Genomic DNA, 57,671 nt, shown 5'->3' on the forward strand with positions numbered 1-57,671 from the left:
TCTTGCAGCAGAACTATTAAAAGATGATGATCGAATTCAAACAGACGCTGTCTTCGTCATAGGTCATAGTCTTGGAGGGATGCTTGCTCCAAGAATCGATCAACAAGCTGATACAGATGGTATGGTTATATTAGCTGGATCACCAAGACCGTTATGGGAAATTATATATGATCAGAATATGTATTTCCTTGATAAGCTAGTGAATGAAGAAGAGGAAAAAAATAAATCGATTCAAATGTTGGAAGAAGAAAAACGGGTTGGCGGAGCTTTAATCGATATGACGGATGAAAAAGCGAAAGAAACTGAGGTCTTTACAATCAACGGTTATTACTTAAAAGAAATGGATGAACATAGTGTTGGTGAGATCGCGCTTCACTCCAATAAACCAATGTTACTTTTACAAGGAGAAGCAGACTTTCAAGTAACGATGGAACAAGATTTTACTATGTGGCAACAATTATTAGAGGAAAAAATCGATGTGACATTTAAAAGCTATCCAGAGTTAAATCATTTCTTTATCACTTCTGAAGGCACAAATAAAGGAACTGTAGAAGAGTATTCGATTCCTGGTCATGTAGATGAACAAGTGATTGAAGATATTGGAAAATGGATTCATGAACAAACCAATTAGAAAGGAGCAATTATATGAAGAAACTACTATTTATACTTATTGCAATGTTATCAATACTGCTAGTCGCTTGTGGAGTGAATGATGATACGTCAGCTAATAATGAACAAGAGGAAAATGATACCGAACAAGAAGAAACTTCTAAAGAAGAAGAGACCAATCAAGAATCTGATGATAATCAAAGCGAATCACCTGAGGTTGATGAAGAGAAGACAGCAACTGCAGAAGCATTTCTAGACAAGATTGTAAATGAACAAATAACAGAAGCTTATAATGATTTGAGTGAACAAATGAAGGAAGAAATTACAGAAGAACAATTAGAAGAAGTATGGAATACCGTGACAAGTGATATCGGTTCTTTTGTTAGTTTTGAACTAGTGAGTTCGACAGAGGAGCAAGGAATTAACATCTTTATTTACGATGGATTATTTGCTGGCGGGAATGCACAGTTCAATGTTGCTTTGGATAATGCAAATGAGATTGTTGGTTTTTATATTTATCCAAAGTAACCTCGCCCCTTGAGATTAACAAGGTGGCAAATCTCTCGTTGATAGTGAGGTTGGGACACAACAAAAAGTTTTAGTCAAAAGACGAATGATAGCTGGAATAAGCGTAAGAAATATAAGGAGACTCTTTGAAAATCAAAATTCGATTTTCTATGTGCGATGCAATGCTGTCGAGGTTTTCCTTGTCTTGTGGAATTGAGGTATAGGTGAGGACCCGAAATCCGGAGAAACCGGAGACTCACCTAAACGAAGTATATTTCTAAAGCTGATTTTCAAAGGGCATTCATTCGGATTTATCTTTTGCTTAAATACTTTTGTTCCAACCTCTCTTTCAATCTTTTTCTGATTCAATTATATTATCGTTTTGAATGGAATTATTTTTCCTAAGCAAGTCCATGTCATCTTTAGCTTGGATAATAATAGCATCCATCTCGATTTGTAATTCTTGATTTATGTTGTTTGGCGAAATTTCGATATCTTGAATAATTTCATCAGCATATTGTTCTAACTCTGAGGATCGTTCCATAATTTGTTGGTCAAGCAATATTTGTAGCTCTTGATCAACGGTATCCATCTGCGAACGAATTTCCATTTGAAGTCGCTCTAGCTGTTGTTGTTTTACTCGATTTAATTCTTCTTCCATCGTTTTTACCGATTCATCCGTATTGGTGTCAAACCAACTACTGATCAAAGATTGCATATCAGTATTCGCAAAAGTTACATGAATAGTACAGCCAATCAATAGAAAGAAAATAACCAATGTTTTTCTGGCTACCGACTTCCATTTTAAATCTGAATTATGTCTCTTTCGGTTCATAGTATTGGCCTCCTATCACTTTTAAAAATTTGCTTATTGATTAATTCCTTCAACAACAGCATCTAAAGCAGCTTTAGCATCATCTTCAAGTTCTTGTGCTTTTGCTACAATAATTGCTTCTTGTTCAGTTACCAGCTCATCAAGCAAAGTGGTTACAGATGCTCGTAAATCATCGATTGTCCACCCTAACCAATTAGATAAATTTTCAGTTGTTGCTGTTTCATGACTACTCACTTCAGCTGCAAGTTCTTCCTGTGCAGCTCGAATTGCTTCTTCTAGCTCCTGCACCGCATTCTCTTTAGCAGTCGTCAAGTCTGTAGTTAATTGTGTTACTGCTTCATCACCAAGGTCAGATGTATAATTGGTTAAATCATTTGTAGCAAATGCCTCGCCTTCACTAGCCAATCGATCAATTTCTAGATAAGCATCTAAAAACACATTATAATATTCATAACCAATACTTTCTAAAATTGCCGCTTTCTCTGCATCTATTCCTTCAATATGATCTAATTTTGCAGAAATGATTTCTTCAAGAGACTGGCCAGTAGATAATTCTCGTGATAAATCAATATCTATCGCTGCATCTGATTTTACTTGAGCATATTCCGATTCCAATTCACTAAAACGTTCAGTTGTCATACTTTCCACTTCAGATTCGATAGAAGCTACACTTTCATTAAATAGTCCGTTGTACCAATCACGTAATCCTTCACCAGCTGGTGTACTCGCAAACACAACACCTGAACTAATCACAACACTTGTTGCGAACACTCCTGCAATGATCTTTTTCTTTAAACCTTTTACTTTCATTTGTTTGACCCCTCTCTACTTTCAATAATATAAATAGGATAACGAATAAAACCTAATATTCAGATAAAATACTTTGCAAAAATTCATTCCAGTCAGCATCTATTTCTACTTTTAAATCACGCTTTACTTGATTCTCTATTTCTTTCCAATCTTTCTGTAGTAACACTCGTTTTTCTTGTCCCAACTGTTTTAAATAAAATTGTTGATAGTCATCTATTTGTTGCAAAGATTGCTGTTTTGTTTCTGTTAGATACTTAGTTAAATATTCCTGATGTTCAGCTTTGTTTACTGTATTCACATCAAGAAATAAGTCCTGAAACATGGTGCTATGGTAGTCCCAAACTGCTAATCGAACATCTCCCTTCTCAGCAAATGTAGTAGAATAGGATAAGCCGATGAAGAGCACAAACAAGATGATTAACCGTTTTTTCACCAACACATCCCCTTTCTTCATAAGATAATTGTGTATTTCCTTGTTGTCTATCTAACCTATTACCTATACTAGCAAATTACTGCCTAACATAAATCCTAGAATGCTCCCATTTTTATAATAGTTAAATAGTTTTGAATTATTTAAAATTAACCTTTGGTTGCAATGCTTTATACCTATTAACTAGTAACTTCATCAATCATAAAAGGAATATCCTACCATCAATCAGGACTATCGATGCTATTGTAAATTACTGGGATTTATAAAATAAACCTAGGAACTTTGTTGGGTAGAATTGATAGAGGTTAATATAACTTAGGGGATTTTGTCGAAATGAAAATAGTATTTCTTAATTTTCTTTGTTTATTACTCTTACATTGTCGAAATCGAACTTTCAAAAGGAATAAAGCCCTAATCATATTAGGCAAAAAGATTGGTTAAATATTAAAGTATTTATCGTTTTATAGCTTTTGGATGATATATTATACTACCTATCAAATAGTATAATCAGAAGAAAATAGACGACTTCTAAGGGAATAATAGTAATCAAGGATTTGTATGGTAAAGTACTGCTTATCGATGATAACTTTGTTGCAACACCCTCAAAAACCGCCTATTTATAACCAATAATTACTTCTGAAATTCTGTGTTAAACCACTTTATTTTATTAAATGGTTAAGCGCGTATGCTACACCATCTTCTTTATAATTTTTAGTAGTTATATCGGATTTTTCTTTTACTTCTGGCTCTGCATTTCCCATTGCGATACTCTTACCGGCTACTTCAAACATTGGGATATCATTAAAATTGTCACCGATAGCAACAGTATTCTCCATCGGAACTTGAAAGTATTCCGCTAGACTGAGTAATGCATTCCCTTTACTGGCATCTTGGTTAGAAATTTCTAGTTTTTGGCGACCTGCTCCAGTGATGGAAATGTCTTCTCTATTTTGTAGTTCTTTATTTAAATTAGCTAATAAATCAAGTTGGAACGACAATATAAACACTTTATATACACCCAATGATTCATAATTAATGGAATGGTAATCTTCTACAGTTTGTAAACCAAATTGATCTTTCTGTGTTGCAATCATCGCTCTCATTTTATTTCGTTCTTCTTCACTAATATTCGGGTAATCATCGACTTCTTTTTCTAATATAGCAGTAATATCTCTTTCTAAATAAATTCCTTCATTCGTATAGATCTCATAATACAGTCCTTCTTTATCTGCTTTTTCCATTAGTTCATGCACAAGACTTGGCCGCATCGATAAATGCTCAATTACCTTATGATCCGCATAAGTAACTGCTCCATTACCCGTGATGAGTGGTAAATCTAATCCTGCTTGCTTGGTTAATTCTTTCGTATCATGTAGCGATCTACCAGAACAAATGGCGACGATATCACCTGCTTCTAACCTGTTCCGAATTGCTTCACTACTTACTTGATTTATGTTTCCTTCGTCTGATAATAATGTTCCATCTAGATCGATTGCAATTAACTTCATACTTTATCATCCTTTAATTTTCATTTATCCTATTAGTATTTCCAAAAAGAAAGGAGTCTACTTCAGTAGTTGAAGAGGAGACTCCTTTTCCAATCTATTTACATTCCTAATAATGTTCCTACAATCCAACTCGATCCATAGAATACCATAAACTGTACACCAACACCTACTCCTAGGAATCGATTCAGTATACCACCAACCATTGCCATCGCAAATGTCACTGTAATTCCGACAATGCCTCCTTCATAAAAGGCTAGTAGTGTAACTATTCCAATGAACATACCGATAATTGCTTCTTGGTTAATATGTTTTAATACGAGAACAGTTGCTTTCCTCGCAAAATTCATAGAAAAAGGATAAGCAATAACAGCTGCAATAACGATTCCAATCAAACCAAATATTAAAAACTCAAATGGCTCCATCATCGTATGTAGGTTATTAACTGGTTCTGTAGTGAAAACTGGTGGCGCATTGAATAATGCCTGTGCAGGACCAATTGCCACTGGACTTAATGGAATTCCAAACGCCACGAGTGGAATGATGGTCTCAGCAATATATGTGGATTCGGTTACCCCGTTCATCGTGGAAAGACTTGTTGTCGACTTCTTGTATTGACCTTTCACTCGTGATCCGACTAGTTCGCCCATTAATGCAGTCATTCCTACTGGACTTAAAGCAAAGGTTAACGATGATAGAAAAGAAGTACCCGCCACAGCAGATGTTTGTTTTTTTGTTAATACTTTAAATGGATTTGGAAAATAACCACTCCATGATTTTTTCTCAGGAGCAAGTTTATATTCATTTTTTTCATGCCTAGTAATCATTGGACGAGCACTGCGAGACAATGCTAATAGTATATCCGTCAACATGGGCCCGATCGCAATACCAAGGAAGAAACTTATGGATAGGCTGGCTTCTAAAATCGTTGTACTTACAAGGTTCAGCCCTTGAATAACAAGGGCAAGTGGTACGATTAAAATAATACTGGCCCATCTTCCTTTAGAAAAATATCCTATCAATACAGCTGCTAATGTAAAAATAATCCCAGCATTTTCTTGGAAAAACTCGCCGAATTGACTTAAAAATACTGCAAATAAAAGCGCAACTGGCAAGGCGATAAATGCACCGATGATACCTCCTGAAATCATTTTGCGTAACGCTATATGCGGTAAGCCAATGCGTCGCATAAAGTCAGCATGCTCAAGCATTGGTGTAGCAGTTGTATCACCAGGGACTCCCATTAAAGCCGTTGGGATTGCATGGGTTAAATGCTTAGACAACACCGCAGCCATAAAGAATGCAAACACACCTTCAGGTGGAGCACCCAATAACACGACAATTAATGTCGCTGGGACAAGTACCGCTGTCTCATCTGATCCTGATATCAATCCAATTAAAGTGAAGATAATACTTCCTAAGAGCGCAAGCAGTATTGCTATCATTAATGTTTCCATTATTAATCATCCTCCTTTTTTCGTGAGGATGTCATATCTTGAGAAACTTCCTTTTCTTCTTCCATGAACATATCGTAAAATCCTTGTTCTTTCATTTCTTGTATAATAACAGGGTCATTCTTGATAGCTTCCCGTTCTTCATGTATATCAAATTGCAATTTTTCATAAACCGAAGATAACTCATCACTTGTACTAGCAGTTTCATTCAACTTCCTCTTTGGTTTAAATAAAAACGTATTGAAAATTAAACCTGCTACACTTCCAACAATTCCTAATAATAAGGAATAAGACTCTATCATTTCTTCCGCAGCAATATTCGGGAAGATAACTTCCCTACCTAGAAAAAAACCTGCTAAGCTCAGACAAACACTTATGATAATTGTCATCATCAAATGTTTTCCGTACACAGTATCTCCTATGACTTCTACATAGGATTCATCATGATTCGATGGTGATTGATCCACTTTTTATACCTTCTTTCTATCTAACACTATGAAAAGTTAGAATGTAATTCGTAAATAAATAGATTATACTATACTGGGTGAAATTATTCTAGATACTAGTACCAGATGCTAATCTATAGGTTTTGGATGCTGCTACGTACGAGATATATTTGTGTTACATGTTTCTAGCTTTCATGATGTTTCTCCGCACATATATCTCTTATGTTACCCTTATTCAAGCACTCGCACTAATTCTCGCCAAATAAACTTCGCCAATCCAATATCTTTAATTTCCATCACAAACAAAAAGCCGAAGCTACTACACTTCGACTTGATTTTTACTATTCTCCTATCTTCAGTTCCTATTTACCAGGATGAAAGATTACTTTTACAGCATCGGAAAGTCTATTGGTTATTTGATGAAAGATCTCTGGCCCAGCTTCGAGTCCAAGTCGGTGAGAAATCATCGGTTTTACATTTAGTTGGCCGGTGCCCATGTAATGTAAAGTTGCATCCCATTCTTTTCCTGGAAAAGGTGCCGATAGTGCATTCCATGAGCCAAGAATTCTTAGCTCGTTTCGAACAATCATCTCGAAATAATATCGTTTTAGTGTAATATCGCCGTAAGGAATTCCTAAAAAGACTACTTCTCCACCTTTTTTTGGTAAAGCAAGTACTTGTTCACTTGTGATCGGCGAACCAGCTGATTCCACTGCAAGGTCAACACCAAGATCACCGGTATAATGTTTTACGATTTCCTCAGCATTTTCTTCCATCGGGTTTACTACAATGTCCGCACCAAGTTCTTGAGCAATTTTTAATTTGTGGTCATCAATATCGATTGCAATTACTTTACTGGCACCGAAAATTTTAGCCCATTGTACTGCTAATAATCCAATGCTCCCGACACCCATAATAGCTACAGAACTACCTGGTGTAATTGATGTTCGGTAAAATCCATGTGCAACTACAGCGGATGGCTCAACAAGTGCTGCAGTATCATCATCAATCGAATCTGGCAATATCTTGACGTGCCTTTCTGGTAGTTTCGTATATTCTGCATATGCACCTGGATCTCTTGCTCCAATTACGGTCAGGTCCACACATCTAGTTGGACTTCCTTCCTTACAGTAGTGGCAATTTCCACATGAAAAAGTAGGGCAAGCCACAACACGATCCCCTGATTTAAAATTCGTGACACTTTTTCCTACTTCCACTACTTGACCTGCAAACTCGTGTCCGAAAGTCATTCCTTCCACGTAGGGACCTAGCTTTTTATATCGAGAGGTATCTGAACCGCATATGCCTACAGCTTTTACTCGAATAATGACCTCATCATCTTTTTCAATGATCGGCTTTGGTGTATCTTCGTAGCGCAGATCCTTTACACCATACAAATTCAAAGCTTCCAAGATAAAGCTCCTTTCTATATCTAATTATTCGATTCTTTGGTAGATTTCTTTTTATTTTTAATTAGAAAGTATGCCGCTATCCCAACAACAATTGAGTTGAAAAGCAGTTGATATTCAAAATAAAATTGACTGATACCTCGCATTGGTCCAAGCATAAAGTCTAGTAATGCATCAACCATGTAAATCCCTCATTTCAATAGTTTTGTTCAAGCAAGCTTCCTTTTCTAATCTTGTTAATAAGAGCTTGTTGATGTTTCTCCACGGATTATTTGTACGGCACCACTAGAACCAATTCGTGTGGCACCTGCATCAATAATTGCTAGAGCATCTTCGTACGTTTTTATGCCTCCGGCCGCCTTAACTTGAATTTTCCCTTTACCGAGTTCATTTAATAATCGAACATCTTCTACCGTTGCTCCGCCACCATTAAATCCAGTAGCTGTTTTCACAAAATCCGCTCCTGCACGGATAATACATTCCGTAACGTTAACTTTCTCTTCTTGGTTCAATAAAGCTGTTTCAATTATTACTTTCGTATTTAAACCGTTAGCTGCTTCTACTACACTTGCAATATCAGCCTCTACTGTTTGATAATCTCCAGATTTTAAAGCTCCTAAGTTAACAAGCATATCGATTTCTTCTGCACCGTTACGGATAGCTTCTTTTGTTTCTTCCACTTTCACATGTGTAGTTGCTCCTCCTAAAGAAAATCCAACCGGCACACCAACCTTTACATCATGCTCAGCTAACCAGTTAACTGCAAATGGTACATAATATAGTTGAACAAAAATTGTTTTAAATCCATAATCGACTACTTCCTGTACGAAACTCTCTATCTCAGACTTACTTGAAGTTGGATGTAATAATGTATAATCAATGATTTTAATTAGATCGCTCTTTTCCATAATGAATCAAGCCTCCTCATGAAGTTAATCTTGTAATGGTTTTAATAGTACTTTTATTGCTTCTCCGCCTTTTATCGCTTGGTATGCTTCATCCCATTGATCAATCGTGAATTCATGCGTCACTAATGCTTTTGCATCGACTTTCTTTTCTTTCATTAACTGAATCGATGGTTCCCAATCTGCTGATTTTTGACTTCTACTGCCCACTACTTGAATTTCTTTTTGAATGACTTTCCCCATATCAAAATTCACATGTGACTCTGGGAAAATTCCTACTTGTGCATAGCTTCCCTTTTTCCGTAGTAAGTCGAGGCCTTGATTAGCTGCGTGAATCGAACCAGAACATTCCAATACAACATCCGCTCCATAACCATCCGTTAATGTTGTAATTTTTTCCTTAATATCTTCCTCTTGAATATTGATAACATGGTCAACGCCAACTTCTTTCGCTTTATCTAGACGGATTTTGTCATTGTTAAGTCCAGACATCATAACAGTTGCTCCATAGCTTTTAGCAACCTGGGCAGCTAATAACCCAATCGGTCCCGGTCCAAGCACAACAACTAAATCACCCTCTTTAATATTTGTTTTTTGAATGGCATGGTACGTGCATGCTAATGGTTCTGTCATCGATGCAGAACGATCATCCACTTCCTCCGGTATATGGTGAAGACTTTCTTCTCTAGCAATCAAGTAATTCGTAAATCCACCATTTTGCTGCGTGCCTAATCCTTTACGATGATTACATAAATTATAATCACCTGTTTGACAATAGCGACACTTTCCACAAATATAAAAAGTTGTTTCTGAAGTAACACGATCACCGACTTTAAAACCAGTAACCCCTGATCCAACTTCCACAATTTCACCGGAAAACTCATGCCCTAAGGTTACTGGAGCAGCTACTTTATAATGGCCTTCATACGTATGAATATCCGAACCACAAATTCCTGCGTAGGCTACTTTTATTTTCACTTGATAATTGGATACGTCTGGTTCTTCAACATTTTGAATGTGTAAATTACCTTGTCCTAACTCTGTTTTCACTAATGCCTTCATGTTGATGTACCTCCTATAAAGATGTATACTTTTTGCCTTTACTCCCCACAAAGTTATAAGGTTAAAAAGATCGATAAGCTACTGTAGCGTCGATCCTTTTTCAATCTGAGATAAGTCATTAATTGAATAAATCAAAGAATCTCCAGATGACCCAGTTTACGATATTTCCACCTTGGTCAATACTTGATACCATCGCAGAACCTTCTGGTAAATTGATTTCTGCACTTGTTGCCATATCAGTAAATAATGGAGCAATATCCGTCGCTACGTATAAGGAAACTGCAATCATAATCGTACCTACGATGACAGAGTGAATAATATTTCCTCGTGCTGCACCGACCACAAAAGCGATAACAAATGGTATTGTTGCTAAGTCACCAAATGGTAAAACTGCATTTCCTGGTAAAATAACTGCTAGTAACACAGTCACTGGCGTTAAAATTAAAGCTGTCGCAATTACAGATGGATGTCCTAACAGAACAGCAGCATCCAAACCAATATTGATTTCACGATCACCAAAGTGTTTATTTAACCATTCACGTGCAGACTCGGATACCGGCATAAGACCTTCCATTAAGATTTTTACCATACGTGGCATTAATACCATTACGGCTGCCATGGAAATACCGATATTGATAATCTCTCCAACACCATAACCAGCTAATGCCCCAATAGCTGCACCTAGTAGAAGTCCGATAACCATAGAATCTCCAAATACACCAAAGCGCTTTTGAATAGAATCCGGATCTGCATTTAATTTGTTTAATCCAGGAATTTTTTGAAGCCCTTTTACAACAAAGATAAATGGCGCATAAGAAATAGTGCTCCCTGTTGCTACGGATACACCTGGCATGTCATAAAATTCTTCAACCATTGGTTGTGTCCAATCCGCAATTTTCAAACATACGATTTGGAAAATAGTCGCTGCAATCAACCCTTGGATAATACTATCTGACACAGCGTATACAACTGCACCCATAAATGTATAATGCCAGAAGTTCCAAATATCAACGTTCATTGTTTTCGTTGTTTTAGTAACAAGCATGATAACGTTTACAGCTAAACCCAAAGGAATAATAAATGCAGCAATCGCTGATGCCCATGCAATAGATGAAGTTGCTGGCCATCCTATATCAATTACATTTAAGCTCACCCCTAACCGATCGACCATTCCTTGAGCGGCAGGGCCTAAGTTTAACGTCAATAAGTCTATTACTAGAAAAATACCTACAAATGCCACACCAATCGTCAAACCAGACCGAAATGCTTTCCCTGGTTTTTGACCGAATAATATCCCTATTAAGAAAATTGCAACTGGCAAAATTACGGTTGCACCTAATCCTAAAAACGCTTGAATAAAATCAACAAAGCCTTGCATGATAACTCCCCCTCCACGTTTAAGATGAAGCTCGACTCTGGTAGTTTAGAATCGAGCGATTTCACCTTATTTTTTAAGTTCTTCTAAAATTTGTTTCTTTGTATCTTCCACACCAATTCCTGTTAAGAAATTACGAGCATTAATAACCGGGAATGAATACTCTTTCTTCGTCATTGCAGTTGTTACTAATAAATCCGCTGTTGATTCATATGTGCTTACTTCAGCGATTTTAATTTGTTTTATATCAATTTTGATATTGTTTTCTTTGGCTAATTCTTCGATTGCATTGTTTACTACGGTAGAAGTTGCAATACCTGCGCCGCATGCTACTAGTACTTGCTTCATTACGATTCACCTCCTTTAAAGGAATATAAATTTAACTTATTTGCTATTAATTGTTTTGCATTGCGTTTATCTTTTTCCACAATTAACTGTTGCAAGAATGATTCGTCTTGAAATAGCTTCATTAAATCTTGTAGAAGTGTTAATTGAGAGTGTGGTTCATCCATTGCGAGCATAAAGACAACTTGTACTGGTGTCGTTTCACTATCGTCTCCCATAATGACAAAGTCAACCGGTGATTTTAGAACACCAACACTAATCGTTTTTCTGTTCACGTGTTTTGCATCGGTATGCGGAATAGCAACCGAAACACTTGTTGTTGGCAATCCTGTAGCAAACTCTTTTTCACGTTCTACGATTGCAGGTATAAAGCTTTCCTTTACGTATCCCAGATCTACAAGATTTCGTCCCATTTTTTCTAATACTTGCTCATTTTTTTCTACATCTAAATCTAGTAAAATAACATCTTCCTCAAAATGTAATTCACTCATTTATGTCACACCCCTACCTTCACTTTCTTTTGCTGTAATTAACTTCCCGTAACATAAGCTTCAATTAATTGGTGAATATATTGCTTTGAATTAGCCTGAACAAGTTTAGGTAATATCGTCTCAGATGAAGCAACCTTCATTAATTGCATTAAAGCATGTATATGTTGTTGTTTATCCACAGCCGCAATCATAACCATAAGTTTAATTTGATGTCCTTCTTCTCCATATTTCACACCATTTTTTATCCGAAGTAAGCTCATTCCTACTTGTCTTACCCCATCCTCTGGAGCAGCATGAGGAATCGCTACATGCGGTCCGATGGCAATATAGGAATCTTCTTGAGAATGTTGAATCGCAGCTTCTACGTAATATTGCTCAATATGCCCTGATTTCAGTAGTGGTTCAGCACAAAGACGAATTGCATCTTCAAAAGATGGAACTGCCTCCCTGAGCGTAATATATTCCGGGATGAGAAATTCATGTAAATCCAACTCTATGGAAGTGCTCAATTGCCTTGTTATTGCCGCATTTTCATCTCGATGAATATATGCATATAGTTCTTTTCTTAATTGCTTTTCATCATTTACATCCGCATACTGCCCAATTGTTTTTAAGATGTCATCCACATTAATTTCGTTTGGAATATAGTCATACACTTCTAACATTACTTGCTTGCGTAATCGTTGTTTATCTTCTGGACGTAGCATTGTTTTTGATATAAACAGATTCTTCTCCGTCTCTAAAGCGATTGGTGAAAAAACAACATCATACTCTAGCCCGTAGGTTAAAAATTCTCGGACTGATAATGAATCTAAGAATACGAACTCCGGGAAAAGTTCTTTTAATTGATGGAACATTAACCTTGATACAGAAACCCCCTGCGGACATACAACAATTGCCTTTACTTTCTCCGTCATACTTTCTCCTTGCATATGCATCCAACCACTGACAAGCATAACAATGTAAGTAATTTCATTTTCAGGAATCTTACTTCCCATTACTTCACTAATTGGATCTAATGCCCGTTTAATCAAATGTCGAATTTGTTCAAATTCTTCATTGTACGTGCTCTCAAATACGATTGCATCGGTTAATTTGTACTTAATCCGATAATAAGCAGGAGTGAGATGCTGCAATAATTTATCTATTAGCTGCTCACGATCCTGAAAGATAATGCAGGCATTTTTTTCAAATAGTCGAACCATTTTATCAATCGCTGGTACTAAATCTGGGATAGAATCTTCTATTAAAAGTTCATTACGATGCACACTGCCAGTTAATAAATTTAATGTAATAAATAACTTCTCTGGAACTGGAAGACTCTTATCATATAAAATTTCTTCTGTTGCTTGGTATTCCTTTGTATTGGATAATTCATCATAGCGAATGGATAATGGCTGAATCTGGAACCCTTGTCGAATCCGTCGTAATATTAAAGAAAAAATAGTTGGCATCGTCATTAATTTTTCATCTGTAAATTCGATATTGAGCTTATTTTCCACTCTTTCTAAACGGCGGTGGAATTGTTCAAGTAAACTACCTTCGAGTTGCAGTACCTCATGTAACTTTTCCTTTTCATCGGAATGAAGAATAATGTCATTCGCTAACCAAATCATTACTTTTCTAGCTTGAAATTCATCTCCTTCAATTTGGTATCCATCTTTACGTGAATACTGAATAGCTAATTGATAGGAATCTAATTGCTTCTGGGCTTGTTTCATATCATTTAAAATCGTATTTTTACTAACGAATAACTTCGATGTAAAATGTGCTAAGGATAACGGTTCTTTACCACCAAGGATCATAATTAATAGAAACTTCACTCGATCCACTTCCGACAAAATCACTTCATTGTTTGATATTGGTGAGACTCTTGATGTTACCGTGGCAGTAAGTATGGACTGATCAATAATAAATTGACCTTTGCGTGTGCGCTCAATCTCTGGTAATTGACTCTGCGTTAACCAATGATTTATTTTTTGAAAGGTGTAGCCTAACTGCCGACGAGAAAGATTGTACTTTTCTGCTAATTTCGAGCTTGTGACACTTGTATCTTTAATTAATTCATTAAAAATTTGCTCTTCTCTTTCTCCCAACACGGTTGCTGACCTCCTTTGATATTTATCATAACAGTTGATTTTTCAGCAATGTATACGTTTTCATCACAAATATTAGAATCATCATTGTACAATATTGTGATGATTAGAAATAGATTACAACATTATTGTTTTGAAGAATACTAATAATGTCGTATTTCATCGAATTTTCTTTGTTAATATATGTATCGGTCATGGATAGTGATTTAGCTTTAAAACTCTCTTGAGAAATATACTGCGCTTATCCTAATGGCGACTGCAGAGCCTCCGGATACTCCGTATTCCGGGGTCTCATCTAGGCTAGGCCAGCTTCTCATAGGACAAAGAAGAGCTCTACAGCATTACATCGCACGCAGAAAATCGATTTTTGATTTTCAAGGAGTCTCCGTATATTTCTTACGCTTATTCTAGCTTTTATCCGTTTTTATTGAACAAAAACTTTTAGTTATCTTCTATCTTTAGACAAAGAGCTACGAACCTATTTTTACTCTCATTTAAGGGGCATAGCGACAATGCCTTTACAATTTCCGTTGCATAAAAAAAGAACTGTTGTTATGACAGCTCTTTCTGATTTTTATTTATTCAATATTATTCTTGCATTGCTAGAGCGATGGCACCTTTTACTCCTTGATTATCATTAAGTCCTGGTGCAACGATCAGCTGATTAACATCTTTTACTTCTATATAATCATTTAATAGATTGATAAATTGCTTACGTATCATCGGATATAATTTTTCTTGTTTCATTACTCCCCCGCCAATAATAATTTTTTCCGGCGATAGAATTACAAAATAATTCATGATTGCTTGTGCGAGGTAACATGCTTCTAATTTCCAAACGTCATCTTGATCAGCTAAATTCGTACTTTTTTTCCCGTAACGCGTTTCAATAGCCGGACCTGCGGCAAGTCCTTCTAAACAGGTATTATGACTAGGACAAGCACCTTCAAAAGAGTCTTCAGGGTGTTTTTGAATCAGAATATGGCCCATTTCTGAATGATCGTACCCTTGAAAAATGATTCCATTTTGTACGAAACCTGCTCCAATTCCTGTCCCAACAGTAATATAAAGACAACTTCCAGCATCTTTGGCAACTCCATAATTATATTCACCTAGCGAAGCAACATTCACATCCGTATCGATAAAAACAGGTATTTTTAGACGACTTTTTAAATCTTGCAATAATGGGAAATCCCGCCACGCCAATTTAGGAGTCTTCCCGATTGTGCCATAATGTTCACTTACTGCCCGCAAATTAATAGGACCAAACGCTCCAACACCGAGACGTTCTACTTTATGTTCTCGAAAAAACACATCTACTTGATTTAGTGTCTCATCTGGAGTAGTGGTAGGAAAAGTTATACGTTCTAAAATTTCACCATCTTGACTGCCTATAGCACAAACAAATTTTGTACCACCTGCTTCAATAGCTCCAATTCGCATGGATTTTTTTCCTCCTCAACTAGTTAACTACTTGTAAAATCTGATTCTCGCCAGCTATTACTTTCGTTGCTTTAAGAGTTTTAACTTCTCGTACATCAGCAGTATTGGAAATGATGATAGGTGTAATACTACTGGAAGCATTTTCTTCAATGAGTGCTATATCAAAGCTCATTAATGTATCGCCGACTTTTACTCTATCTCCATCATTAACATGGGCAGTAAAACCTTTTCCATCTAAGTTAACAGTATCTAATCCAATATGTATTAGAATCTCTGCATCATTTTCTGTTTGAATACCAATTGCATGTTTAGTTGGAAATACTTGTATAATCTCACCATCAACAGGGGAAACTACTTCCCCTTCAGAAGGCTTCACTGCAACACCATCACCCATCATCTTTTGTGAAAAGACTGGGTCAGGAACATCTTCTAATGGTATGATTTCACCCGTGATCGGTGCAACTATCGTAATTTCTTTTGGTTCTTTCTCTTTCTTTTTAAATAATTTCTTAAACATCTTTCATTTCCCCTTCTGCTTGTATAATATCGTAGATGAACGTTTACATTTGCTATTCTATCTAATTCTCAAAATAATAACTATATTATACTAGCTTTATCATTTTCCCAACAACTTTAACTATCTTTCTATGCTGTTTCAAAGTGTATTTTTTAACAATATACTATTAAATATCCTCTATTCTTATTGGCTCTGGTTTTCGCTTGTCAAATGTATAAATATAGGAAAACCCAGCTTCTTTTGCCATTTTCACTGCTTCATTAAAATAATTCCCTACCGTTTCTACTCGATGTGAATCCGAGCCGATCGTTAATATTTCCCCACCGATTTGTTTGTATAGCTTCAACAACTCAATCCGCGGAAAAGTTTCTCCGACCGTCTGACTTGCTAATCCAGATGTATTTATCTCCAGTCCAATACCTCGCTCCACTGCTCGATGAAGTACATGACGAATAATCTCTTCCATATCTTTTAGTTTATAATTTCCGATTTTAGCTATCGCGTAACGTTTCAATAAATCAAAATGCGCTAAAACATCTATATCTGCTTATGTTATTAGTTTTAATACTTCTTCAAAATAACCTAAATAAGCTGTGTGATTTTCTTTATCAAATAAATAATGTCTCAATTTTTCTTCTTTGATATTATGTATAGATCCTAATATAAAATCAAATTCAACCACATTTAATGCTTCCTTATATTCATCCTTCATCAAGTGCGGTTCACATAGTTCTATCCCCATCTTAATATTGAGCTTATCTTGCCATTTCGATTTTGCATGTTGAATATCTGAAATATATTTTTTGAAATCCATATGTCCATATGTTGGTGCTTTCGGATTCACTGAAAAATGCTCTGTAAAACAAATTTCATCGATACCTTTCTCGACTGCCTTCGCACATACTTCATCCATAACTGCTTTAGAATCAAAAGAATTATTTGTGTGATGATGATAATCAATCCAGTACATCCAATACCTCCTTTATTCTTCTTCTTTATAGACTACCTTATTTTTTATAAAAGTTATATAAATCAGTTTTTCTATGAACTGTTACGTTGATGATTATAGAGAAAACCTGGCTTCTTGATAGTAATGGAAGATGGCGACTCCTGCAGGAATTGTACGAGCTAAATATCCATTTGAAAAGTGTTCTTCTTTAAGTAAAACAATATAAGCTCTGTATTAATTTTCATTTACTCATTATTTCTTCAAAGTGTAGTAAAAATGAAGGTTACAATCTTTTCCGTTACACAACGGAAAAAGAATCGATATATTTGTAACCGTTTTCTTATTACAATAGAACTATAGATAGACAAACACAAGGAGGAAATCAACGATGAAACATATTCTATTAGCTTGCTCATCAGGCATGTCGACGAGTTTACTTGTATCAAAAATGGAAGAAGCAGCTGCCAAACAAGGAGTGGAAGTAAAAATTTGGGCCGTTGCTCAAGATAAAGCTTTTTCCGAATTAGAAAATGCAGACGTTCTTTTAATTGGTCCACAGATGCGATTTCTTAAAAAGAAGTTCGAAAAAGCTGGTGCAGAAGCTCAAGTACCAATCGATGTTATAGATCCAGTAGCTTATGGACGAGTTGATGGAGAAGCTGTGTTAAACAAAGCAATATCATTAATGTCATAACTTACAACAAGAATTGCTCCTAGAGAGAACAATAATGACAAAAAGGGGGAATTACAATTGGAAAACAATAAGTTTATGCAAATGTTAGAGAATTTTTTACTTCCGATTGCAGATAAATTAAATAACAACCGTTATTTATCTGCTTTACGGGATGGATTTATGGTAGCATTACCTCTCATTATCTTTGGATCTATATTTGTCGTAATCGCAAACTTGCCATTCTTAGACAAACTATTAGGAGAAAGTGCATTTGCCGCCTATCAAGATGCACTTGGACCAGCTTCAGCTTCCACATTAAGTATTATGGGATTATTTGTTATTATAGGGATAGGTTATAAATTAACAGAACATTATGAAGGGGAAGCAATTTATGGTGGTGTGGTAGCGATTGCTGCATTCATTATCCTTACACCGCAAGTATTGGAAGGAGTTGCTGGAGTTATCCCTTCTGCGGCTCTTGGTGCACAAGGAATGTTCTTAGGGATATTTACAGCTTTTATATCTGCAGAATTTTATCGATACTTTGTAAAAAAAGATTGGATGATCAAAATGCCTGCAGGAGTTCCATCAGCTGTAGCAAAATCATTCAGTGCACTCATTCCAATTGCACTGACTCTAACCGTATTTCTTGTAATTCGAATAGCAGTGAGTTTTACACCTTTTGATACGGTTCAAAATTTCATCTATACGATTATTCAAGAACCATTAACACAATTAGGTAGTGGTCTTCCAGCAACCATTGTAGCTGTGTTACTCATACAACTTTTCTGGTTTTTTGGACTGCATGGACAGATCATCGTCAACTCAGTATTTGACCCAATTTGGTATACCTTAAACGAACAAAATTTATCTGCTTTCCAAAGCGGAATAGAACTGCCAAATATTATAACGAAGCAATTTATTGATTCATTCTTAGTTGGTATGGGTGGATCAGGGATGACGCTAGCAGTAGTAATCTTAATCATATTAATTGGACGTAGTCGACAATTAAAAGAGCTCGGTAAATTAGGTGGACCCCCAGGAATATTTAATGTAAACGAGCCGATTATCTTTGGATTGCCAATTATTATGAATCCATTGGTGCTCATACCATGGCTGATTGCTCCTGTAGTAGTCACAATAATCACCTATATTTCCATGTCGATTGGGATTGTTCCTAAACCTGCTGGAATTATTGTCCCTTGGACGACACCACCATTATTAAGTGGATTTTTAGCAACTGGTAATGCGTGGCAAGGAGCTGTGTTACAAGCAGTAAACTTATTAATCGTAATGGGAATATGGTGGCCATTCTTAAAAATCTTGGATAAAAACTACTACGAAAATGAAAAAACTAGCGATAGCAATTCTGATTCAGTGAAAAGAACTTCATAAATCAGGATGTCTAGCTAATACAGAGGTGATGTACATGAATCAGACACAATTAACAGAAACAGCATTTCAAATCATCCTTTATGCAGGCAATGGAAAATCAAGTGCGATGGAAGCAATCCAAGCTGCAAAGGAAGGCAATTTCACAGAAGCAGATACACTTATCCAAACTGCAAGTGATGAATTAACAAATGCGCATAACTTTCAAACGAAACTATTACATGATGAAGCAAATGGAGATAAAAAGGACATCAATCTTATCCTTATTCATTCACAAGATCATCTAATGAATGCAATGACCATTAAAGATTTAGCTATCGAAATTATTGATATTTATCGAAATAAGTAGTGGAGGTATTACTATGACGGAGCAAAACTATCAATTTCCTGACGGATTCTGGTGGGGCAGTGCAACTTCAGCAACACAGATCGAAGGAGCTGCAAATCAATATGGAAAAGGACAAAATATATGGGATCATTGGTATAACGTACAGCCTGAACGATTTTACAATCAAGTTGGCCCAGAACATACATCTGACTTTTACCATCGCTATAAAGAAGACATTGCTTTAATGAAAGAATTTGGACATAACTCGTTTCGTCTATCTATTTCTTGGTCGCGATTAATCCCAGATGGGATTGGTAATGTAAATGAAGAAGCTGTTTCCTTCTATAATAATGTTATCGATGAATTAATTGCCAATGATATTGAACCTTTTGTTAATCTATTTCACTTTGATATGCCCCTGCCAATGCAAGAAATTGGTGGATGGGAAAACCGTGAAGTTATTAAAATGTATCAACAATATGCGAAGAAGGCATTTGAACTATTTGGCGATCGCGTAAAAAGATGGTTTACCTTTAACGAACCAATTGTACCAGTTGAAGGCGGATATTTATATAATTTTCATTATCCAAATGTAGTGGATGCAAAAAGAGCAATCCAAGTTGCCTACCATACTATAATTGCTCATGCGACTGCAGTTCAAACATTTAGAGAATTGAATGTTACAAATGGAAAAATTGGCATTATCCTAAACCTAACACCTTCTTATCCAAGAAGTGAACACAAAGCTGATCAAAAAGCTGCGCATATCGCTGATTTATTCTTTAATCGCAGCTTTTTAGATCCTGCTGTACTTGGCGAGTACCCAGAAGATTTAATTAACCTTTTAAAAGAACATGATCACCTTCCGCAAACAGAGGATGGGGATGCAATACTAATCAAAGAAAATACGATTGATATTTTAGGTGTGAATTACTACCAACCTAGAAGAGTAAAGGCAAAAGAGTATTTGCCGAATCCGTATAGTCCTTTTATGCCTGATTGGTTTTTTGATTCCTATGAAATGCCAGGAAGGCGTATGAATGAATATCGTGGATGGGAAATCTATGAAAAAGGAATCTATGATATTATGATCAATCTAAAAGAAAATTATCATAATATCGAATCATTTATTTCAGAGAATGGGATGGGTGTTCAAGGAGAAGAACGCTTTCTTGAAAACGGACAAATTCAAGATGATTACCGTATCACCTTTATACAAGATCATTTGAAGTGGCTACATCAAGCAATCACTGAAGGTTGTAATGCAAAAGGCTATCACCTTTGGACTACAATGGATAACTGGTCATGGTCAAATGCTTATAAGAATCGCTACGGTTTCTTTTCTGTAAATATTGATACGATGGAAAGAACTCCAAAGAAAAGCGCCTATTGGTTTAAACAAATAAGTGAACAAAATGGATTTCAGGCATAGTTATAAATAAAGAATAGATAGAAGGAGTTGTTTTCATGATACAAAACAGCTCCCTTCTCTACGTTTGAAGGAGGTGGATTACAATGGACACTAGGTTACGTGTAATGTTAAAGGAATTTATCCAAGCAAAATCTCCATTAACGAGCACTTTTATTGCTAATATTAACCATGTAACATCTCGAACAACGAGAGATGATATTAAAAAATTGAATCAACAACTTCACGCGCATGGAGCAACAATTCAATCTATTAAAGGAAAAGGATATCAATTATCCATTCAAAATGAAGATGAATTTCATCGTTTCTTAACCATGGAATGGAATCAGGAATCTAATTCCAGAAACACTCCAAATACTCCCGAACAACGTGTCAAATATATTGTTAGACGATTATTATTTACAATGGACTACATAAAACTAGAACAATTAGCAGATGAGATGTATATTAGTAAATCTACCATTCAAAATGATATGAAGTTAGTACGGCAACAATTGAAACCTTTCGAACTAGATATCCATGTTAAACCTAGTCATGGTATTAAGATCATTGGAGAAGAAATAAAAATACGATTTTGCATGGCAGAATTTTTTGTTGATCGAGAAAACGATTCACATGCGGATGTAAAACCGCATTATGAATTTGTTACATTACCGCATCATCAGTTGAGAATGATTAAAAATATAATCATCCAACAATTGGACTCACATCAAATGACCTTATCAGATATTGCCATTCACAACCTATTTATTCATATTGCTATTGCTGTCTTACGTATTAGAGACGGACACCCCATCGATTTCAATGCAGCACACATGGAAGAAATGCAAGATATGAAAGACACAAAAGCATATTATGTCGCAGAGAAGATTGTGGAAGATACAGAAAAACAATTACAATTATCTTTTCCAAAGACAGAAACAATTTATGTCGCTTTACATCTTCTGGGTACAAAAATGGTTGCCTCTACCAAAATAGACAGTACAGATATTGAATCTATCTTAGATCCCTCTATTTATAAACTTGTGGTGCTCTCATTAGAAAAGATTGAAGAGGAAATGCATCTCGATATAAGTAAAGATAAAGAGTTAATGATTAGTCTAGGGATGCATCTAAAGCCAGCGATGAATCGATACAAGTATGGAATGAATATTCGCAATCCTATGCTTTCACATATTAAGAAAAACTACCAACTCGCTTTTCAAGCTGCCGTCTATGCAGGAGTTGTCATCGAAGAGAAAACAGGTATAACAATTGATGAAAATGAAATCGGTTACCTTGCGCTACACATTGGTGCAGCAATGGAAAGAAACAAATTAAAAAAAGGACCAAAGCGTTGCCTAGTTGTGTGTGCATCTGGTATGGGTACTGCGCAATTAATTTATTATAAACTCAAATCAAAGTTTGAAGGAAAAATGGAAGTGGTGGGTACTACCGAATATTATCGTTTACGTGATTACCCACTTGATGATATCGACCTGATTATTTCCTCTATTCCTATTAAGGAAGATATACGAATTCCAGTCATTGAAGTCAATGCAATAATTGAAGAAGATGATTTACAACATATTCAATCATTTATATCTGGCAAAGAAACAAATCTACTATCCAAATATTTGCATGAGGCGAATATCTTTTTAAACTTAGAAGTTGCTTCTAAAGAACAAGTACTAAAGTATATGACCGTACACCTCCAAGAGAACGAATACGTAGACACAGATCTTTTAGATTCCATTTATGAACGAGAAAAAATTGCACCGACCTCATTTGGAAATCTAGTGGCTATTCCACATCCACTAACACCGAAGTCGGAGCAAACTTTCATTTCTATCGCAACGTTAAAAGAACCTATTGTATGGGCAGATAAAACTGTACAATTTGTTTGTCTATTAAGCGTAAAAAGAAACAGTCAGGAGGATTTACAATCCCTATACGAAACCATCGGGAAAATCATCGACCGCCCTTCTATTGTCCAAAAGCTTGTGCAAACAAAGGATAAGAATACGTTTATAGAGATAATTAAGCAAGTTTAAAACAGCTCTAGAATACAAAAAGTGAGTCCCCATCGTTTGGAGACTCACCCACCTATACTTCATTAAAACGTAGCAATTTCCCACCTATTTCGATATTAGGAAGGATGAGATACGATACATTCTGCATTTCCTTCTAGTTCATATTTTTTTATGCCTTGAGGCAATATAAAGTTTGAACCTTTTTCAATAGTAAACTTCTTATCCCCTATTTTAATCGTACCTGTTCCTTCAACTACGCTTACTTGTAAAAAGTCTTTATCGAGTAATTTTGTTACATTTCCTTGTATCTCCCAATGATATACTGTAAAGTAGCCCGTTTCAATTAACTTTCGAATTGATAAGTCTTCTTGCACTTCTTCTGATGGTTTTATTTTAACGTCTTGATGCGGTACCATCGTCACTTCTTTCGCTTTTTCTAAATGTAGTTCACGTTTATTTCCTTCTGAGTCTTTACGATCATAATCGTACACGCGATATGTAATATCGGAGCTTTGCTGGGTTTCGAGAATAACAATCCCTTTTCCGATTGCATGTATAGTACCGCTTGGAACATGGACAAAATCTCCCTTTGCAACAGGAACTCGTTTTAATAATTGATTCCAATCACCTTGATCAATCATCTGATTTAATTCTTCTTTTGTCTCTGCATGGTGACCTAGGATGAGTTCCGCGCCAGGCTCTGCATCCAATACGTACCAGCATTCAGTTTTACCATATGATTCATGTTCAACTTCTTGAGCATATGTATCGTCAGGGTGAACTTGCACAGATAAATCATCATTCGCATCCAATATTTTAATGAGTAATGGATACGCTTCATTCGAGTCATATATTTTATTAAATAACTCCCCATGATGTTCCCACGCATCTATAAGTGTTTTCCCTTGTAAAGGACCATTTATGATTTTACTTGGCCCGTGCTTATGAGCAGAAATCACCCATGCCTCGCCCGCTCTTTCATATAAGCTCTCGTATCCAAATAATTCTTGTAGCTTTTGCCCTCCCCATATTCTTTCTTGCATTACTGGCTCTAAAAATATCGGTTCTTGATACATATTGTATTCATCTCCTCAAACGCTTTCGTATAACTATTATTATAACAAATCCGAATGAAGCCTTGTTTGATTTTTATTGTAGAAGGTCGCTATGAATTGCGTGGTTCCATTCTAATCAAAGGTAAGTAATTTTTATAACCGAAATATTAATAAAATGTTCAATAATAGAAGGGACAGTGTTATCTCACACTATCCTCCTCCCAGTCTTTAAAATCATCGTTATTCAAGTTTCTAATTTTACCATTATTCTCAATTACCGCCTCTACATCTACGTTCACATTTATATTTGGATATAATTCGTTTAGAAAGTTTTTCAGTTCAGAATTAGTATAGTTTTTACGTAAACGATCGCTAATACCTAATATATCAACTTGTTTCTCTTGCAATTTCTGTACGAGTTGAAGTGTAACGTTCTTCATTTTTTCTTCAAACATACGTTGAATATCTTGATCGGTCAAGTGATCATCTGCTTCAGCAACGATTACAACAAACTCTAATTTTATCGTTAGATCAATATTTTCTCCATTTACTGTATAGTCATATTTTACATCTCTTTCTACCAACTCTACATTAGTTGTATCATCTATAGTTACAAATGTTTTTATCACATTTTCATCATTAAGTAAATTCATAATCATTACCTCAACTGAACTTATCCTATCAACAATTTGTCCGTTTTTTAGAATAGAAGCTCCTAAGTAATCCATTGTTAAATCTTGATTCGAACCAATTAACGGTATCGCAATATCGCTAGTATGAGAATGTATTCCCCGGTAGACTTCCCATAAGCTCACTTCAGGATCATAAATATCCCAACCAACCTGCTTTTCTAAAAAGCCAAAAATAGGTGTTCCAACTTCTTCAAAATTACTAATCATTAATTCGAAATACTCATTCATATCCTCCTTGATAAATGCTACAGATGGCGTAGCAGGCATATCTCGCATTCTCATGAAAGTATTTATTATATTCTCGACCCCTTCTTCTCCAAGCTTTTCATCTATTACAATAAAATCGATGTGCTCCGAATCAATGGTCGTTTCAATCTTTTTTCGAATTTGTTCAATAGCGTCTACTAATGTTTTACCTTTCCCATCCACTTTCGCCAGATTTCTTTGCTCAGAAACAACAGATACAGGAATGATATAATACACATGATATAATTCTTCTTCTTTCGTAACTCCCATCATAATTGGCATTGAACGATAGTTAATATCTCGTGAGTCCCAGCACCCACTGAGTAACATCAAAATAAATAACGTACTTAGAATCTTTATCCAATAATTATATTTCATGCTTTTGCCTTCTTCCTATCCAAAAGATGAAAATCAAAAGACTAATTATAGAATAGAATCGAAATGGTACGAGCCACAAAGTATGACTTTGTACTTGCTCCCACGTAGATATCATATTCGCAACAAAAGTAATTCCTATAACAATTACTACTAATGCAATCGACGCATGGAGATTACTTACTTGAAAAATACTTTGATACATCATTCGTAATATATGTAATAACATACCTAAAAATAAAGTAGCGTAAATGAGTAGACTTAAGCCAAATAAACTAGTAAGAGTTTCAAAAATAGACCACTCGACATCAACAGAAGCCAACATTTCGATATATGGAAAAGTAAAATTTCTTGCAACTTCATAACCAAATACCGACATAGGGGAATAAGCAGATATAAATATAATTGGAATCAAAAACCACGATGACCAAAATATAATTTTAAAATTATATTTATTCTTCTTTGGTAAGAAGGCTAGAAATAAAAATGTCGGAGATAGAATCAGAAACCCCGTAATAAAAGGAATATCCAATAAAAAGTCAATATTATCAACCTTCATTGGAAATATGTAATACCATTTTGCATTATAAAAAGACAATAAGAAAATAATTACAATAACAAACCCCGAAGTTGCCATAATTAAAAAAGCTGTACGAAAAATACTTTCCATCGATCCTAGACCGATATAAGTCGCTGTTACAATAAATAAGATCATAACATATAAAATTGGTGTCTGATTTAGAAATAACACAGTTGTAAATTCAGCATAAGTACGAACAGCAGTAATTACTGTTCCAATTAAAAATAGGCTTAATGGGATAAAAACTACTATTGAAACTAACCAACGGTTTTTAGGTAAATGTTCTAAAATATTGGGTTTCTTTAGTTTCGATATCCCATATAAAAAGAGCCCTATTATAAGAATGTATGAAATCCCATGTAATAGAACAACCAACCAATGTCCATTTTCAACCGTATCAAGAATTAGTGTTGGATAAAGAAGAAACATTAATCCTATATTCACAATAAAAAAATAGGTTATAATCAATAGATTACTGATTTTCACTTTGAATCCCTTCCTTTTTCCATCGGACATAAGGTACTCCAAAATTTGTAATCCGGGCAATATAAGCACACAGTACTAATAGTCCAATAACATGTCCTAGAATTCCAAATAAAGCCGAAAAAATCACAATTACATACTTCATAAGACGTAGAGTAACTCCATTCTCAAAACTTATAATTATTCCATTGGCAATAGTGGTTGCAGCAATAACGATGATCAATACTCCACTCACTAGACTTGCTTCTACAATTGCTTGCCCCAAAATGATTCCACCAACAACTCCAATCGTATTAGATATGGAAAGTGGTAAACGTACTGCAGCTTCCGTAATTAATTCAATTAGTAATAACATAATCATTATTTCTATGAAAGCAGGGTAAGGTACAAATTGCCTGCTTTCTGTTATGGAAAGTGCTAATTGAATTTTTAACATTTCGGGATTGATTGTTATCAAGGCAACATATAATCCAGGTAAAAGAAGTGCAATCAAAATCCCTATAATACGTAAAGCATACAAGGCATAAACAAATACACTTAAATAATTACTATCACTTGGCTGTTTGAATACATCAAAAACTGTATTGAATAATACCAATGCAAACGGGTAGCCATCCATAAAAAAAACAATTTTTCCTTGCTCTAAATATTCTATTGCATTTTCTGGTAATTCCGTAGAAGATATACGTGTAATTAAATCAAACTTTGAAAATCCAAGTGCAACATGAATATCTTTCAACTGTTTAATTTCATTTGGATATCCCTCAATTTTCTTCTTGATTTTTTGTACCATTTTTTCTTCTGTGGTTCCCTTTAACATAATAAAAGAAAAACGACGATTTCTTTTACCATGTTGGGTTGTGATTACTTCAACATCCTTTGATCGATACTTACTACGCATTAGTCCAATGTTTTGTTGACTATTTTCTGTAAAAGCATCCTTTGAACCATAAATAATTGACTCATTCACAGGTACATCTATACTTCGATATAAAGATTGTGAGAATGGATCAATAATTAGAGACACTTCTCTATTACGATTCCAAACAACTAATTTCCCTTCATACAAAGCTTGAATCAGTTTACTGGATTGAAGTTTCTCCCATGGCATTTTTTCTGAACGAAAAGTATATTTCCCTGATTGATTCTCATCTTCCTCATGAACTAATGTATCAATCATTTTCCAAGTTTTAGAAAAGTCCACCAAGCTTTCAAAACCTATGACGTCATAAAGAGTACCATTTATTACAATCGCCTTCACTTTCAAATCTTTGTTTTTCTTTTTTAGTTCATCTACCTGGTTGATGAAATCCATTTTTAGCACCCTTTCGCTTCTCCTACCTTTATTAATGAACCAGGAAGCGAATTTTCATGCAAATAAATCTAAATTTCAGGTGGCAATTGGTTATGATCACTATGAAGACATTACTTATGATCTTCCATTATGTATAAGGATTTATTCACCAAGATTTTTTTAAAAGGGGAAGAATAGTATCATAAAATAAACTCATATACTAAAAGAGCATTGTCATTATAAATGACAATGCTCTTATTACATCAAAATTTTATACGAAATTAAGAACTATACTCTGTTTTATTTCTAGTTTTTAGTTTTTCTTTGGTAATCATTTTCCCATCTGTACCAATTCTACGAATAAAGAAAGATAAGACTAAAGCTATTCCCATAATTAATAAGGAAATAAAGAAAGAAAAGTTAATTCCCTGAAGCATTGCTTCATTCATAATCTCTGCTTCCATTGTTGCCATCGCTTGTTCAGATGGCATTTGACTTGGGTCTATACTATTCATTGCAGATTGTGCTAGTTCTTCCGCTTTTGTTTCTGTTCTATTATTCATAATTGTAATAAGTAAAGCTGAGCCAATTGCTCCTGAAACTTGTTGCAACGTATTGTTCATCGCTGTACCATGAGGATTCTCATGCATTGGTAACTGATTTAAACCGTTTGTCATAACAGGCATCATTACCATCGACATACCGAAACTACGTATCGCAAATACGAGCATCATCTGTCCAAACGTTGTTTCCAAGTCCAATTGAGTAAAAAAGTAAGTCGTTGACATCGTAATTAACAATCCTAGAATCGCTAATGTGCGTGCACCAAACTTATCAAACAGTCTTCCCGTAATTGGAGACATGAATCCCATTACGAGTGCACCAGGTAACATTAATAATCCAGCTTCAAATGGTGTAAATCCTCGAACTGTCTGTACGTATAATGGCAGTAAAATCATTCCGGAGAATAGTGCCATTGCTAAAACGATCGAAATCGCAGATGATAATGCAAACATTGGGTATTTAAAAATCTTAAACTGTAGCATGGGCTCTTCCATTTTTAATTGGCGCAGAACTAAAGCAATGACAGAAATGACACCTATTATAATTGTTCCATATACATATGGGCTACTCCAACCTTGTTCTCCAGCAGAACTAAATCCATATAATAACCCCCCGAAACCAAAGCTAGATAATATAATTGAAAATACATCAAGTTTAATTTCACGTTGAGGAGTTACATTCTTCAGCTTGAACATCCCAATAATTAATGATAGTAATGCAATTGGAATAACAATATCAAATAAAGTTCTCCAGTCATAATGTTCTACAATCCATCCTGATAATGTCGGGCCTAGAGCTGGTGCAACGACCATTACCAGACCGAATGTACCCATCGCAGTTCCACGTTTTTCAATTGGAAAAGCAGTTAGCATAACGTTCATCAGTAATGGCATCATTACCGCTGAACCTGCAGCTTGTATTAATCTTGCAATAAGCAGTACGGCAAAGGTTGGAGATATACTCGCCAACACTGTTCCGATTGTAAATAACGACATTGCCGTTAAAAATAAACTTTTATTTGTAAAGCGTTGAATCAAAAATGCACTCGCAGGTATTAATATACCATTTACCAGCATATAACCATTTGTTAACCACTGCACAGCAGTTGGGCTAACTTCAAACTCGTTCATAATGGATGGCAATGCAACATTAAGCAAAGTCTCATTTAAAATTGCAACGAATGCACCAATAAATAATATTGCGATCATACCGTAAGGCGGTTTTTTATGAAGTGATTCTACATTCGTCATCATCTTACCTTCTTTCTTATATATTTCATAGTAGCTATAGCTTCAATTATAGTGCGTGTTCAAAAAGGATGATGGAAAGGACCAAGAAGATCGAGGCGGCGTAGCTTTGAGTATCGGAACGTATGCAGTTAATACGTAAGGAACGGAAAAGCAAGCCAACGAAGAAATTGGATGTGTCATTTTCATCGGACTTTATGAACAACCTCTTAAAACAAATTAATAACTTAATTATCTAGACTCATAGTATAAATATACAAAAATATCATCTACCTACTCATTCTATCAATTCAGTACTCATCCGTTTTTAGGAAACTTTTTTCATTTTATACCCATAGTTCAAAAAATGCAATACTTAAGTTTGTTAAATTTCATTAAAGTTGATATATCAAATCTTTTTAGATAAAATTAAATTATACTAGCGTTATAAAAAGGAATTTATTCACTTAAATTTTCAAATAAGGATAGATTTGATGAATCACAAAAAAAAGCAAATTATTGATGCTGCTCAATCGTTATTTATAAAAAAAGGATTTACTTCTACTTCTATTCAAGATATTTTGAACGTGGCATCTATATCAAAAGGCACGTTCTATAACTATTTCACTTCTAAAAATGAATGCTTAATCGAGTTGTTACAATTAATAAGAGAAGAAATAGTTTATGAACGTAAACATCTGGAATCTTCAAAAGAGGCTAGTGATAAATCTGTTTTTATTAAACAAATCGCAGTGCGGTTTCATATTGATAGAAAACATAATTTACTTGCGTTATTTTCATCATTACCTACTGCATCCAAAGAGGATGATGAACTTCACATTTATATCAAAACTCAGTATTTACAAGAGATCGTTTGGATTGCAGAACGATTAACTTCTATTTATGGAAAGTTTATAAAAAAACACGCTTTTGATTACGCCGTAAGTTTACTTGGAAATTTACATTTCACTTCCAAAGTTATGTACGATGTGAAACCTCATATTTTAGAAGTAGAAACCATTATTAACTTCTCTTTATCCCAGTTAGACAATATTATAAATACTCATTCAAACGATAAGCCTATTCTTTTCCAAACGGAATATTTTCATCCTTATATGGAAAAACCAAATGGTTCTATAAAAGAATTCAAATTCGAAATGAAACAAATATTAGCAAACTTAGAACAACAAATTAATCATGCTAATGAACCAAAAACAAGTCACTTTATTGATTTCTTGTATGGAGAATTAGAAGCACAAGAACCAAGAATTTTCCTTTTAGAAAGTGTTATCCAATCTTTAATTCATGCATTTGAAGGGTCTGATAACGAAAAAAATGCCAGGCACTTATTAACCTTGCTTTGCTATATGGAAAAACAAGAATCATAAAAAACGCTGTCTAACAAGTCGTAACTTCACTTGTTGACAGCGTTTTTTTATTATAAATCGTTCAAATAAATGGCTTTTTACCCCTGTCTCTTCAATCGGTCTATAAACTCCTGATGAAATTCATAATGAAATAATTGTTTCGCTTCATATGTTCCTACACTTATATCTCGATTGGTAAGCAATCCATTTAATTCAGACATATATTTATTTACGTTTTTTATATCTACAAACTGGTTATTCAAGATATTTGCAGCATTATGATCAAATTCGTACATCTTGTCCACTGTATCCAAGACATGTTTTCTAGAACGACTAATATTTTCATGAAATTCTTGGTCATCTAAATTAGGGATGGAGACAATATCCCTAATAGAAGAAAGACTACGATTAACGGAGTCGGTAAGTGACATGGTCACATTGCCAGCTTTTTTTAATGACTGCTCCACATCTCTACGTAAAAACTCTTCATCAATCCTGCCACTATCACTAGGTTCAATTTGATATAAATTCATTCTTATTTTTCTTAAATTTGCATCATAATTTTCAATCATATCCAGAACGTATTGTTGTAAAGGCAAGTGTGTCTCACGATAAAAAGTACGTACCGATTCAGCAGCTTCCCCTGTAAACATCTCCTCAGACTCTAATAGACTATTTACAGCTTTTTTCATTTCATCAAGCTTTTCACGAGATTGATCCAGCATAGATTGTGTTTGATCAATTTGTGTATGTAGTTGTTTAATATCCATTGTTTTCATATCTAACACACCACCTTTGATGAATGCCAGTTATTCCTATCCATTTCTACATTCATTCAAATCATTCTCATACTATTATAATAAAAGATATCCTAAATGATAAGTTGTTTTCTGATAATTAAATCAATTGAACTAAAACGTAGGGTGACTTTTTATCAAAATAGTGCTTTTCACATAGAAACATTTGTGTAATGATGCAAATATATCTGAATGTTGCGCTATTTCCATAGAAGTTTATATGTATTCTTTATATCATTGTTCGACAATTTCTCTTTATTATATCCTACCATATGTATATCCAACAATAATAGACACCTTTAGACCCATATAGTATACTTAGCACGATGATGCTAAAAGGACGTGAAGTCATGAAGAGATTGGTGTTGCTTTTATTATTTACAATTATTATCTTATCAGCTTGTTCAGAAAATAAGGAAGATATTGTTGAAAAAGCACTACAAACAGAAGATACTTTAGAAAGTTACGCTACAGATTATGGAATTGCAATCAATGTCGAGACAGAATTTCGTAATGAATCTTCTTCCGTACAAGGAAATGCAACCATTGTGGAAAATCCAGCAGCACTACATCAGGTTTTCACATCAACAACGTCGAATAATGAATCCTCCGTAGAAGGATATATGGTTAAAGAAGATAGTTATATTAAAGAAGGTGATTCAGAATGGATCTACCAACAAATAGAACCAGACGCTATACAATTTGAACCATCCTATCACGATATTCTTAGTATTATTGAGCAAGTACATGAAAATACGGAGTTTACAGAACAAGATAGTACATATCAACTTTCATTTGAAGGATTTAACCGACAAATATATGATGCGTTATCAAGCCCCTTTAACGTAGAACTTACAGGCTTCGAGCTTGATGATGATGTAGAACAAAAACTAGTCATTTTAATTAACAAAGATGACCACACCATACAATCATTACAATACGATATTGTAGCAGAGAATTCGGATACAGGAAAGGTCACAATGGACATCCACATGGACTACAATAATTTTAATGAAGTGGAAGAAATCACTATCCCTGAGGAAGTGAAAGATTCTGCTTCCTAATATGGATGAAGCACAAGCCGACTACCAACGATTGATAGTCGGCTTTATTTATGGAAGCACATCGTTGCAGGGAGTGTGTTACTTTCCTTCCAAGTCTGCTTCACCATACTTATCTCATATATACGCAGCTTAAGGTAAAAATAATCCTTTTTTATGTTCATCAGTTTGAATTTTCCAAAATCCTAATTAAAATTTTTTTAAATTTTCCCATCCTGCTGATCGAAGTTTCTTTCTAACCTCTCTTGCCCAACCTTTGACTGCTACTAATGTAACTTTTTCTTGATTGGCTATTTCCTGTTGAGACATTCCCTCTATTACATAATAACGTACCCATTTCCATTCTTTTTCTGTAAGTAAACTACGTATTACTTTCCAGAATTCTCTATTTATGTCCATTTCACTTTTAACTTCCGCCTCGTTGTCTATCAATATATGACTAACTCCCGTAGGATTACGATAATTTCCAGATGTGGTATCTACTTGATATTGTTTTTTAAACTTTTCCAATAGCTCCTTCTCTTTCCCCCCTTTTCGAATTGCGTCGATGAGTCGATTTCTAATCGTATAATTCATATATGTGGAAAGTGATCCTTTATCTGGTTGATAGTTTTCATATGCTTTCCACATTGCCACCAAACCTTCTTGAAAATATTCCTCGTCTTTGTCGTCGATTTGTAATTGATGTATTTGGTAGTACACCCTCCGCTCATTTTGCTTTAGAAATTCCTCTAAATCCCTGTTTTCATTCATTTTTATTCCTCCTGTAAATGTAAAGTACTATTATCATAGCTAACTGTTTTTAGAAATACATTTTTGCTAAAACGTCTTTTCTTAGTAAAAAAACACCGTTCTAAAGATATTTTTTAATTTTGCTTACACCTACCATAGATAAAATTGAATTTTGACGTAAGTTTTAGCAAGTTAAGATACAATTTTATTTTCAGTCATATTTGTTAGGAAAGAGTCTTTTAGGACGCTTTATTTCTCAATTGTTAATAGGATAGGTTTAAATGAATACAAAAAATCCGAACGATGGTTATTGATAAACGCATCGTACGGATTTTTTGTACTGCAAGAATCTAGTCGAAACTTCTCTTACCTTTATTCTTATTATAATACTTCTTATCTTCTTCTCTAACATTTGTAATCCATGCACGATCCTTATCCATCATTTTCTTGGCCGCGTAAATCGTCAAGAACTGAATAAAGATGATCGGTAATCCCATTAGACCAGATACAACTTCTAGCGGTGCTAAACCACCAATTCGCATTAAGATAAGTGCTACAATTGTAATAATAGCTGCAATTATAATACGCAAATTCCTTGAAGGTTCAGCTTTACTCATATTTTCCGTACCTGCATAAGATGCAATCGTATACGTTGTTGAATCGAGTGTTGTAGTTAAGAAAATCATAGCGATTATGATAAATACAATCAATACTATATTTCCTAATGGTAAGGAAGATAAAATTGCCGGTATCGCCGCCAATGGGTCTTGATTAGATATAATATCTAAGACCGCAACTTCACCATTTAAATATTTATATACACCTAATCCTCCTAATACTCCTGATGCAATCCAAGAAATCATTGTTGGAGCAAGAAGATACGTTAGAATCATTTCCTTAATCGTACGCCCTCTAGATATTTTTGCAGCAAACACACTGTGTAACATCGCCCAAGTAGCATTATAAGCAAACCAGAAAATAGTATTACTTTCGATATGTGATGTTTCTCCACTACCCAAAGCATTGGTATGGAAAGAAATATCGGCATAATTAGAAATTAAAAATCCAACCGTATCTGTAAAGTAATTGAGAATAAATACTCCTGGACCAATAACCATAATAAATAATGCGAATGCTCCAGCTAAGTACATATTCAAAGTACTTAATCGCTTAATTCCTTTTTCTATACCCAGGTAAGCACTAATAGAGAATAGTAATACCCAAACCACGGTGACAATTAATGTTAAACCAAACGATAGCTCTATATTTAGTAATTCTGCTAAATTATAGGTAACAATCGGTGCTCCTAAACCTAATGTAACTGCAGCACCTGATAAGATACTAATTAGGAATAAAACATCTAGCACTATACCACCGATTCCATCAGTAAATCGATCACCGAATAGTACTCGACATGCTTCAGATATACGCATCATTGGCCGTTTTTTAACATGTAAAATATATCCCATTGCTGGAGCAGCCATTACAAATACTGCAAAGACTTGGAAGCTCCAAAGAAACATGCTATACGCACTTCCCCATAAAATGGCAGCATCTGAACCAACTTCTGCTCCAAACGGTGGACTTACTGCCACATTACCCCATTCTATCATCGCTGTACGCATAATCGTTGATCCTAAACCCATTGCAACTAAAATGGATGCATACTCAAATAATGTGAAACGTGGCTTTTCCATCGGATCTCCTAATACAACTTTTCCATATTTTGAAAATGAAAAATACAGACCAGCCACGAGTAATATTATTCCATACCAAAGATAGCCCCAACTAAAAGAATCTACTACTGTATTAAATATGGAATTTAAAAGCGATAAAGATTCATCTTCATATAAAGATAATGGAATACTAATTCCTATAATAATAATGATAGCAGGTAGAAAAATCTTATAATCTATAAGTCCTTTCCTTGAACTTTTATCTTTACTCACGGTAAGTACCTCCTACTAAATGAATTCAACTGTGTTTACCACATAAATTTACAGAATAAACATATACAGTAGGAACTATTGGTAAAAAATTACCTATTACGTATAATTTATATATAGATATTAAAAAACCGAACCAACCATGTTCAGGTCAGTTCGGGCGTAAGCACTATTGTTATTCTTTTTTTGTTACATCACGTAAATATGGAAAACTACTTGGAAACTGATAGAAGCCTTGTACTTCATCACGCAAACCTGCAAGTAATACGGAGTGATAAAGTGGAACGATTGGAGCTTCGTCAATAATTATTTGTTGTGCTTCCTGATATAATTCGAGCCTTCTTTCTTTATTTCCTTCTTGTCTTGCTTCTTCCAATAATCCATCCACTTCCTCATTTGCATAAAAAGAGCGATTCCCTGGATCACCTATATTTTCAGAATGGAACATTGGATACAATCCATAATCCGCATCTAATGTTACAGTGCCCCAACTTCCAACAAACATATCAGCTCCACCATTACCAGTAGTCTCAAGATAATTACCTATTTCCGTCATTTGTATTTCCACATCAATGCCTATTTGTTGAAGATTTGATTGAATTACGGTTGCTATATCACTTGTAGTCGTATCATAAGCCATAACTGTTGTTTCAAATCCTTCTTCATAACCAGCTTCACCTAATAACTCTTTTGCTTCTTCAACATTTTGTTCAATTGGCAGCAATTCATCACTATGCCCGAAAACAGTTGGAGCAAGTGGACCTTTTGCAGGTATTGGGATTCCATTCATTGCACCATTAACGATTTCATCTTTATTGATACTCATTGCGATTGCTTGTCGAACTCTTTCATCTGTAAAAGGTTCTCGTTCTACATTAAACCCAACATAGGTCATGCTCGCACTTTCTGACTGTTTCACATAAGTACCTTTATTAGAGTCAATTTCTTCTACATTATTAGCATTTACTGGATAGATAATATCTGAATTACCAGTTTGAATTTCTGCTACACGTGTTTGATCTTCCGGAACAGATCGGAAGGAAATAGCTTCTACACCGGCCTCTTCACCCCAATAATTATCATTTTTAGTCAGGGTGATTTCACCATCTATTGACCTTTCATCAAACTGAAAGTATCCCGTACCAACAGGTTGTTCATTAATGGTTGTAAAAGGTTGATCGCCATTTTCAATTGCTTCATTATCTTCTTTAATTGATTCTAAGCTAATCATATGACCACCTGGATGGGCCAAGTGAGATGGCAATGCTGAAAAAGGATATTCCGTTTTAATATGCACGGTATATTCATCTACTACCTCTACTTCTTCAATCATATCGAATAAAAAGGCTAACGGAGATCCAATTTCTGGATCAAGCACACGATCTAAATTTGCTTTTACAACCTCTGCATTAAAAGCACTACCATCGTGAAACAATACATCTTCACGTAGTTTCGCCTCCCATACAGTATCTTCAATCTGCTCTAAACTTTTTGCTAACGCTGGTTGAAGCTCTAATTCTGTATTTTGTTCCCATAGCGTATCATACATCGGATTCATCACATATAACGAATTCCCATCATTTGCTGCATGTGGATCTAACGAGACCGGTTCGGCTGCCAAACTTACATTTAGTTGGTTGTTTTTACCTTGGTCGTTATCACTCGATTCTTCCTTAGAACTACCGTCATCTGAACAAGCAGCAAATACAATTGAAAAAACTATAAAAATACTAATCATAACGCTTTTCTTCATTATTCCCACCCCGTTTTATCTAATTGTATGTATAAGAATATATAATTCCCATAAGAATACTAAGGTTTATTATAGTTGAAGATATACCTCTATTAAAGAGATATGCCTAATAAATCAAATTATAATATTATTTTATTCGTATTAGTCCTTATCCTTTACACGAATTTCGAGACCGGAAAATTTCTTCGCAAAAAAATATAAAAGAATGTCATGATAAGTGAAATCAAAATATAAAGAACAAGCAACCATCCAATTAATAAAAATAATGATAAAAGCCTTTCCCCTACTAATGAAAAATTTTCATTCAAATCACTAAATCTAAGTAACATGATCATAATCAATAGAAACAATGGAAAATATAAGTATGCCACTACTTTCAAGTAACACTGGTAATCTCTTGTTTCTGGACCTTAACTTTTATTTGATACCCATCTTTACAGCTCCTTCCAACATTGTTATATAGTAATTTTTTCCTGATTTTTATATAAATAAATCAATTTTAGGTAATTAGCATGGTTTTAGTGTTATTTATTCAGTTTCAATTGAAAATTGTTCTTCTACTGCTATAATAAGACTGAAAATAAATACTATACGAAAGAGTACTATGTATTAGAAAATTATAATACAGCTAAATAAGGAGTGAATTCCATTGTTTATTAGTAGCTTTGCAAGTGCCGAAGAAATCGCAACAAAAATGCAAAATGCCTCTGATGCAATATCTAACGCCACCAACAAAACAATCCTCAAAGCGACCAACACCACTGTATCTGTAAATACAAAAGCACAAGAGGCAAATGAAGAGGCCGTACAATTAGCTCAATTATTCAATCAATCCTTCCGAACGACTATCCAGAATATCCAGTCCGTAGCTAGTGATTTCGAAAGATTAGATGATGATCTTGGTAATGGTTTTGCAGGTCCTTTTTTCATTAATGAATATATAAATGACCTAAAAACTTATAATAATGCCAAAAAAGGTTGATAAACATGAACAAAGTGGAAGCACTAAATAAGCAAATCTCTCAAATACAAGAAGAACAACTAGTCATTTCAAAATCGTTTACAGAAATTGACAATGAAGAAAATGAATTAGTAGAAATAATGAAACGAAATAGGCGACTATTTGATCAGCTAAAATATTCATGGCACAAAGACAGAGAACTTAGTGAGACTTTTGATAATAACAAGAATGAACTCGATCACTATACAAGCAAAATCTCAGAAATTATTTATCAAAAGCGAGTTGAATTATTAAAGAAGAAAAAAACTCTTCACTTGTCTGAAGAAGATTTAATGTATCAACGAAGGTTGCTTCACATGGAGGGTAAATAATGAGCCTTAGTATGTATCTAGGTGAAACAGATGATCAAAGGAATAGTATGAACGCAATATGTATTGAGATTATACAATCGATGGAACAAACGAAGTCTTCAATATATTCATTTCATAAAGCTTTACTTTTACAGGGGATAACATATACCTCAGCAAAATCTTATCTCATTGATGTGTACCTCCCTCTAACTCAAGGTATCATCTACCTTTGTGAAGAGCTAATTCGTCAGAATGATAATTATCCAAGCGAATTTCGAGAGCAAGTAGCAACAACGGATGTCATTGAACAAGAAGTAATAGAACAAATTCAAGAAATTGATAAAAGTATTGAAGCTTTGCGTGACGCAACAGTTGTACTACCATTTCAAAACATGATGATTCAAATTTATATACGAATGAAACAAAAACTCCAAGAGAAACTAGAGAATCTTTATGCGTATAATTCGAGTTCCAGTAGTAACTTTGACACAGCAATAAGTCTTGCTAAAGCAGTGATGACTGGCCTTCAACAGGTTCAAGATGGGAATGGATTTAACAGCGATAATGGTACCTTTCAAACGAAAGGAATGGATTTAAGTTGGATTTCCACAATAGATGATATTCATTACACTAGAAAAGCAGAAGAGCACTACGCCGAGTACCTTCAACAATATCCAGAGGATAAAGATAAAGTAATTGAAATTATTAAATATGAAGAAACTAATAATCAGTATGTTGATCAAACTAATGATTTTCTCTCTCCTCTTGAAGACAAAGATCAAATTGAAATTAAGTTTCTCATGTATACCTCTGAAGAACCTTATCGTACAATGTCTTTAAAGTATTTAGACGAAGTGACCATTGCCGATCCTGAGGCTGGTGGTGGGGCATTCTACCGATCTAGTGATAATAGCATCACAATGGGTAGCATGACAGAGGATCGTACCAATGCCAGAGGTGCATACTTTACTTTTTTTCATGAGCTAGGTCATGCTATTGATTATAATCATGGAGTAGAGAATGGTATGGATGGGTTTTACTCGGATCATTACACATCAAATGGTAAGACATTAGCTAATCAAATGCACGGTGATGTATCAAACAGAGTACAAAGCGAGATTAACCATAGACTTGATGATTCTAAATATGACCATCTATCTTCGACAGAAAAACAAGCTATAATAAATAATATTACAGAGGAATTCATTTATGAAGGTCCATCTAGTGTTTCATTAACAGCTGAAGAAGAAACGCTATATGGTGAAGTACAAACACAAATATCCCGTGAATTACAAGCAGATGAACATAATAACGCATCTGATGTTTATGGTGGTGTAACCGTGAATGAAATAGTTGGCAAATGGGGTCACCACGACAATTCCTATTGGATAGATGAGAATTCAGAAGAAAGAATCAATGAACCGAATAAAGAAGGGTTTGCAAGTTACTACGCAGCTTACATGCTTGAAGACTCTGAATTCAAAGATCAGCAGTTAAATAGTGTTGGTGAATTCTTGCCAAATTCTAAAGAACATATGGATGAAATGCTTAATAACATGTAGTAAAAGGTGGGATCACATGTCCAAATCTATCAAATATCTACTACTAATCGTAGCCTCTTTTTTCTTAATAAGTTGTCAGCAGTCAGAAGGAACTAGCGGAAACGACAAAACTGATTCAGATACTACAAAAGAACAAAATAAAGTCGATGAGGGCGAGGATGATAACATGAGTGAAATAGATATCTATGACTTTAAAAACATTGAAAAAGCACCAAAAGCTGCTGAAAAACAACCTTTAGACAATGTAATCAAAATTTTCTTTGACGAAACAAGTATAGACGATCCTTATCAAGCAATAGCTATTGATATTAAAAATAATGAAATTTATAAAAATCCTATTATCAGTCGTAGAGGGTTACGTGCACAAGACGGTGTAATCGAAGTGAATAACACTGCTGAAGTTAACAACATATTAGAAAAACACAATGTACAAAACTGGGAAGAAGATTATACATTTGAAGATGCTGAAACATATGAAGATGGTTACAGTTGGAGGCTATGGTTACAATATGAAGACGGAACCATTGAGAAACATGGTGGAAAAGGTACAGACATAGTTAAACTTACTCCCGATAACTTTACCGCATTTGTAGATGAGCTTAGGGAATTTGAGAAACGAAAAATAGAGGGAAAATAATATAATAAAAATACGAAAGATTCTCCTATATGAGAGCTCGTTCGTATTTTTATTTTGACTCCATCATTTACAATACTTGCTGTTGCTCAATTTGTTTAACTTTCCTATGACTGTTCATATGTTCTGCCCACAGACTTCCAGCAATCATAACTCCATAGCCAAGCATGGAACTATAAAGCAATGCGGTAAACACATGATCTTGAATCCCAAAACCAGTAAGAGTCATAAAGCAGCTTGCACCTACGATTACGGAAGCTATGGCACCAACACGATTTGCTTTTTTCCAAAAATAACTTAGTGTTAGTGGGGCTACTACTCCACTAATGATCGCCGATGTCCCGAATTGTAGCAGTAATGATAGAGATTCTGGACGGTTGAATGACATATATAACGAAATTAGTCCGATAATAAATAATGCAATTCGAGCTACTCGGACTGCTTTCCGATCTATTTGCATTACAGATAGATTTTTATTCTTATAAAGAAAAGGAGCGATAACTACTTTATAGATATCATTTCCGATACTTGCCGTCATACCAAGATACAAGCTATCTGTAGTCGATAGAATCGCCGAAACCATTCCCATTACAATCAATACAATTAGAACCGTTGGGAAATACTCCAATACATATGCTGGGACTGCACTATCGGATGATGTTAATCCTGGTATCAGAACTCTTGCGGCTAAACCAGCGAACACAGAGAATGTAGATAAAAAAAACAGGGTTGCTCCCGCAGATAATGTAAATGTGCGAAGGTCTTCTTTCTTCCCTACAGATAATACTTTATTCATTAATTGTGGAAGAAGGACGAAACTAAGTAAAAACCATTGAATTGCCATAATGGCGAACCCACTATAAAATGGACTGTCTGCAGCTGTTGGAGCTGTTAAAGCAGGATTAGCATTATTTAATTGTCCGGTTAAATTTCCTAAAGTTCCCCATCCTCCCCCGATTGTCCAAAAAAGAGAAAGAAATAAAAGCACGGAAATAACCGACATCACAATACCTTGAATTCCATCTGTAATTAGTTGTGCATATGCTCCACCCATACTAATATATAAAATCGTTAATGTAACTCCAAAAAAGATTCCCCAATAATATGGTATTCCTATAATTGTTTCAAACATTGTTGCTAAACCTACGTTTTGGGCAACTATATAGTAGATGTTAAATAGAATTAATAACGCTACAATGACTTGTAAAGCTTTACTATTATATCGATTACCTAGCCATTGGGGGAGCGTTAAACTACCTTCATTGTTTTGCCCCTGTTCCCAAAACTTTTTTGTTACAAGTAATAAGCCAATCCATGTGACTCCAAAACACCCTAAAGTATACCAAAGTACAGGTGTACCATACATATACGCCCATCCAGGCACACCAATAAATAAATTAGCGCTAGAATAGGTTGCACCAAAGCTAATTCCAATTAGCCATGGACTCACCTTACCTTTAGCAATGGAAAAACCCTTCATTGAACGACTATATTTAGCTCCTCGCTTACCAAACCAAACAATGAGCAAAAAGTAGCCAAAGAGACACGCTCCGATGATCCACGCAAGAGTCGTTTGATTATCAGTCAGCATTCGTGTCCTCCTCCATTCCTTTTGGGTAGAATTTATTCCAGATAATCAAACCAATTATCCAGAAGACGACAACTCCAATAAAATAATATGTGACCATCTGCTATTCACTCCTTTTCAAACGATTGTAAAATTATAGACCCATGTCAACGGAAGTGGCATGGTTTTAATTTACTAATCTAGTTCACACCTAAAAATATTATGTATGAACCTTTCTTGGTTGCTTCGCTACATGATTTTCAGCCAATCGCTTTTTCCCTTTACCGAATATATTTTCACGTAATGTATTTCCTTCATACTCCGTACGATAGATTCCACGATCTTGTAATATAGGTATTACATGATCTACAAAATCTCTAAATGTATCTGGAGAAGTTGCTAATGCAACATTAAAACCATCTATATCACCTTCAACAGCCCACTTTTGTATTTGATCAGCGATCTGTTCTGGAGTACCTACAAACTTTGGACAACCATTTCCAAGTCCATGATTTTTTATTGCTTCACGTAATGTCCATTTACGATATGGGTCTTTCGTATACAGGTCTAGATTCCCTTGTACTGCTTCTGTTTCAATATCTTCAATATATTGATCTGGATTATACTCTGAAAAATCAATTCCTGTATGTCCTGATAGTAAGGATGCCGTACCTTCATAGCTGATATGGTTTACGAAGTCCTCATACTTCGCAATCGCTTCTGCTTCTGTTGAGCCAACAATTGGTAACATCAATGGGAATATTTTAACGTCATCTGGATTTCTTCCTTTTTCTTGAGCACGTTTCTTAATATCGGAAGAATAATTTTTCAACGATTCAATAGATGTTTGCTTTGTAAAAACTGCCTCTGCATGTTTTGCCGCAAAATCTCTTCCCTTTGGTGATGCTCCCGCTTGGAATAATACTGGCGTTCGTTGCGGCGAGGGTTCAACTAAGTGCGGTCCTGGCACATTAAAAAACTCCCCACTATGATTAATTAAGCGAACTTTCTCTGGGTTAGCAAAAGTATCATTGGCACGGTCATAAATCACCGCATCCTCATCCCAACTACGCTCCCAAAGTTTGTATACCACATCTAAAAATTCATCCGCTCGATTATAACGCAATTCTTTCGGTAACCTTTCTGTTAACCCCATATTGACTGCTTCACTTTCCAAATAGGAAGTAACGACATTCCATCCAACTCTTCCTCCTGTTAAATGGTCCAATGTGGATAACTGACGTGCTAGTACATAGGGTTGTGCATAGGTAGTAGAAATTGTTGGCGCAAAACCAAGATGCTCGGTAACTGCGGCCATTGCTGTAATAGGAAGTAAAGGATCATGTGCAGGAAGTTGAACTGCGCCTCTCGTCGCTGCGTCATGGCTTTTCCCATAAACACTGTACGTCCCTAATACATCAGCAATAAATAACGAGTCAAATTTGCCGCGTTCTAGAATTTGCGCAATTTCCGTCCAGTAACCTAAACGATTATGATTTATTCCATAATCTTTCTCATGTTTCCAAAGCCCCGTTGAATGAGGGGAAGGTGAATTTTGCACGAATCCATTAAAATGAATTTGTTTTGCCATATGCTCAGCTCCTTTTTAGTATCTGAATAAGATAATTACATTAATTAACATTGGGAATCTATTAAACTACTCTTCATCGTAAGCATTTAATGCATTGACACTGTGCGCTAATGCAGAACCTGCTTTAAGAGCAACAGCTACAAAAATAGCTTCTGATAACTCTTCTTTACTGGCTCCAGCTTCCTTTGCATTTTTCGTATGCAAGTCAATACAATAAGCACATCCTGTTGTATGCGCAGAGGCTACTGCAATCAACTCTTTTTCCTTCAATGTAAGTTTACCTTCTTTTAAAACCGCTCCATCAAATTTCAAGAAAGCTTTGAAAGCATCATCACTTATCTCACCAAGTTCTTGTAGTCGTTTAAAGTAGGAAGCTTTATATAACTCATCATCATCATTTCCGTCATATGCATTCAATCCATTTACTGCGTGCGCTAATGAAGAGCCTGCTTTTAATGTTGTTGCAACAAATATTGCCTCAGTTACTTCTTCTTTATCAGCACCTTGGTTTTTTACGTTTCCTACATGGAGTTCAATACAGTATGGACAACCTGTAATGTGAGCAACTGCCACTGCAATTAATTCTTTTTGTTTCACGGAAAGCTTCCCTTCTTCAAGCGCTTTGTTGTTGAAGGCAAAGAACGAATTAAATACGCCTGGTGCAAATTCCTTTAATTCTTGGATACGACTGAAATACGATTTTTTATAAAGACTCCCTGTTTTTGTAGTTGGCATAATACACTCTCTCCTTTTCGTTTTAATAAAAATTTCGATTGCTTGGCTTGTGTAACTATTGCCTCCTAAATAAAGTTAACTTATTGGTTTAGTCATATTTAAAGTCACATTGTTCCAGTTTTTCTTTACACTCCCCTTTTGAAAAAAGAAAAAACCCTTCCGATGAGGAAGAGTTTCATTTAGTGGGCATAAACACTTTTCTCATCTATCAAGCATAAGCTTGCTGGAATGAGCACCATGTTACTTAACTGTAACTGGTTGCTGCGGGATCAACGGACCAGGTTCCTCCCCCGACTCTTGATAAGGAAAATATTATATAGTTGTGTAAGATTTGTATATTAGCATAACGAACCAGCAAATAACTGTCAATAGTTAATTTTCAATTAATTCAATGTAATGAAAAATTTAAACCAATTGGACTATATTGTATATGTTTTTATTTATTCTGGCTTAGACTTTTATTCGACTTGTGGATTCGGAAGAAATTACATGTTCACCCATTCGACTACGTAGACTTTTGTCTGTAACATAGCTACTTTTATGGAACCGTATTACAATGTACCTTCATAATACAATTTAAAACTACCATAACTACCTAGTTTTAATAAGTTATAATTCTCTATACGTCGCCAGTTCATCTACTAAGTTAACCTAAAATTGTAGTTTAAACCCTTTGCTTTTCGGCTAAACAGAATAACATACTAATATTGGCACAATGAAAAGGGTGAAGTTATGACTACATGTTCAACTAGTAGGAGTATTGGTTTAATTTCAGCTCCAGGTTATCCCAACTATATTGCAGCAAAATTAAAAGAAGAACTCCCAAATCTACTACAGTTTTACGTAGACGATGATTGCGAATGGGAGGTTCAATATATTGAAGACCCACTTACAGGTACTGGTGAATCTATTGACATTCTAAAAGCTACTCAAAATAAGAAGAAAAAAAACGACTGGGACTTTGGAATTTGTCTTACAGATTTACCTTTATTCAAAGAAAAACGGCTAATTATTGCAGAAGCAAATCAAGACGAAAACATAGCATTAATTAGCATGCCTAGTCTGGGCTCAACAAGGATGATTAAAAGACTACGAGAGTCCATATTACAGTTAGTAAACGAAATGTATTATGGCAGCTCTGATGGTGATAGAAAAAAGGCCGAACTTCATCTTCAATCTATGAATGAAGATTATAAAGAATTGAAGAATAAAAGTTCAACACGCTTAATCGGAAAACGTTTCTTAGAAAGAATTTCCCCTATTAAACGAGAAACACCTGATGAGCATGAGACGCATGGTGAATGCAATATCGATGTTCGTTTTACTGTTCCACGGAAATGGAGTATTGCTATACGAATCATTTCCGGAATGGTACGAGCCAATCGCCCATGGTCACTCTTTCCAGCATTTATGAAAGTAATTATGATTGCATTTACTACCGGAGCATACGCGCTGGTCTTCCCAACACTATGGCAGTTGAGTGATTATTATTCATTACCACGGATGATTTTACTAACTTTTATTGCTATTACGTCCATGGTAAGTTGGATTATAGTAGCCCATAAATTGTGGGAACGACCTCAAGATGGTAAAGATGACTATATTCGAAAATTATATAATGCTACTACCGTTTTTACCTTGCTATCAACTGTATGTTTGTATTATATTATTCTATACGTTTTATTTACTTTTGCTGTTAATATTTTTATTCCAGCAGAATTGCTTGAAAATCAAATAAATGAGGAAATTAACTTTACGAGCTATCTGTACATCGCATGGACAGCTACTAGTATTGCAACGATTATAGGTGCACTTGGCTCTGCCTTAGAGAATGAGGATGTAGTTCTATCTTCGACATACGGTTATCGCCAACGTCAAAGACATAAACAGATTAAAGAACAAAGAGAACAAGAAGAAGCAGAAGAAGGTCATAAAAAGACAAGACAGTAAGTAATAATGATTATTAATAATTTGCACCTCTAACAACTAACTTGGGGGTGTTTTTATATTGTAAACCTATCTACCTCCGAATTAAAAAAAGAGAGCTTATATGAATAGAGAAGTAAAACTCAAAATAAACCGGTTGAATTTTTTAACGACACGATTTTATATTACATTATTAATCTTCTTTCATCATTGTTACAGCTCTATTCAGCTTTCTCGCTAAGTCTTCTGAAGCTTTCTGCATATAACCCTGAACAGTATTATATACTTCCGGTGATACAGTAGTTAATCCGCCTGCCATATTATTAATTAAATCTTCTTGTTGTTGGTCTGATAGAGAATCGTAAAACATACCAGGTTGTGTGAAATCATCCTGTTTTTCGATGTCCGATCGCTCTAACCTACCTTCAACATAGCGTCCATCACCACTTGTCACAAGGTTACCTGGCCACCAGTCAGATTCATGATTAACTGGTACATTACGAAAATCAGGACCTATCCGATAACGTTGTGAATCCCAATAAATATTTGCTCTTCCTTGTAACATCTTATCATCTGATAGTTCTACACCTTCTTGTAAATTAGATGGAGAAAAAGCCGCTTTTTCAACTTGCTCCATATAATTATCAGGATTCCTATTCAATACCATTCTTCCCACTGGTTGGAAAGGGAACTGTTGTTGATCCCATATTTTGGTATCGTCTAATGGATCATATGGTAGATTGGCAGCATCTTCAGGATCCATGATCTGTACATATAACCCAAATTCAACTGGCTCCCCTCTTTCAATGACATCATGTAAGTCCTGTCCTGCAATATCCGGATTCTCTCCCGCTAGTCGTACTGCTTCATCGTTACGAATATACTGTTCTCCAGCCAGCGGTGCCCACGTGTATTTAACAAAATATCGTTTTCCTTCTCCATTTTTCCAAACATAGGTATTTACACTATGCCCAGGCAAATGACGTAGACTTTTCACTGTACCAAGGTTGGAGTAAACAAGTAGTGTAAAGAGAAGTGATTCAGGCGCACGTGCCACAAAATTCCAGTAGCGTGTGGGATCGATTAAGTTATCTACCGGAGATGGTAAAAACGCTTTAATCGCTTCTGGAAAACGAATTGTGTCGCGAACAGAGAAAACAGGAATATGATTACATATCAAATCGAATATGCCGTTATCTGTATAAAATTTAGTGGAGAATCCTCTTACATTACGGGATGTATCTGGGGTTCCTTTTGTACTAACTGCTAAGGAGAACCGCACAAATACCGGCACTTCTGTACCCGGTGTCTGCAAGAAAGATAATGTTGTATAATCACTCATAGAATACAATGTTTCAAAATAACCAAAAGCTCCCCAACCTTTTACATGTACCGGTCTCTCTATTATCTTCTCATGAATAAATGTTTGTAATGTTTCGTGCTCAATATTGTCCTGTTTTAAAATTGGTCCACGTTTTCCGACAGTCTGTGAATGAATCTCTGCTGGAAGATCAATATCCCAGTTAAAAGCAGCAGGATTCGTATGGGATTTATCACCTGCATTTCCTTCATATCCATGTGGTCCTTGACTCCCATGCCCCTGTGAATAATTACGAGAATTTTTCAATTCATCGTTATTCCCATCAGTCATGATGTAACCTCCTAACACCAATTAAATAAACCTTTATCAAATTATGTTCCAGAGGAGTGAAATAGAACGTTTAGAGTATAAATTCGATAAACATATTTGTTTTAATCCATTTGATTAAGGGGATAGTTTAAAAAGGAGATTGATAACGATGCGCTTTGCACCATTTTTTATCCTAGCTATCTTTGGATATTTCTTCATCATTATTCCTCTCATTTATTTGATAGATTTCATATTTATTAAAGATGGTATTACATTTGGCAGTCTCAGAAACAATGCAATTGGATTTTTTCTAGCATTACTCTTTATTTACTTTATATTGTATAGGAGAAAAAAGAAAACGAAGCAAAAATAAAACCTATGCATATATGTAAAGAGCATAGGTTTTTGATACTATTATTGTAAATCTAGGTGTAATTTCCACGTTCATTCATTGGTCTATGAAATACGTTTGACTACCTGTAATTTCTCCGCATCTAACCCTTTTGAAAAATCCCCATCCGTCTGGATACCGGTTCCAAAATGGTACTGGTCAGCTTGAACAAAATAGTGTATTTCATTGAAATTATCCATATTTAAGCCCCCACCTGGTAAAATGCTTGGCCCTCTAGAGGAATTCGCTAATTCGACTAAACTCTTTAATGATTGCTTTCCTTCTAAACAATTTGAAGAACCACCAGAAGTTAAAATACGCTGTACATTACTACATTCAGCAATAGACAAATAAGCTTCTTCTAATGAAGGTACTTCATCAAAAGCACGATGAACCGTAATATCCAGCTCATCTGAGATACTTGCTGCCGTCTCTAAAGCATCCATGTTTATTGTACTGTCACGGTGCAAGGCACCAAAAACAATTCCTCTCCCACCTAATTCAACTATATTTCGAATATCTTCATATATTGTGTCTAACTCACACGCAGTATAAATGAAATGATAACTATGCGGTCTCACCATTATTTGTACAGGAATATTTACATGTTCTAGAACTTTTTTTATCGTCCCATAACTAGGAGTTAATCCTCCCTCTTTCATCCCAGACACTAACTCTAATCGATCCACTCCAAACTTTTCTGCTTGTATTGCTTCCTCCACTGTCTGCACAATTGCTTCGATATACATTTTGTCACTCCTATCTTTTGAATTCACCTATATGGTGGCAAAATCAAAAATTCTCTATTAAACTCACTGTAATTAATATATTCATCCTGTCAAGTGGCTATAGTAGATAGTATAATTCATACTAAACTTTCTATTGCTAACAAATCCTTTATACTATACATAGAAACAAAAGGAGTTGAAGACCATCTTAACCGAACAATTAGCAAACGAAATCGTAAAACGTACTATGTCCATTATACATGCCAATATAAATATTATGGATCAAACAGGTACAATCATCGCTTCAGGTGTACCTTCTAGAATCGGACAGTTACACGATGGAGCCGTTCAAGTAATTAAAGAAAAACATACGATTGAAATTGATACTTCAAGAACCAATCATTGGCATAGCTCTCAGCCAGGGATTAATTTACCTATTACTTTTCAAGAAAATATTGTAGGTGTAATCGGAATAACCGGACATCCAGATGATATCCGTGACTATTCTCAGTTAATCCAAATGGGTGCAGAACTTACGCTAGAACAGGCTTTTTTAACAAATGAAATTCAGCAAAATAAACAAATTCGCCAAAATCAAATCACTAATATTCTTTTAGGAACCGAACAAGATCAAACATATATTCAAGAAAGAGCACACTATGCAAAACTAGATATCAAAACAACCTATGCTGTTATTATCATATCTACACCAGTATTAGATAAAAAACATACAAAAGATGTAGAAAAACATATTCACTCTTGGCTTAATCAAGAAGATGAGTATATACCATTATTTACAAATCAACACCTTATACTAAAAAAAGAAATCCAACCATCTAGCAATACTCCTTTAAAGGATATTTTAATAGAAAAGCATAAGACTTCAGCTATCCCCCATATGACTATTGCAGTCGGGCCTTATTTAACGGGAGTAAACGGTTGGAGACAATCCTATCAAGAAGCACAAAAAATAATCGAAGTTGCAAATACACTATATCCATCAGGCGGGATATGGAGTTATCAAGACTTAAATCTTGCAATTTTGGCTTATGATTTGCTCAAGAATACCCCGCAGTCAACAAAGCAGCTAATTGCGACGTATCACCGCATTCTTACAGAGAATGATGGTACACAACTTCACCAAACATTAAAAACATATATAGAGGAAAACGGAAAAATGTCTATCACCTCCGATAAGCTATTTATTCATCGAAATACATTAACATATCGACTAGACAAAATATATCAAATAACTGGAAAAGACCCTAGAAATATTAATCACCTTCTAGAGTTAAAAATGGCTCAACTTTTATATAAACTTGAATCAAACAATAATTAACATCGTCATTCATGCAAACGCACAATAATAACACAAAGAAAACGCTGCCTTTTTGTTCAAATGACTAATGATATCCGATGCTGATAACGCTTACAATGAAGGTAGTATTAAAACTACATGTAATGAAGGTGAACAGCTATGGAAATAGAAGTAAGTGCATTCGGTGCAATTATCGGTTTAATTATATCAATTATAATGATATTAAAGAAGATCCCGCCTGTATATGGTCTTATGACAGGGGCACTAATTGGCGGATTAATAGGTGGTACAAATATTGTTGACACCGTTAGCTTAATGGTTAGTGGTGCCCAAGGAATTATTCCATCCGTATTAAGAATCTTGGCTGCAGGAATTCTCGCTGGTATCCTTATTGAATCAGGAGCAGCAGCTAAAATAGCACAATCCATTGTTACTAAGTTTGGTGAAAAACGCGCTCTATTAGCACTCGCATTAGCAACGATGTTCTTAACAGCAGTCGGTGTTTTTGTTGATGTAGCAGTAATAACCGTTGCTCCAATTGCTCTCGTAATCGCTTCTAATGCGGGTCTATCTAGAATAGCGATACTACTTGCAATGGTCGGTGGAGGTAAAGCAGGTAATGTGATGTCTCCTAATCCAAATACGATTGCAGTTTCTGATGCGTTTAATGTTCCGCTTATATCTGTGATGGGGGCAGGAGTTATTCCTGCTATATTCGGTATCGTTGCTACGTATATTATCGCGAAAAAGATTTCATCACGCGGTACAATGATTGAAGAAAAAGAAATCGAACAATCCGAGGAAAACACTTTACCATCATTGTTTACATCCTTACTTGGTCCAATTGTTGCAATTGTCCTACTTGCATTGCGACCTCTCTTCGATATTAATATCGATCCAATCATTGCACTTCCTGTCGGAGGGTTGATTGGAATTATTGCAATGGGACAATGGCGTAACACAAATGATTATATTAAAACTGGATTAGAAAAAATGGCACCTGTAGCTATTCTGTTAATTGGAACAGGTACACTAGCCGGAATTATCCAAAATTCACGTATTGATACAGTATTGATAAACGCATTAGAAGGACTTGGTTTACCAGCATTCTCGCTCGCTCCCGTCTCTGGAATATTTATGTCCGGTGCAACTGCATCAACTACAGCAGGGGCTACAGTAGCAAGTAGTGTATTTGCTTCTACCTTACTCGAAATGGGAGTAGCAGCATTGGGTGGAGCAGCAATGATTCATGCTGGTTCAACCGTAATTGACCATATGCCACACGGAAGCTTCTTCCATGCGACAGCAGGAAGTGTGGGGATGCAAGTAAAAGAACGATTAAAATTAATTCCTTATGAAACATTGGTAGGTTTAACTATCGCAATTGTATCTACGATTATATACGGAATTATACCGTTGTTCTTTTAAGTTAAGGAGTGAATGGAATTGAAGAAAAAGAAAATCGTAATCGCACCCGATTCATTTAAGGAAAGTATGACAGCACAACAAGCGGCAGTTGCAATTGCTAAAGGTGTTAAATCTGTATTTCAAGATAAGTTAGATCTCGAGCTAATACCAATGGCAGATGGCGGTGAGGGAACCATTCAATCCCTTGCCGATGCACTTGACGGCACCACACATTCCAAAAAAGTTACTGGACCTTTAGGAAATTCAGTTATCGCTAATTACGCAATTTCTGGAGATAAAACGACTGCAATTATCGAAATGGCCGAGGCTTCAGGAATTGCACTTGTCCCTAGTGAAATACGAAACCCTTTAAAAACAACGACCCATGGTACAGGACAATTAATACAAGCAGCTCTTGACCATAATGTAGAAAAAATCATTCTTGGCATTGGCGGAAGTGCCACCAACGATGGCGGAGCAGGAATGGTAGAAGCATTAGGTGGTAAATTGTTAAACAGCGAAGGAAACTCTATACCTTCAGGGGGAGGAAGTTTAATCGATCTCGATGACATCGACTTAAGTAATTTAGATAAAAGGTTACAGGATGTACAAATAATTGTTGCTTGTGATGTAGATAATCCACTATTAGGAGAGTACGGTGCAAGTGCAATTTATGGACCACAAAAAGGGGCAGATAAAAAAATGGTATCTGACCTTGATTCTGCTCTCAGCAATTACCATGATGTGTTAGAACGGGTTACAAAAAAGTCTGTCAAAGATATCCCAGGAGCTGGTGCAGCAGGAGGACTCGGAGCTGGATTACTAGCATTTCTTCATGCAAAGCTCGAACCTGGAGTAGAAATCGTCTTAAAAGAAACCAATTTTTACGAACGGGTGGTTGATGCAGACCTTGTCCTCACCGGTGAAGGAAAAATCGATGGACAAACCATCTATGGTAAAACCCCTATTGGGGTTGCCAAGGCTACAAAAAGATTCAACATTCCTGTTATAGCTTTAAGCGGAACCTTAGGTACTGATTATGAAAAAGTCTATAACCATGGAATCGATGCAGCATTTAGTATTGTTCAAGGTCCTTGTGATTTAGAAGATGCCTTAAAAAATGGACCGAACTACTTGGAAGGATTGGCAAGGAACGTGGCAAAATTACTAGTTATTCATTAAAGAAAATTTTATGGTTACCAGCCCTTGTAAATATGGCACAATACTTTCACCATAAAGGGAACTTTATTCAATGGGGATCGATCTTTCCCTACGTAATGAATGGTAGTTCACCTTCATAATTTTGGATAAACCAAAAATTCTAAAAGGGACACTCGCATTTTATGAGTGTCCCTTTTAATTAATATGACAGTTATTCATTGTTTACAATTTTAACGAACTAGACAATATAAAATCTATACTCAACATTCATTTTTGATTAAAACACGAACATTAATTGTATTTTTGTTTAAAATGTTCACTTTTCGCTTGCTAACATACTTTTAATTTGCTATATTAATAGCGAAATTAAATATTGTACTCGTATATGTTCAGTAATATGGTCTGAACGTCTCTACCAAGTTCCCAAAAAGAACCGGACTACGAGTTGAAGTTATATGTATGGACAAATGAGTTAATTGCTCTCTTGTCTATCATGTTTTGGTGTGGTATTTCACATTGTAAACAAACTTTGACTCTAATAGGCCTGGAAAAGGTAGAATTAATTCTATCTTTTTCAGGCTTTTTTACTTTAGTATTCGGGTTCATTTATCAAACTTCGCATCAGTTTTATAACACAGTATTTAGGAGGAAACAGAAATGCATAAAACAGAAGAAATATTAGAAGCAAAATCATTTATCTCGGAACAAACAGGCATTAAACCAGAAATAGGAATGATTCTCGGATCAGGATTAGGAAGCCTCGCTGAAGAAATAGAAGACGCTGTTGTTATACCTTATGAAACTATTCCTTACTTCTCCAAATCAAATGCAGTTGGACATGCAAATGAATTGGTGATTGGACATTTACAAGGTAAAAAAGTAGTAGCTATGAAAGGTCGCTATCATTATTACGAGGGATATACTTTGGATGAAGTTACTTTTCCTGTACGGGTCTTAAAAGCATTAGGGGTGGAAAAACTAATCATCACAAATTCTTGTGGTGCAGTTAATACTGATTTTAACCCTGGTGAACTAATGTTAATTAGTGACCACATTAACCTTGTTGGTACAAACCCATTAATAGGCAAAAACAATGAAGACCTAGGTACACGCTTCCCAGATGTTTCCGAAGTTTATAGTCGTAACTTACGAGCTTTAGCTCGAGATGCAGCCCAAGATTTGAACATAACATTACAAGAAGGTGTATACGGTTGGTGGAGTGGCCCTGTTTATGAAACACCTGCAGAAATTCGAATGATTCGTATACTTGGCGGAGATGCAATTGGTATGTCTACCGTACCAGAAGCACTTATTGCCATTCATTCTGGACTAGAAGTATTAGGAATTTCTTGTTTAACCAATATGGCTTGTGGGATATTAGATCAGCCTTTAAGTCATGAGGAAGTTATTGAAGTAGCGGGTCAATCTCGTGACAAATTTGTTCAGTTAATACAACAAACATTAAAATTGCTGTAACTCTATTGATACCTTATAAGTTTATCTATACGTACATCAAGAAAAAATCGATAATCCAAGATACAAAAATACTGTTTGCTAACTATTAATCTTGGATTTACTAATAAACACAAAAATGAAGAGGTGTAAATATGAGTTTCATATGGGGATTAGCTGGTTGCTTAGTAATTACTCTACTCTCATTTCTATTATCTGAAAAAAAGAAATCTATTAATATAAGGACCGTTTCTATTGGGTTTATCTTACAAGTAATTTTTGGATATATCGTGTTAAAGTGGGAGTTTGGAAAGGATACCCTTGCTTACGTGTCAACAGCGATAAATGACATTATTGATTATGGCCATGAAGGAATTGCCTTTGTTTTTGGCCCATTAGCGGATAGAGGTGGAGATGTCGCCGTATTTGCAGTGAACGTCCTAGGAATGATTATCTTCCTCACTGTTCTCATCGCATTGTTATATCACTTTGGAATCATGCAATACATGGTGCGCTTCATAGGTGGTTTTATCTCAAAAATCATGAAAACATCTTATGCTGAATCAGCTGCTGCTGCAGCTAATATTTTTGTTGGGAATACACAGGCACCTTTAGTAGTAAAACCGTATATCGCTAACATGACTAGATCACAGCTGTTCTCTGTAATGGTTGGTGGGTTGGCGTCTGTCTCAGGTGCAATTATGATAAGCTTAGCAGCAATGGGAATTCCCTTAGAATACCTGCTATCAGCGGCAATTATGTCCGCTCCTGCAGGAATTATGATTGCAAAGGTCATCATACCGGAGTCAGAAGAAATAAATGAAAATGAATGGAAAGAAACTGTACTTGCCTCGAGTGAAGAGAAGACTAATATTATTGATGTTATTTTCACGAGCTCGAAGGAAGGATTACATTTTGCAGTGAACGTCGGCTTGATGCTAATCGCCTTTATTGGATTAATAGCATTAATAAATGGAATTTTGGGCTGGGGCGGCTCACTATTTGGCTTTGAAAATTTTTCTTTGGAATTAATTCTAGGTTATCTATTTGCACCAATTGCCTTTGTTATCGGTATTCCATGGGACGAAGCACTTGTAGCTGGAAATTTACTTGCACAGAAGTTATTATTAAATGAATTTGTTGCATTTGCTCAGCTTTCTACGATGGTTGATAGCTTATCAGACAGAGCTTTAGCAGTACTGACATTTGCTTTAAGTGGATTTGCTAATTTTGGAGCAGCTGGAAGTATTGTCGGGATGCTCTCTAACATGGTCCCACAACGTAAGACTGAGATTCAAAAACTTATGCTGAAGGCATTAATTGCAGCCACATTTGCTAACCTTTTGAATGGTGCCATTGTATCAATGTTTTTCTAAGATTCACATCATAAATTAGAAGAATCTAGGCAAAGACATGCTAAAAAGAATAAATGTAGACTTATGAAGTCGGAGTCTACTGGCGAAACTGATAAAAGTTTTATAAAAAAGGAATGGGATACACAAGAATAATGTGTTCCATTCCTTTTTATAAAACATTTAATTTAAAATAGAAGATTATATTATTAAACGTTATAAATGTATGCCTATAGGCTACTTAAACAAAATCAGACATATACTGGCAGTTTATCCCGCATTCTCACTCTATAGCTAAACATTTAATTCCCTGCTAGATAAAGCCCTAATGTCGCAATTAATGCACTTCCAATGTAAGTTCCTGTAAAAACAAACACCGCTACAATGGCTACCCTCCATGAAGTGTTTTTCAAATCAACTAATCTATTTGCTACTGATATACCAGCAAATGTTAATATAGGTGTCGTAATTGATAAGAAATCAACTGCTTGTATAGCTTGTATAAAAAAATCTGATAACAGACACATCAATAACGAAACAATAGATACCCATCCCAAAACCGGGAATTCACGCAAGATCGATATAGAAGTTTTATTTACTAAATCAGATATCAAAATCCCAATCATCGAAAATAACCACAGGACACCTAATCCTAACACCGTCATACCAGTTACCGGCATAGAGTTTGGGTCTTTCAAGTGCTTTATTTCCTGTGTAAACATAATCAATCCTACACTCAAAAATATGATCAGACCAAATTTAATATATTTATTAGATAATAGTCCCGTCATTACTTCTCACCTCGAACTAGAAGTTTATACATAAATTGTTGTAATGGAGCAGCTAAAAATACCATCGTAAATGTTCCAAGAAAACTAGTTAATAACTGGCTTGCTGATGCATAAGCCAAAATAGTACTCTCCATTTCTGGCATTTGTGCTACAAGACTTGCCGAAGAAGCACTCATCATACTTCCAGAACCAACACCAGAAGCCATCGCTAATGCCTCTACTCTTATTCCCAAACCTAAAAGAATGGGAGCTAGAATACTAAAGAAGATAGCTCCAAATAACGTACCAATAATGTATAAAGATAAAACTCCTCTTCCCTCTTTTGAATCTAAAGTATATTTTTCAGAGATATAAGCAAGCTCACCTTCTCTTCCAATACCTAGCGTTGCACCTATTGCCTCTCTACGTAAACCAATCATTATTGCTATTGGCAAACCAAAAATAACCGTTCCCAAGTTCCCGAATTCTTGGAAAATAAATACCCACCCAATTTGTAGTATTTCTCTAATCTGAGGGGCAACGTCTGCTCCATAACGAGCCATTAAAGGGAGCATAATAAATATCAAATACTTTCCAGAAAACTCAATGTTTACTTTACTATAAATTTGTTTCCAAAAACCTTTTCGAAAGAACTGCAAACCTAATATCATCGTTATTACAATAGCAAATACTAAAGGCAATACCCCAATAGAGATGTCTCCTATAGATATACTTTGGAAACCTATCATCTCAGAAATTGTAATGATAACTAATACAAACGCAATCAAATAAACCAAATCTTTTATTTTCAACTGTATCGCTCCCTATATTTGATCAGTTTCCTTCACAATATGTTGAATGACATTCATATAATCTTGATAAGTTCGACGATAAATTTTAGAAGTGTCGATATTTCCGTCTAATTTATCGATGACTTGACTTA

General features: G+C 35.3%; 53 protein-coding genes, 1 pseudogene and 2 riboswitches (2 of these 56 running past the window's edge). Of the genes and pseudogenes, 19 read left to right on the plus strand and 35 right to left on the minus strand.

What is annotated here, in order from left to right; translation table 11 throughout:
* Nucleotides 1-631, plus strand: partial view of an alpha/beta hydrolase gene (locus C794_RS19910; RefSeq protein ID WP_017797920.1) — the end only. The gene continues 683 nt to the left of window position 1, outside the view; 631 of the gene's 1,314 nt are visible here — the last part of the coding sequence; its start codon lies off the left edge, out of view; the stop codon is at nucleotides 629-631.
* A 14-nt stretch (nucleotides 632-645) separates the two neighbouring features.
* Nucleotides 646-1,137, plus strand: a complete 492-nt coding sequence (locus C794_RS14735; protein ID WP_017797921.1) for a DUF3887 domain-containing protein — start codon at nucleotides 646-648, stop codon at nucleotides 1,135-1,137.
* Nucleotides 1,138-1,465: 328 nt separating this feature from the next.
* Here the strand turns inward: C794_RS14735 and C794_RS14740 are convergent, their stop codons facing one another.
* From C794_RS14740 to C794_RS21295, 18 genes are all read right to left on the minus strand, one after another.
* A complete protein-coding gene (locus C794_RS14740) occupies nucleotides 1,466-1,951 on the minus strand; it encodes a hypothetical protein (protein WP_017797922.1) in 486 nt (161 codons plus the stop codon).
* 33 nt (nucleotides 1,952-1,984) lie between these two features.
* A complete protein-coding gene (locus C794_RS14745) occupies nucleotides 1,985-2,761 on the minus strand; it encodes a V-type ATP synthase subunit I domain-containing protein (protein ID WP_017797923.1) in 777 nt (258 codons plus the stop codon).
* Nucleotides 2,762-2,813: 52 nt separating this feature from the next.
* Complete coding sequence (locus C794_RS14750) at nucleotides 2,814-3,194, minus strand: hypothetical protein (protein ID WP_017797924.1); 381 nt, start codon at nucleotides 3,192-3,194, stop codon at nucleotides 2,814-2,816.
* Nucleotides 3,195-3,850: 656 nt separating this feature from the next.
* A complete protein-coding gene (locus C794_RS14755; protein WP_017797925.1) occupies nucleotides 3,851-4,699 on the minus strand; it encodes a Cof-type HAD-IIB family hydrolase in 849 nt (282 codons plus the stop codon).
* A gap of 98 nt (nucleotides 4,700-4,797) precedes the next feature.
* Complete coding sequence (locus C794_RS14760) at nucleotides 4,798-6,153, minus strand: tripartite tricarboxylate transporter permease (protein ID WP_017797926.1); 1,356 nt, start codon at nucleotides 6,151-6,153, stop codon at nucleotides 4,798-4,800.
* Nucleotides 6,154-6,155: 2 nt separating this feature from the next.
* Entirely contained in the window at nucleotides 6,156-6,617 is a 462-nt protein-coding gene (locus tag C794_RS14765; RefSeq protein WP_017797927.1) for a hypothetical protein, read from the minus strand.
* Between the two features lie 341 nt (nucleotides 6,618-6,958).
* Nucleotides 6,959-8,008 carry a galactitol-1-phosphate 5-dehydrogenase gene (locus tag C794_RS14770; RefSeq protein WP_017797928.1) on the minus strand — a complete coding sequence of 350 codons (1,050 nt, stop codon included), beginning with the start codon at nucleotides 8,006-8,008 and terminating at the stop codon, nucleotides 6,959-6,961.
* 20 nt (nucleotides 8,009-8,028) lie between these two features.
* Nucleotides 8,029-8,187, minus strand: a complete 159-nt coding sequence (locus C794_RS20880; RefSeq protein WP_017797929.1) for a hypothetical protein — start codon at nucleotides 8,185-8,187, stop codon at nucleotides 8,029-8,031.
* 54 nt (nucleotides 8,188-8,241) lie between these two features.
* Complete coding sequence (deoC, locus tag C794_RS14780) at nucleotides 8,242-8,913, minus strand: deoxyribose-phosphate aldolase (protein ID WP_017797930.1); 672 nt, start codon at nucleotides 8,911-8,913, stop codon at nucleotides 8,242-8,244.
* Between the two features lie 24 nt (nucleotides 8,914-8,937).
* A complete protein-coding gene (locus tag C794_RS14785; RefSeq protein ID WP_017797931.1) occupies nucleotides 8,938-9,972 on the minus strand; it encodes a zinc-binding dehydrogenase in 1,035 nt (344 codons plus the stop codon).
* A 118-nt stretch (nucleotides 9,973-10,090) separates the two neighbouring features.
* Nucleotides 10,091-11,350: a galactitol-specific PTS transporter subunit IIC gene (locus C794_RS14790; protein WP_017797932.1), complete on the minus strand. Its 1,260-nt coding sequence runs from the start codon at nucleotides 11,348-11,350 to the stop codon at nucleotides 10,091-10,093.
* A 66-nt stretch (nucleotides 11,351-11,416) separates the two neighbouring features.
* A complete protein-coding gene (locus C794_RS14795; protein WP_017797933.1) occupies nucleotides 11,417-11,695 on the minus strand; it encodes a PTS sugar transporter subunit IIB in 279 nt (92 codons plus the stop codon).
* Complete coding sequence (locus tag C794_RS14800) at nucleotides 11,695-12,183, minus strand: PTS sugar transporter subunit IIA (RefSeq protein WP_017797934.1); 489 nt, start codon at nucleotides 12,181-12,183, stop codon at nucleotides 11,695-11,697. The genes C794_RS14795 and C794_RS14800 overlap by 1 nt, the downstream gene beginning before the upstream one ends.
* Before the next feature lie 38 nt (nucleotides 12,184-12,221).
* Entirely contained in the window at nucleotides 12,222-14,282 is a 2,061-nt protein-coding gene (locus C794_RS14805; protein ID WP_017797935.1) for a BglG family transcription antiterminator, read from the minus strand.
* A 585-nt stretch (nucleotides 14,283-14,867) separates the two neighbouring features.
* Nucleotides 14,868-15,722, minus strand: a complete 855-nt coding sequence (locus C794_RS14810) for an ROK family protein (RefSeq protein WP_017797936.1) — start codon at nucleotides 15,720-15,722, stop codon at nucleotides 14,868-14,870.
* 19 nt (nucleotides 15,723-15,741) lie between these two features.
* Nucleotides 15,742-16,239, minus strand: a complete 498-nt coding sequence (locus tag C794_RS14815; RefSeq protein ID WP_017797937.1) for a PTS sugar transporter subunit IIA — start codon at nucleotides 16,237-16,239, stop codon at nucleotides 15,742-15,744.
* Nucleotides 16,240-16,405: 166 nt separating this feature from the next.
* On the minus strand, nucleotides 16,406-16,753 hold the full coding sequence (locus C794_RS21290; RefSeq protein ID WP_017797938.1) for a hypothetical protein: 348 nt from the start codon (nucleotides 16,751-16,753) through the stop codon (nucleotides 16,406-16,408).
* Between the two features lie 33 nt (nucleotides 16,754-16,786).
* Entirely contained in the window at nucleotides 16,787-17,209 is a 423-nt protein-coding gene (locus C794_RS21295; RefSeq protein ID WP_017797939.1) for a PHP domain-containing protein, read from the minus strand.
* Between the two features lie 367 nt (nucleotides 17,210-17,576).
* Here C794_RS21295 and C794_RS14825 point away from each other — a divergent pair, with 367 nt between their 5' ends.
* From C794_RS14825 to C794_RS14845, 5 genes are all read left to right on the plus strand, one after another.
* Nucleotides 17,577-17,882 carry a PTS sugar transporter subunit IIB gene (locus tag C794_RS14825; RefSeq protein ID WP_017797940.1) on the plus strand — a complete coding sequence of 102 codons (306 nt, stop codon included), beginning with the start codon at nucleotides 17,577-17,579 and terminating at the stop codon, nucleotides 17,880-17,882.
* A 57-nt stretch (nucleotides 17,883-17,939) separates the two neighbouring features.
* Nucleotides 17,940-19,256, plus strand: a complete 1,317-nt coding sequence (gene celB, locus C794_RS14830) for a PTS cellobiose transporter subunit IIC (protein WP_017797941.1) — start codon at nucleotides 17,940-17,942, stop codon at nucleotides 19,254-19,256.
* 34 nt (nucleotides 19,257-19,290) lie between these two features.
* On the plus strand, nucleotides 19,291-19,602 hold the full coding sequence (locus tag C794_RS14835; protein WP_017797942.1) for a PTS sugar transporter subunit IIA: 312 nt from the start codon (nucleotides 19,291-19,293) through the stop codon (nucleotides 19,600-19,602).
* A gap of 13 nt (nucleotides 19,603-19,615) precedes the next feature.
* On the plus strand, nucleotides 19,616-21,013 hold the full coding sequence (locus C794_RS14840) for a glycoside hydrolase family 1 protein (protein ID WP_017797943.1): 1,398 nt from the start codon (nucleotides 19,616-19,618) through the stop codon (nucleotides 21,011-21,013).
* Nucleotides 21,014-21,096: 83 nt separating this feature from the next.
* Nucleotides 21,097-23,043: a BglG family transcription antiterminator gene (locus C794_RS14845; protein WP_017797944.1), complete on the plus strand. Its 1,947-nt coding sequence runs from the start codon at nucleotides 21,097-21,099 to the stop codon at nucleotides 23,041-23,043.
* 95 nt (nucleotides 23,044-23,138) lie between these two features.
* Here the strand turns inward: C794_RS14845 and manA are convergent, their stop codons facing one another.
* The 5 genes from manA to C794_RS14870 all read right to left on the minus strand — a co-directional run bounded on the left by manA (nucleotide 23,139) and on the right by C794_RS14870 (nucleotide 29,561).
* Nucleotides 23,139-24,098 (minus strand): mannose-6-phosphate isomerase, class I, encoded by a 960-nt coding sequence (manA, locus tag C794_RS14850; protein WP_017797945.1) that lies wholly within the window; start codon nucleotides 24,096-24,098, stop codon nucleotides 23,139-23,141.
* Nucleotides 24,099-24,277: 179 nt separating this feature from the next.
* Nucleotides 24,278-25,393 (minus strand): Ger(x)C family spore germination protein, encoded by a 1,116-nt coding sequence (locus C794_RS14855; protein WP_017797946.1) that lies wholly within the window; start codon nucleotides 25,391-25,393, stop codon nucleotides 24,278-24,280.
* Entirely contained in the window at nucleotides 25,383-26,456 is a 1,074-nt protein-coding gene (locus C794_RS14860) for a GerAB/ArcD/ProY family transporter (protein WP_017797947.1), read from the minus strand. Before C794_RS14860 ends, C794_RS14855 begins: the two co-directional genes overlap by 11 nt.
* Nucleotides 26,443-27,768 (minus strand): spore germination protein, encoded by a 1,326-nt coding sequence (locus tag C794_RS14865; protein WP_039819822.1) that lies wholly within the window; start codon nucleotides 27,766-27,768, stop codon nucleotides 26,443-26,445. The genes C794_RS14860 and C794_RS14865 overlap by 14 nt, the downstream gene beginning before the upstream one ends.
* Before the next feature lie 260 nt (nucleotides 27,769-28,028).
* Nucleotides 28,029-29,561, minus strand: coding sequence for a DHA2 family efflux MFS transporter permease subunit (locus C794_RS14870; RefSeq protein ID WP_017797949.1), 1,533 nt, complete (start codon nucleotides 29,559-29,561; stop codon nucleotides 28,029-28,031).
* Nucleotides 29,562-30,031: 470 nt separating this feature from the next.
* Between C794_RS14870 and C794_RS14875 the strand changes: the two genes are divergently transcribed.
* A complete protein-coding gene (locus C794_RS14875; RefSeq protein ID WP_017797950.1) occupies nucleotides 30,032-30,925 on the plus strand; it encodes a TetR/AcrR family transcriptional regulator in 894 nt (297 codons plus the stop codon).
* Nucleotides 30,926-31,002: 77 nt separating this feature from the next.
* Here C794_RS14875 and C794_RS14880 read toward each other — a convergent pair whose 3' ends face one another.
* Nucleotides 31,003-31,683, minus strand: a complete 681-nt coding sequence (locus tag C794_RS14880; RefSeq protein ID WP_017797951.1) for a ribonuclease YeeF family protein — start codon at nucleotides 31,681-31,683, stop codon at nucleotides 31,003-31,005.
* Nucleotides 31,684-32,051: 368 nt separating this feature from the next.
* Here C794_RS14880 and C794_RS14885 point away from each other — a divergent pair, with 368 nt between their 5' ends.
* A complete protein-coding gene (locus C794_RS14885) occupies nucleotides 32,052-32,765 on the plus strand; it encodes a DUF6612 family protein (RefSeq protein ID WP_017797952.1) in 714 nt (237 codons plus the stop codon).
* 186 nt (nucleotides 32,766-32,951) lie between these two features.
* Here the strand turns inward: C794_RS14885 and C794_RS14890 are convergent, their stop codons facing one another.
* The 3 genes from C794_RS14890 to C794_RS14900 all read right to left on the minus strand — a co-directional run bounded on the left by C794_RS14890 (nucleotide 32,952) and on the right by C794_RS14900 (nucleotide 37,193).
* A complete protein-coding gene (locus C794_RS14890) occupies nucleotides 32,952-33,515 on the minus strand; it encodes a sigma-70 family RNA polymerase sigma factor (protein WP_017797953.1) in 564 nt (187 codons plus the stop codon).
* A gap of 329 nt (nucleotides 33,516-33,844) precedes the next feature.
* Complete coding sequence (locus C794_RS14895; protein WP_017797954.1) at nucleotides 33,845-35,443, minus strand: BCCT family transporter; 1,599 nt, start codon at nucleotides 35,441-35,443, stop codon at nucleotides 33,845-33,847.
* Nucleotides 35,444-35,615: 172 nt separating this feature from the next.
* A complete protein-coding gene (locus C794_RS14900; RefSeq protein ID WP_017797955.1) occupies nucleotides 35,616-37,193 on the minus strand; it encodes a glutathione ABC transporter substrate-binding protein in 1,578 nt (525 codons plus the stop codon).
* A 643-nt stretch (nucleotides 37,194-37,836) separates the two neighbouring features.
* Between C794_RS14900 and C794_RS19920 the strand changes: the two are divergent.
* From C794_RS19920 to C794_RS14920, 4 genes and pseudogenes are all read left to right on the plus strand, one after another.
* Nucleotides 37,837-38,106 (plus strand): annotated as a pseudogene (locus C794_RS19920) (TIGR04197 family type VII secretion effector); the annotation flags it as partial.
* Nucleotides 38,107-38,180: 74 nt separating this feature from the next.
* Nucleotides 38,181-38,525 carry a DUF3958 family protein gene (locus C794_RS19925; RefSeq protein WP_017797957.1) on the plus strand — a complete coding sequence of 115 codons (345 nt, stop codon included), beginning with the start codon at nucleotides 38,181-38,183 and terminating at the stop codon, nucleotides 38,523-38,525.
* Nucleotides 38,525-40,066, plus strand: coding sequence for an LXG domain-containing protein (locus C794_RS20515; protein WP_017797958.1), 1,542 nt, complete (start codon nucleotides 38,525-38,527; stop codon nucleotides 40,064-40,066). Before C794_RS19925 ends, C794_RS20515 begins: the two co-directional genes overlap by 1 nt.
* 16 nt (nucleotides 40,067-40,082) lie before the next feature.
* Nucleotides 40,083-40,703, plus strand: a complete 621-nt coding sequence (locus C794_RS14920; RefSeq protein WP_017797959.1) for a hypothetical protein — start codon at nucleotides 40,083-40,085, stop codon at nucleotides 40,701-40,703.
* A 67-nt stretch (nucleotides 40,704-40,770) separates the two neighbouring features.
* Here C794_RS14920 and C794_RS14925 read toward each other — a convergent pair whose 3' ends face one another.
* From C794_RS14925 to C794_RS14940, 3 genes are all read right to left on the minus strand, one after another.
* A complete protein-coding gene (locus C794_RS14925) occupies nucleotides 40,771-42,291 on the minus strand; it encodes a sodium:solute symporter family protein (protein WP_017797960.1) in 1,521 nt (506 codons plus the stop codon).
* A 196-nt stretch (nucleotides 42,292-42,487) separates the two neighbouring features.
* Nucleotides 42,488-43,858 carry an LLM class flavin-dependent oxidoreductase gene (locus C794_RS14935; RefSeq protein ID WP_017797962.1) on the minus strand — a complete coding sequence of 457 codons (1,371 nt, stop codon included), beginning with the start codon at nucleotides 43,856-43,858 and terminating at the stop codon, nucleotides 42,488-42,490.
* Nucleotides 43,859-43,924: 66 nt separating this feature from the next.
* Entirely contained in the window at nucleotides 43,925-44,593 is a 669-nt protein-coding gene (locus C794_RS14940; protein ID WP_017797963.1) for a carboxymuconolactone decarboxylase family protein, read from the minus strand.
* Nucleotides 44,594-44,791: 198 nt separating this feature from the next.
* Nucleotides 44,792-44,900: riboswitch (SAM riboswitch) on the minus strand.
* 425 nt (nucleotides 44,901-45,325) lie between these two features.
* Here C794_RS14940 and C794_RS14945 point away from each other — a divergent pair.
* Nucleotides 45,326-46,543, plus strand: coding sequence for a hypothetical protein (locus C794_RS14945; protein WP_017797964.1), 1,218 nt, complete (start codon nucleotides 45,326-45,328; stop codon nucleotides 46,541-46,543).
* Nucleotides 46,544-46,712: 169 nt separating this feature from the next.
* Here the strand turns inward: C794_RS14945 and C794_RS14950 are convergent, their stop codons facing one another.
* Both C794_RS14950 and C794_RS14960 read right to left on the minus strand, forming a co-directional pair.
* Nucleotides 46,713-48,170, minus strand: coding sequence for a catalase (locus C794_RS14950; RefSeq protein WP_017797965.1), 1,458 nt, complete (start codon nucleotides 48,168-48,170; stop codon nucleotides 46,713-46,715).
* Between the two features lie 435 nt (nucleotides 48,171-48,605).
* Nucleotides 48,606-49,289: a copper homeostasis protein CutC gene (locus C794_RS14960; RefSeq protein ID WP_017797967.1), complete on the minus strand. Its 684-nt coding sequence runs from the start codon at nucleotides 49,287-49,289 to the stop codon at nucleotides 48,606-48,608.
* Nucleotides 49,290-49,464: 175 nt separating this feature from the next.
* Between C794_RS14960 and C794_RS14965 the strand changes: the two genes are divergently transcribed.
* The 5 genes from C794_RS14965 (at nucleotide 49,465) to C794_RS14985 (ending at nucleotide 55,982) form a co-directional block, all read left to right on the plus strand.
* Entirely contained in the window at nucleotides 49,465-50,607 is a 1,143-nt protein-coding gene (locus C794_RS14965; protein WP_017797968.1) for a CdaR family transcriptional regulator, read from the plus strand.
* Nucleotides 50,608-50,745: 138 nt separating this feature from the next.
* Nucleotides 50,746-52,014, plus strand: a complete 1,269-nt coding sequence (locus C794_RS14970) for a GntP family permease (RefSeq protein WP_017797969.1) — start codon at nucleotides 50,746-50,748, stop codon at nucleotides 52,012-52,014.
* 18 nt (nucleotides 52,015-52,032) lie between these two features.
* Nucleotides 52,033-53,175 (plus strand): glycerate kinase, encoded by a 1,143-nt coding sequence (locus tag C794_RS14975; RefSeq protein ID WP_017797970.1) that lies wholly within the window; start codon nucleotides 52,033-52,035, stop codon nucleotides 53,173-53,175.
* 338 nt (nucleotides 53,176-53,513) lie between these two features.
* A riboswitch (purine riboswitch) is annotated at nucleotides 53,514-53,615 on the plus strand.
* A 196-nt stretch (nucleotides 53,616-53,811) separates the two neighbouring features.
* A complete protein-coding gene (locus C794_RS14980; protein WP_017797971.1) occupies nucleotides 53,812-54,630 on the plus strand; it encodes a purine-nucleoside phosphorylase in 819 nt (272 codons plus the stop codon).
* 131 nt (nucleotides 54,631-54,761) lie between these two features.
* Nucleotides 54,762-55,982, plus strand: coding sequence for a NupC/NupG family nucleoside CNT transporter (locus C794_RS14985; protein WP_017797972.1), 1,221 nt, complete (start codon nucleotides 54,762-54,764; stop codon nucleotides 55,980-55,982).
* Nucleotides 55,983-56,260: 278 nt separating this feature from the next.
* Here C794_RS14985 and C794_RS14990 read toward each other — a convergent pair whose 3' ends face one another.
* The 3 genes in view from C794_RS14990 to C794_RS15000 are tightly spaced (at most 12 nt apart) and all read right to left on the minus strand, a layout consistent with a single transcriptional unit that may run on beyond the window.
* The gene (locus C794_RS14990; protein ID WP_017797973.1) at nucleotides 56,261-56,749 is read right to left on the minus strand and encodes a hypothetical protein; all 489 of its coding nucleotides are present in this window, start codon (nucleotides 56,747-56,749) and stop codon (nucleotides 56,261-56,263) included.
* A complete protein-coding gene (locus C794_RS14995; protein WP_017797974.1) occupies nucleotides 56,749-57,540 on the minus strand; it encodes a DUF3100 domain-containing protein in 792 nt (263 codons plus the stop codon). The genes C794_RS14990 and C794_RS14995 overlap by 1 nt, the downstream gene beginning before the upstream one ends.
* Nucleotides 57,541-57,552: 12 nt before the next feature.
* Nucleotides 57,553-57,671: the end of a M20/M25/M40 family metallo-hydrolase gene (locus tag C794_RS15000; protein ID WP_017797975.1), read on the minus strand. Its footprint extends 1,156 nt past the window's final position; only the last 119 of its 1,275 coding nucleotides appear in the window; its start codon lies off the right edge, out of view; its stop codon occupies nucleotides 57,553-57,555.

This window comes from Oceanobacillus kimchii X50, from assembly GCF_000340475.1.
GTDB classification, from domain to species: Bacteria; Bacillota; Bacilli; order Bacillales; family Amphibacillaceae; genus Oceanobacillus; species Oceanobacillus kimchii.

What these genes read in the sequence shown, in the direction of transcription:
- C794_RS14735 (WP_017797921.1), top strand. Translation starts at nt 646, where the DNA reads ATGAAGAAACTACTATTTATACTTATTGCAATGTTATCAATACTGCTA.
- C794_RS14740 (WP_017797922.1), bottom strand. Translation starts at nt 1,951, where the DNA reads ATGAACCGAAAGAGACATAATTCAGATTTAAAATGGAAGTCGGTAGCC.
- C794_RS14745 (WP_017797923.1), bottom strand. Translation starts at nt 2,761, where the DNA reads ATGAAAGTAAAAGGTTTAAAGAAAAAGATCATTGCAGGAGTGTTCGCA.
- C794_RS14755 (WP_017797925.1), bottom strand. Translation starts at nt 4,699, where the DNA reads ATGAAGTTAATTGCAATCGATCTAGATGGAACATTATTATCAGACGAA.
- C794_RS14760 (WP_017797926.1), bottom strand. Translation starts at nt 6,153, where the DNA reads ATGGAAACATTAATGATAGCAATACTGCTTGCGCTCTTAGGAAGTATT.
- C794_RS20880 (WP_017797929.1), bottom strand. Translation starts at nt 8,187, where the DNA reads ATGGTTGATGCATTACTAGACTTTATGCTTGGACCAATGCGAGGTATC.
- deoC (WP_017797930.1), bottom strand. Translation starts at nt 8,913, where the DNA reads ATGGAAAAGAGCGATCTAATTAAAATCATTGATTATACATTATTACAT.
- C794_RS14785 (WP_017797931.1), bottom strand. Translation starts at nt 9,972, where the DNA reads ATGAAGGCATTAGTGAAAACAGAGTTAGGACAAGGTAATTTACACATT.
- C794_RS14790 (WP_017797932.1), bottom strand. Translation starts at nt 11,350, where the DNA reads ATGCAAGGCTTTGTTGATTTTATTCAAGCGTTTTTAGGATTAGGTGCA.
- C794_RS14795 (WP_017797933.1), bottom strand. Translation starts at nt 11,695, where the DNA reads ATGAAGCAAGTACTAGTAGCATGCGGCGCAGGTATTGCAACTTCTACC.
- C794_RS14800 (WP_017797934.1), bottom strand. Translation starts at nt 12,183, where the DNA reads ATGAGTGAATTACATTTTGAGGAAGATGTTATTTTACTAGATTTAGAT.
- C794_RS14810 (WP_017797936.1), bottom strand. Translation starts at nt 15,722, where the DNA reads ATGCGAATTGGAGCTATTGAAGCAGGTGGTACAAAATTTGTTTGTGCT.
- C794_RS14815 (WP_017797937.1), bottom strand. Translation starts at nt 16,239, where the DNA reads ATGTTTAAGAAATTATTTAAAAAGAAAGAGAAAGAACCAAAAGAAATT.
- C794_RS21295 (WP_017797939.1), bottom strand. Translation starts at nt 17,209, where the DNA reads ATGTACTGGATTGATTATCATCATCACACAAATAATTCTTTTGATTCT.
- C794_RS14825 (WP_017797940.1), top strand. Translation starts at nt 17,577, where the DNA reads ATGAAACATATTCTATTAGCTTGCTCATCAGGCATGTCGACGAGTTTA.
- C794_RS14835 (WP_017797942.1), top strand. Translation starts at nt 19,291, where the DNA reads ATGAATCAGACACAATTAACAGAAACAGCATTTCAAATCATCCTTTAT.
- C794_RS14840 (WP_017797943.1), top strand. Translation starts at nt 19,616, where the DNA reads ATGACGGAGCAAAACTATCAATTTCCTGACGGATTCTGGTGGGGCAGT.
- C794_RS14845 (WP_017797944.1), top strand. Translation starts at nt 21,097, where the DNA reads ATGGACACTAGGTTACGTGTAATGTTAAAGGAATTTATCCAAGCAAAA.
- manA (WP_017797945.1), bottom strand. Translation starts at nt 24,098, where the DNA reads ATGTATCAAGAACCGATATTTTTAGAGCCAGTAATGCAAGAAAGAATA.
- C794_RS14855 (WP_017797946.1), bottom strand. Translation starts at nt 25,393, where the DNA reads ATGAAATATAATTATTGGATAAAGATTCTAAGTACGTTATTTATTTTG.
- C794_RS14865 (WP_039819822.1), bottom strand. Translation starts at nt 27,768, where the DNA reads ATGGATTTCATCAACCAGGTAGATGAACTAAAAAAGAAAAACAAAGAT.
- C794_RS14870 (WP_017797949.1), bottom strand. Translation starts at nt 29,561, where the DNA reads ATGACGAATGTAGAATCACTTCATAAAAAACCGCCTTACGGTATGATC.
- C794_RS14875 (WP_017797950.1), top strand. Translation starts at nt 30,032, where the DNA reads ATGAATCACAAAAAAAAGCAAATTATTGATGCTGCTCAATCGTTATTT.
- C794_RS14880 (WP_017797951.1), bottom strand. Translation starts at nt 31,683, where the DNA reads ATGAAAACAATGGATATTAAACAACTACATACACAAATTGATCAAACA.
- C794_RS14885 (WP_017797952.1), top strand. Translation starts at nt 32,052, where the DNA reads ATGAAGAGATTGGTGTTGCTTTTATTATTTACAATTATTATCTTATCA.
- C794_RS14890 (WP_017797953.1), bottom strand. Translation starts at nt 33,515, where the DNA reads ATGAATGAAAACAGGGATTTAGAGGAATTTCTAAAGCAAAATGAGCGG.
- C794_RS14900 (WP_017797955.1), bottom strand. Translation starts at nt 37,193, where the DNA reads ATGAAGAAAAGCGTTATGATTAGTATTTTTATAGTTTTTTCAATTGTA.
- C794_RS19925 (WP_017797957.1), top strand. Translation starts at nt 38,181, where the DNA reads ATGAACAAAGTGGAAGCACTAAATAAGCAAATCTCTCAAATACAAGAA.
- C794_RS20515 (WP_017797958.1), top strand. Translation starts at nt 38,525, where the DNA reads ATGAGCCTTAGTATGTATCTAGGTGAAACAGATGATCAAAGGAATAGT.
- C794_RS14920 (WP_017797959.1), top strand. Translation starts at nt 40,083, where the DNA reads ATGTCCAAATCTATCAAATATCTACTACTAATCGTAGCCTCTTTTTTC.
- C794_RS14925 (WP_017797960.1), bottom strand. Translation starts at nt 42,291, where the DNA reads ATGCTGACTGATAATCAAACGACTCTTGCGTGGATCATCGGAGCGTGT.
- C794_RS14935 (WP_017797962.1), bottom strand. Translation starts at nt 43,858, where the DNA reads ATGGCAAAACAAATTCATTTTAATGGATTCGTGCAAAATTCACCTTCC.
- C794_RS14940 (WP_017797963.1), bottom strand. Translation starts at nt 44,593, where the DNA reads ATGCCAACTACAAAAACAGGGAGTCTTTATAAAAAATCGTATTTCAGT.
- C794_RS14945 (WP_017797964.1), top strand. Translation starts at nt 45,326, where the DNA reads ATGACTACATGTTCAACTAGTAGGAGTATTGGTTTAATTTCAGCTCCA.
- C794_RS14950 (WP_017797965.1), bottom strand. Translation starts at nt 48,170, where the DNA reads ATGACTGATGGGAATAACGATGAATTGAAAAATTCTCGTAATTATTCA.
- C794_RS14960 (WP_017797967.1), bottom strand. Translation starts at nt 49,289, where the DNA reads ATGTATATCGAAGCAATTGTGCAGACAGTGGAGGAAGCAATACAAGCA.
- C794_RS14970 (WP_017797969.1), top strand. Translation starts at nt 50,746, where the DNA reads ATGGAAATAGAAGTAAGTGCATTCGGTGCAATTATCGGTTTAATTATA.
- C794_RS14980 (WP_017797971.1), top strand. Translation starts at nt 53,812, where the DNA reads ATGCATAAAACAGAAGAAATATTAGAAGCAAAATCATTTATCTCGGAA.
- C794_RS14985 (WP_017797972.1), top strand. Translation starts at nt 54,762, where the DNA reads ATGAGTTTCATATGGGGATTAGCTGGTTGCTTAGTAATTACTCTACTC.
- C794_RS14990 (WP_017797973.1), bottom strand. Translation starts at nt 56,749, where the DNA reads ATGACGGGACTATTATCTAATAAATATATTAAATTTGGTCTGATCATA.